This is a genomic window from Leptolyngbya sp. FACHB-261 (assembly GCF_014696065.1).
GTDB lineage: Bacteria > Cyanobacteriota > Cyanobacteriia > FACHB-261 > FACHB-261 > FACHB-261.
This window is the reverse complement of record NZ_JACJPL010000017.1, coordinates 1-40,613: the sequence shown is the minus strand read 5'-3', so window position 1 is coordinate 40,613 and position 40,613 is coordinate 1. Positions and strand designations below refer to the sequence as shown.

General features: G+C 48.8%; 32 protein-coding genes. 16 read left to right on the top strand and 16 right to left on the bottom strand.

The window, feature by feature from the left end; translation table 11 throughout:
* Window positions 1-138: 138 nt before the first annotated feature.
* From H6F94_RS09310 to H6F94_RS09290, 5 genes are all read left to right on the top strand, one after another.
* Window positions 139-357, top strand: coding sequence for a hypothetical protein (locus H6F94_RS09310; RefSeq protein WP_190801965.1), 219 nt, complete (start codon window positions 139-141; stop codon window positions 355-357).
* Between the two features lie 116 nt (window positions 358-473).
* A complete protein-coding gene (locus H6F94_RS09305) occupies window positions 474-692 on the top strand; it encodes a hypothetical protein (RefSeq protein ID WP_190801964.1) in 219 nt (72 codons plus the stop codon).
* Between the two features lie 81 nt (window positions 693-773).
* Window positions 774-998, top strand: coding sequence for a hypothetical protein (locus H6F94_RS09300; protein ID WP_190801963.1), 225 nt, complete (start codon window positions 774-776; stop codon window positions 996-998).
* A gap of 543 nt (window positions 999-1,541) precedes the next feature.
* Window positions 1,542-3,710: a caspase family protein gene (locus tag H6F94_RS09295; RefSeq protein ID WP_190801962.1), complete on the top strand. Its 2,169-nt coding sequence runs from the start codon at window positions 1,542-1,544 to the stop codon at window positions 3,708-3,710.
* Window positions 3,711-3,807: 97 nt separating this feature from the next.
* Complete coding sequence (locus tag H6F94_RS09290) at window positions 3,808-5,247, top strand: serine/threonine-protein kinase (protein ID WP_190801961.1); 1,440 nt, start codon at window positions 3,808-3,810, stop codon at window positions 5,245-5,247.
* A gap of 74 nt (window positions 5,248-5,321) precedes the next feature.
* Here the strand turns inward: H6F94_RS09290 and H6F94_RS09285 are convergent, their stop codons facing one another.
* Entirely contained in the window at window positions 5,322-6,224 is a 903-nt protein-coding gene (locus H6F94_RS09285) for a Tll0287-like and HAMP domain-containing protein (protein WP_199320312.1), read from the bottom strand.
* A gap of 476 nt (window positions 6,225-6,700) precedes the next feature.
* Here H6F94_RS09285 and H6F94_RS09280 point away from each other — a divergent pair, with 476 nt between their 5' ends.
* From H6F94_RS09280 to H6F94_RS09270, 3 genes are all read left to right on the top strand, one after another.
* Window positions 6,701-7,957 (top strand): sigma-70 family RNA polymerase sigma factor, encoded by a 1,257-nt coding sequence (locus tag H6F94_RS09280; RefSeq protein WP_190801960.1) that lies wholly within the window; start codon window positions 6,701-6,703, stop codon window positions 7,955-7,957.
* Window positions 7,954-9,168 carry a DUF1822 family protein gene (locus H6F94_RS09275; RefSeq protein ID WP_190801959.1) on the top strand — a complete coding sequence of 405 codons (1,215 nt, stop codon included), beginning with the start codon at window positions 7,954-7,956 and terminating at the stop codon, window positions 9,166-9,168. Before H6F94_RS09280 ends, H6F94_RS09275 begins: the two co-directional genes overlap by 4 nt.
* A gap of 154 nt (window positions 9,169-9,322) precedes the next feature.
* Window positions 9,323-10,087, top strand: coding sequence for a hypothetical protein (locus H6F94_RS09270; protein ID WP_190801958.1), 765 nt, complete (start codon window positions 9,323-9,325; stop codon window positions 10,085-10,087).
* Between the two features lie 91 nt (window positions 10,088-10,178).
* Here H6F94_RS09270 and H6F94_RS09265 read toward each other — a convergent pair whose 3' ends face one another.
* From H6F94_RS09265 to H6F94_RS09255, 3 genes are all read right to left on the bottom strand, one after another.
* Complete coding sequence (locus tag H6F94_RS09265; protein ID WP_199320311.1) at window positions 10,179-10,385, bottom strand: peptidoglycan-binding domain-containing protein; 207 nt, start codon at window positions 10,383-10,385, stop codon at window positions 10,179-10,181.
* A gap of 12 nt (window positions 10,386-10,397) precedes the next feature.
* Window positions 10,398-10,535: a hypothetical protein gene (locus tag H6F94_RS09260; protein WP_190801957.1), complete on the bottom strand. Its 138-nt coding sequence runs from the start codon at window positions 10,533-10,535 to the stop codon at window positions 10,398-10,400.
* A gap of 161 nt (window positions 10,536-10,696) precedes the next feature.
* Window positions 10,697-11,338, bottom strand: a complete 642-nt coding sequence (locus H6F94_RS09255; protein WP_190801956.1) for a TetR/AcrR family transcriptional regulator — start codon at window positions 11,336-11,338, stop codon at window positions 10,697-10,699.
* A 200-nt stretch (window positions 11,339-11,538) separates the two neighbouring features.
* Here H6F94_RS09255 and H6F94_RS09250 point away from each other — a divergent pair, with 200 nt between their 5' ends.
* Window positions 11,539-11,988 carry a response regulator gene (locus tag H6F94_RS09250; protein ID WP_199320310.1) on the top strand — a complete coding sequence of 150 codons (450 nt, stop codon included), beginning with the start codon at window positions 11,539-11,541 and terminating at the stop codon, window positions 11,986-11,988.
* 150 nt (window positions 11,989-12,138) lie between these two features.
* On the opposite strand, the gene H6F94_RS09245 is transcribed toward H6F94_RS09250, so the two are convergent.
* A complete protein-coding gene (locus tag H6F94_RS09245) occupies window positions 12,139-13,227 on the bottom strand; it encodes a calcium/sodium antiporter (protein WP_190801955.1) in 1,089 nt (362 codons plus the stop codon).
* Window positions 13,228-13,459: 232 nt separating this feature from the next.
* Between H6F94_RS09245 and H6F94_RS09240 the strand changes: the two genes are divergently transcribed.
* The 4 genes from H6F94_RS09240 (at window position 13,460) to H6F94_RS09225 (ending at window position 18,105) form a co-directional block, all read left to right on the top strand.
* Complete coding sequence (locus H6F94_RS09240; RefSeq protein WP_190801954.1) at window positions 13,460-14,227, top strand: Mut7-C RNAse domain-containing protein; 768 nt, start codon at window positions 13,460-13,462, stop codon at window positions 14,225-14,227.
* Window positions 14,228-14,618: 391 nt separating this feature from the next.
* The gene (locus H6F94_RS09235; RefSeq protein ID WP_190801953.1) at window positions 14,619-14,945 is read left to right on the top strand and encodes a hypothetical protein; all 327 of its coding nucleotides are present in this window, start codon (window positions 14,619-14,621) and stop codon (window positions 14,943-14,945) included.
* A 406-nt stretch (window positions 14,946-15,351) separates the two neighbouring features.
* Window positions 15,352-17,376: a hypothetical protein gene (locus H6F94_RS09230; RefSeq protein WP_190801952.1), complete on the top strand. Its 2,025-nt coding sequence runs from the start codon at window positions 15,352-15,354 to the stop codon at window positions 17,374-17,376.
* Window positions 17,377-17,484: 108 nt separating this feature from the next.
* Complete coding sequence (locus H6F94_RS09225; RefSeq protein WP_190801951.1) at window positions 17,485-18,105, top strand: hypothetical protein; 621 nt, start codon at window positions 17,485-17,487, stop codon at window positions 18,103-18,105.
* A gap of 288 nt (window positions 18,106-18,393) precedes the next feature.
* On the opposite strand, the gene H6F94_RS09220 is transcribed toward H6F94_RS09225, so the two are convergent.
* From H6F94_RS09220 to H6F94_RS09210, 3 genes are all read right to left on the bottom strand, one after another.
* On the bottom strand, window positions 18,394-19,071 hold the full coding sequence (locus H6F94_RS09220; RefSeq protein WP_313949253.1) for a Type 1 glutamine amidotransferase-like domain-containing protein: 678 nt from the start codon (window positions 19,069-19,071) through the stop codon (window positions 18,394-18,396).
* Window positions 19,072-19,195: 124 nt separating this feature from the next.
* Complete coding sequence (locus tag H6F94_RS09215; protein WP_190801949.1) at window positions 19,196-19,450, bottom strand: DUF4327 family protein; 255 nt, start codon at window positions 19,448-19,450, stop codon at window positions 19,196-19,198.
* Between the two features lie 25 nt (window positions 19,451-19,475).
* Entirely contained in the window at window positions 19,476-20,276 is an 801-nt protein-coding gene (locus tag H6F94_RS09210; RefSeq protein ID WP_190801948.1) for a cyanophycinase, read from the bottom strand.
* 819 nt (window positions 20,277-21,095) lie between these two features.
* Here H6F94_RS09210 and H6F94_RS09205 point away from each other — a divergent pair.
* Window positions 21,096-22,769, top strand: a complete 1,674-nt coding sequence (locus tag H6F94_RS09205; protein ID WP_190801947.1) for an alpha-amylase family glycosyl hydrolase — start codon at window positions 21,096-21,098, stop codon at window positions 22,767-22,769.
* Between the two features lie 68 nt (window positions 22,770-22,837).
* On the opposite strand, the gene H6F94_RS09200 is transcribed toward H6F94_RS09205, so the two are convergent.
* The 5 genes from H6F94_RS09200 to H6F94_RS09180 all read right to left on the bottom strand — a co-directional run bounded on the left by H6F94_RS09200 (window position 22,838) and on the right by H6F94_RS09180 (window position 33,259).
* On the bottom strand, window positions 22,838-24,442 hold the full coding sequence (locus H6F94_RS09200; protein ID WP_190801946.1) for a right-handed parallel beta-helix repeat-containing protein: 1,605 nt from the start codon (window positions 24,440-24,442) through the stop codon (window positions 22,838-22,840).
* 11 nt (window positions 24,443-24,453) lie between these two features.
* On the bottom strand, window positions 24,454-28,251 hold the full coding sequence (locus H6F94_RS09195; protein ID WP_190801945.1) for a TonB-dependent receptor: 3,798 nt from the start codon (window positions 28,249-28,251) through the stop codon (window positions 24,454-24,456).
* A gap of 140 nt (window positions 28,252-28,391) precedes the next feature.
* A complete protein-coding gene (locus tag H6F94_RS09190; RefSeq protein ID WP_190801944.1) occupies window positions 28,392-29,921 on the bottom strand; it encodes a DUF11 domain-containing protein in 1,530 nt (509 codons plus the stop codon).
* 178 nt (window positions 29,922-30,099) lie between these two features.
* Window positions 30,100-30,660, bottom strand: coding sequence for a DUF11 domain-containing protein (locus H6F94_RS09185; RefSeq protein ID WP_190801943.1), 561 nt, complete (start codon window positions 30,658-30,660; stop codon window positions 30,100-30,102).
* Window positions 30,661-30,772: 112 nt separating this feature from the next.
* Window positions 30,773-33,259, bottom strand: coding sequence for a beta strand repeat-containing protein (locus H6F94_RS09180; protein WP_190801942.1), 2,487 nt, complete (start codon window positions 33,257-33,259; stop codon window positions 30,773-30,775).
* Window positions 33,260-34,523: 1,264 nt separating this feature from the next.
* On the opposite strand from H6F94_RS09180, the gene H6F94_RS09175 reads away from it, so the two are divergent.
* Together H6F94_RS09175 and H6F94_RS09170 are read left to right on the top strand one after the other, a co-directional pair.
* Window positions 34,524-37,448 (top strand): CLIPPER-2 domain-containing protein, encoded by a 2,925-nt coding sequence (locus H6F94_RS09175; protein WP_190801941.1) that lies wholly within the window; start codon window positions 34,524-34,526, stop codon window positions 37,446-37,448.
* A 499-nt stretch (window positions 37,449-37,947) separates the two neighbouring features.
* Window positions 37,948-38,316, top strand: coding sequence for a hypothetical protein (locus H6F94_RS09170; protein WP_190801940.1), 369 nt, complete (start codon window positions 37,948-37,950; stop codon window positions 38,314-38,316).
* A 717-nt stretch (window positions 38,317-39,033) separates the two neighbouring features.
* On the opposite strand, the gene H6F94_RS09165 is transcribed toward H6F94_RS09170, so the two are convergent.
* From H6F94_RS09165 to H6F94_RS09155, 3 genes are all read right to left on the bottom strand, one after another.
* Window positions 39,034-39,453 carry a hypothetical protein gene (locus tag H6F94_RS09165; RefSeq protein WP_190801939.1) on the bottom strand — a complete coding sequence of 140 codons (420 nt, stop codon included), beginning with the start codon at window positions 39,451-39,453 and terminating at the stop codon, window positions 39,034-39,036.
* A 152-nt stretch (window positions 39,454-39,605) separates the two neighbouring features.
* The gene (locus H6F94_RS09160) at window positions 39,606-40,076 is read right to left on the bottom strand and encodes a cupin domain-containing protein (RefSeq protein WP_190801938.1); all 471 of its coding nucleotides are present in this window, start codon (window positions 40,074-40,076) and stop codon (window positions 39,606-39,608) included.
* A 250-nt stretch (window positions 40,077-40,326) separates the two neighbouring features.
* A partial coding sequence (locus tag H6F94_RS09155; protein WP_242041084.1) for a LysR substrate-binding domain-containing protein occupies window positions 40,327-40,613 on the bottom strand: 287 nt, incomplete at its 5' end.

Genomic DNA, 40,613 nt, shown 5'->3' with positions numbered 1-40,613 from the left:
TAAAGGTAGCTCTACCTCCATCGCTGCTTAAGCCAAGCTGCATAAACGGCAAGAGTCAATCCTCTGTAGAAAGTGAAGCGGTTAAAACACTCTGCTTCAGATAACCTCACTCACTTACCCACTACTAGGAGCAATCCAATGAACACTGAACTGAGCCAAGCCCAAAGCGTTGAACTGTCTGATGCTGAACTCGAAGGCGTTGCTGGCGGCGTCGCTCTCGGTAATGCAACCGGTGATGCTTTCGCCTTCGGTCAATTTGTAGCGGCCACTGACGTTAACAACGAAACCTTCGCTATCTCAGCTGGTGGCGTCAATGCTGCTGGTTCTAAAGGTAGCTCTACCTCCATCGCTGCTTAAACCAAGCTGCATAAACAGCAGGAGTCAATCCTCTGTAGAAAGTGAAGCGGTTAAAATACTCTGCTTCAGATAACCTCACCCATCTCACTCACTTACTCACTACTAGGAGCAATCCAATGAACACAGAACTGAGCCAAGCCCAAAGTGTTGAACTGTCTGATGCCGAACTCGAAGGCGTTGCTGGCGGCGTCGCTCTCGGTAATGCAACTGGCGATGCTTTCGCCTTCGGTCAATTCGTAGCTGCGACTGACGTTAACAACGAAACCTTTGCTATCTCAGCTGATGGCGTCAATGCTGCTGGTTCTAAAGGTAACTCTACCTCTATCGGCGCTTAAGTTAGAACAGAGCTTCTATCTCTGCTTTAGTTAACCTCACTCGTCTCACTTACTCACTTACTCACTACTAGGAGCAATCCAATGAACACAGAACTGAGCCAAGCCCAAAACATTGAACTGTCTGATGCTGAACTTGAAGGTGTTGCCGGTGGCGCTGCTGCAGCCTTCGCTGACTCTCAAGCCTTCGCTGATGGCGACTTCCTAGTTCTGACCGGCAGCGATAACTTCAGCCAAGCTATTGGAGCATCAGCAGTTGGTGTTGACGCTGGTACCGCCGCCTCGGTTTCCACGGCAATCGGAGTCTAAGCCAAGGTAGGTAAGCCTAGCTTCCTAAATACAGCTCTCAATGCAGCCCTCGCCGTAACGGTGAGGGAATGCTTTTTTTGAGGATTGAGCTTAGTATTCGTTTAAGTGTTACGAAAACAATACAAATTCGCTAAACCAGTAGTGAGGAGTTATACATCACCGAGAATCACCCGTTCAGGTGATCCAACTAGGGGAGTTGCAAACCTCAGTTCCCTGATGTAATTACCTGAGTGTTGCCACCGTTACAGCCCAAGCCAACATTTACAGTTCTTAGGGTAAAGACTCAGCATTCTCAGATTCGGATATTTGTACCCGGTTCTGCTACTGGATATATAATAATGGCGCCGAGCAAGTTAAATGTATCGGTTCAAACATAGACTGGTTCGAGGTACTGCAACAGATAGGGAGATTTGAACAAACAATAGAGGTAGCAGAAGAAAAGGCTTTTGAACGCTACTTACCACGGCTGGTATATTTCGAGACATCTCTTTTAAATCCCTTTTAATTGGTTCGTCTGAACTTTTCTCGTTTCAGATCACTCTAATGCCTATTAGTCTTAGAACCAGTTGCTCTACACAAGCCCTAGAAACCGGTGAGGCCAAACTCTGGGTTCTGCTGGTAGGGGTCAACCAATACCAGGACAACAGCCTGCCCGCCTTGTGCTACTCCGCTCCAGATTGTCAGGGGCTAGGCAAGGCGTTGGCTGAGGCAACCAGGGCATTTCCTAACAAAGAAACCATTGCTCACCACGATTTTTCCGAACAGCTTCCCAAGCTAGCAACAGTTCGAGCTAGCCTGAGGCGAGTGGTAGCAGAAGCCAAGGCGCAGGATACTGTCCTGTTCTACTTCTCCGGGCATGGGGTGCTGGATGCTGAGAGCCAACAGTCCGTTCTCTGCTTATCTGATACTGACAAGAGCAACCTCGTCGGCACGGGATTACCGGTTCAAGGCTTATTACAGACTCTAGACCAATGCGAAGCCCATGCGCAGTTGGTTTGGCTAGATGCCTGCCACAGCGGCGACATGACCATGAGGGGTGCTAGAGGTGAGGCAGCTCCCGTGCTGACTCGTCCTGACCCAACCCCTACGCTTGTGCATGTCCTGCGGCAACGGGCAGCTCGCAGCAAAGGGTTTTATGCTTTACTATCCTGCGATCAAGGGCAGCGCTCTTGGGAATTTCCTGAGCTAGGCCACGGCGTCTTTACCTACTACCTGATGCGTGGACTCAGGGGCGAAGCCGCAGATGCTCAAGGCGTAATCGATGCAGACGGCCTCTACAAATACGTCTACCAGCAAACCCTGCAATACATCGATAAGACGAACCAGCAGGTTCGGCTGATCAATCAGCAAAAACGGAGTCAGGGGAAAAATGACTTCTATCCCGAATACTCGCAACAAACGCCAAAACGGATCGTTGAAGGGATTGGCGAACTGGTTCTCGGCCTAAAGCCAGACAAAACGAGGCCCCAGCATCCCCGACAAGCTCTGGTGGTGCAGGGATCAACGGACAACCAGAAAGCCATCGCCCTGAGCAAAGTACTGGCTGGCATTGGCGGCTTCGATTTGGGCTACTGGTGCCCCCCGGCGAAGTCAGAGGCAGAACCTCAACGAGCGATTCACACTTGCCTGCATTGGCAAAGTTCCTCTGAAACCGAACTATTTACCAGCTTTACTACCACCAAGAAGACAGCAACCGCATTACTGTACCTACGCGGCGAGATCGAGGAAACCGAGAATGGCGAAGCCTGGCTTGTCCTGAGCGAAGGCGTGAAAATCAGTCGCTCTTGGTTGAGGCAACAACTACGCCGCTCAGACATGACCCAGCAGATCCTCATCCTGGACTGTCCTGGAGCCACTACCCTCGCTGACTGGGTAGAAGACCTGAAACAGGGGCCTGAGCAGGGACAATGTTTAATTGCTGCCGCTGCTCCAGCCACAGAACCAGACCAGTTCGCCCAAGCCCTTTTACAAACCCTAGTGATTGGGAAGCGACAAACTGGGCTTCTAGCTGCCGAATGGATTGCCCAACTCAAAACCCATCTGGCCGAAACGCAGATCACGCTCCACGCCTACTTGTCGGGAAACCAAGGTCTAATAGAAGTCTTGTCCGGCCCAAAGTCAGAACTCAACAGTTCGGAAGCAGTAAAGCCTTCTGGGTCTTCTGGTCTGGCCTCCACTCCAGCCAGGTCACAGTCCCAAGTTAGTTGGTCTCTTTCACCAGAGCAATACTCCAGCCTGGAGCAAGAACTGGCAGACTTGGTCGGGCCGATTGCTCCCACCCTATTGCGTCAAGGCTCAGCTCGGGCTCCCAACCCCAAAGAACTAGTTGAGAATTTGTTGCCTTACCTACCTGCGAAGCGACGAATCGAGTTTGAGTGGTGGGCAACTTCGTTGCTAGAGAACAGTGCCATTCGACCGCAGACCCGCTCAGATCACTCTAGTTCGACCGCTTCAAAAACAACCGGTCTGAAAACTCAGGACTCAAGGTTACATGCCTCACAAACCCTAAGCGGTCAAGCAATCTCTGAAGGCTTCGTTCATCAATGCGAACGAGAGCTGGCAGAGCTTGTGGGACCAATTGCGACTTTTCTGGTTCGGAAGGTTCTGCAAACTAATCCTCGCCTTTCCCAGATCGAGTTAGTGGAGTCTTTGGTCACGGCGATTTCTGAACCTCAAAAGGCATCCGAATTTCGTCAGCGCCTGATTGCTTGAACCTTACTTGGAGGTAAACAAATTTCAGGATTCAGGTGCTCCAGGATTCAGGTTTGGCTGCAAGATACTCAGCAGGGCGCTGTAGGCGAATTGCACTATGCAAGGAGAGTTACTAGACGGACGTTATCAGATCACCCAAGTCTTGAGTGAGGGTGGCTTTGGTCAAACTTATCTTGCTGAAGATATTCGCCGTCCCGGTCGTCCGATTTGTGTCGTCAAACATCTCAAACCTGCTAGTAACGACCCAGCGTTCTTGCAAACAGCTCGGCGTCTTTTTATCAGTGAAGCAACCGTTTTAGAACAACTGGGTAGTCATGATCAGATCCCTCGGTTGCTGGCCTACTTGGAGGAAAACCAGGAGTTTTACCTGGTGCAGGAATTCATTCAAGGCCATTCTCTGCAAGCAGAGTTAAAACGCGGTCAGCGCTGGACCGAAGGCCAGGTTACTCACCTGTTGTACGAGGTTTTGAGCGTTCTGGGGTTTGTGCATGGCCACGGCATGATCCACCGAGATATCAAGCCGACCAACGTTCTTAGACGGCAACAAGATAGCAAATTAGTCTTGATTGATTTCGGGGCAGTTAAGCAAATCCAGACCCAACTCACAGCGCCGGGGCAGAACAGTTTGACCGTTGCCATTGGCACACCTGGCTATATGCCGAATGAACAGGCCTATGGCATGCCCCGTTCCAATAGCGATATCTATGCTTTGGGCATGATCGCGATTCAGGCCCTCATAGGGTTGCACCCCACCCGCTTCGAGAAGGATGCTCAGACTGGCGAGATTCTCTGGCAGCACCAAGCTGAAGTCAGCGCTGAGCTTGCAGCGGTGATCACCAGGATGGTGCATTTCTACTTTAAAGACCGCTATCAAACGGCGGCAGAAGTTCTAGAAGTGCTCCGGCCGTTAGTTCGTGCTTCTCCTAACCTTTCTTCGGCTTTTGTCCAGCAGGAGGCGTCTCAGCCCTTGCCAATGGGGTCAGAAACGGATCTATTCTTACCTGCTGAAGCCGACCGGGGTTCGGTTCCGCCTGTCTTAAGTTCAGTAGAGCCGCAGTCTCATTCGGAGCTTTCCGCACAACAATATTCGCAGCTCGAGCAAATTTTTACTGACCTAGTCGGGCCAATCGCGCCCACTGTGCTGCGACAAGTTTCGGCAAAGGCTCCTGGTCTTCAGGAAGTGGTGGACAGCTTAGTGATGCATCTCCGTCCCGACCAGCAACGAGAATTCCAACAGCGAGCAACATCTCTATTTTTAGAGCCCAAAGCCCAGCCTCAAGCTCAGTCCAGATCGCAGCAGCTGAGTATCCGGGAAGCAACCCAGCAATTATCAAGCTTCAATAATCAGGCCAGCAAGGATTTCATTAACCAGTGTGAGCAAGCTTTGGCTGAGCTTGTGGGGCCAATCGCAACTTTTCTAGTCCGGAGAGCTCTGAAGTCTAAGCCTCAAATCTCCTCAACGGAGCTGGTAGAGACCTTAATGGCAGAAATTCCTGAGGCTAGTAGGGCTGAGTTTCGTCGGCAGCTTCTCTTCTGAATTTCTGGTTGAATCGCTTAGGCTTGGAGATTTGCTTCAACAAGCCGGTAACCTACTGATTTCCTCGGAATTCTCTACTGATTAATGAATTTCATCGCTATCTCATAGCTAGACTTCATGCGCCCGAATGCCTTAGATAAGGCCCCAATTTCGTCGTTGGTATCGTCTACGAAGTCGATATCCATTTTGCCAGTGCTGACCTCATGCGCAACCTTGCTCATGCGTCTGATCCTGCGGATAATCGTTCGCCTCAGCAAGAGGTTGATCAGAAGAATGACGATGGTAAAGATCGCAATCAAAATCCCCATAACCAGGGAAAGAGACCGCTGAGCATTGTTTAGGATTTCGCCAGACGGAACCGAGATAACTTGGGCAGCAACAATCTCATTGAGCTTCCAGCCAAAACCATTCTCGGTACCATAAGTCGTAATCTGGCTCTTAGGAGCAGCCTCTGGTGTCGAGTGACACTGCAAGCAGCTCTCTTTGGTAATCGCTAGCGGACGGGCAATGTAAAAAGATTCTGTGCCGGGGAGGCTACGGAAACCAGACAGTTCTTTGAGTCCTGGCTCGCTACGAAAACGCTCTACCAATTTAGCTTCAAAGTCATCTGCCTTATCTCGCAGGTTGGTCGGGTTGAGAGTCGCTTCTTTATAAAAGAAGTTGCTGTAATCGCTGTTTTTGCGCAGATCCTCAAAAACTTCGGTGGCAGCATAGGCCGGCACTGTTTCTGGCGTGAACGTCGGTTCAGTTTCTACTCTCGGTGCCAAGAGTGGATTGATGTGCTCACTGGTGTAAGTTCTGACCGAGTTCATGCTTTGGATCAGCAGGAGGGCTCTAGAGGTCATCTCCTGCTGGGCGGCCTGCTCTAGTACTCTTGACAGGGCAATCCCGCTGACTAAGATGCCACCAATAAAGACAGTCATTAAGAACAAATTAAACTTGGTGCCAAGCTTAGCGTCCTTCAATATTTTTAACATGGATCTAGTCCTTCAAAAAAGTTCGCACTCTTGAGTACGGCATTAGCACACCACTGATATAGAGGTTGCGGTTGAGCAGGTTATGCAGCCGGCTACTGTTAAGCAAGAGACGAAGAGCCAACGGAGCCATGAGGAGCTGGAGGGAGTACATAATCCACAGATTAATTCCCTGTGCGGATTGTACTTCTTAAGAGAGCTATCATACAACCTATTGGCTTCGCCTCTGCACTTAGCAAATCCCACTAGCCTAAGACTTTACATACCACACGCTGTATCATAAATTACAAAGGCTAGTCACCTGACGAGACAAATTGGAATTCTGACCATTTGTATATTGCCGTCTTAACGGCAGCAGTCAAGACTTTAGGCGATTTTCTAAAGAACTGGGCTCTGTTCGTAAACTCCAGGTAACCTGGATCTCCATGAGGATCCTTGGAGGTCCACCTAGATCCAGTCTTCAAACTTAGCAATTTGTCATGCGCTCTCGTCAAAGCATCCTTGAGATTTTTTCGACCTTTGTGCAGTTTGATGCTGACAGCTTCAGCACTTGGGTCAGTGATGCCAAACTGCGTCGTAGCATGAAGAACTGTTTGGAGCAGCTTGAGCTAACGAGAAAGTCTGAGGACTTTTGGGCCCTTTACTGGCATAAGACTTGGCAAGCTGAAATATCTGATGCCTTGAGTGAGCAACCTCGCGCTCAAGCGGCTGATCTGGCTAAAGCGCATCTATCTGCATATTTGCAAGAAACCTGTTATTGGGCTGCCCGCAAAATTGCTACCAACCTATCGAGTAACCAATATGCTTTATCGGACTGCTTTCAAATCGCCATTGGTAAGATAGACAAGGTTTTAGAGGGAGTTAACCTCAGCCAGGGGGCGACCCTGAAAAATTACGCTAGTGCTGTCTTCGGCAGTGCTATCCGAGAGCTCCTGCGCCAGCGCCAAGAAGTTGATATCTGCACTGATTGGGCTTTGCTACGCAAGCTGAGTAAGAAAAAGCTTGTAGAGTCTCTGCAAAATGCTGGCTTGGCACCATCCCTAGTTGCCTACCATCTTCTGGCCTGGAGCTGTTTCAATGCGGTTTACGCGCCAACTCGCACAAATGCCACTCGCAAACTGACACGGCCCGATGACTCGGTGTGGGAGGCCATCGCCGCGCTCTACCGGGAACAACGTCACGAGCAGCTACCGTCGTCCGAACCTCTGCCGACCGCCCAAACGCTTGAACAATGGCTCAAAGCCTGTGCCAGAGCTGCACGGCAGTATATGTCGCCTGAGGTGAGCGCTCTCAATGCCCCTAACTCCTTAAATTCAGGCGAACTTCTCGACAATTTACCTAACGACCCAGCAGTCATCTCAGGTCTGGATGCTCAAATTGCTGAGGAAGAGGAGCAACATCGTCAAGCTCAGCGAGCTGACATGACTGGCGTTTTGATTGAAGCGATGGGTCGCCTTGAACCCCAGGCGCAAAGACTACTTCAGCTCTACTACAGCCAGGAATTTACCCAGCAACAGATCGCCGCTCAGCTAGACGTCAAACAGTACACAATTTCTCGCCAGCTCACCAAGCACCGGCAGTTCCTACTCGATACGCTCGTTCAGTGGAGCCAGGGTGCCCTGCATACTCCTCTAACTTCCGACCTCATTAAAGATGTCGGTGTAGCCCTGGAGGAATGGTTGAAGGTTTACTACCGCCAACCTGCCCTTCAAACGCCAAGAGAGGATTTGACATGACTTCTGACCCAGCCTTACTAGAACTTGCCGATCCCAGCCAATTGGGATTGGAACTCCCCGATGATCTGCAAGAGCAGGCTTGGCAGCAGAGTCAGCGCCTCTCTGCCGCCTCGGATCGATGGAACGCTTATATCAACAGCCTTTGCTTAAACGCTTTCCTGCCCTGGCTACAGGAGCAGGTCCCTGAAGCGACGGTCTGGCCAGGTTCAAGAGCCCTAGCGAGCATCTGGCAATTCACAACTGGCACAGCAATTACACTCAGTGCAAGCAGGGTGCTGCCATTCGTTCAGGCTCCCTCTGCCCATCCCTCTGGTGAGCGACTGGTGCTGATTCCCAGCGAAAGCATTGATATGAGCGAGCTGCGTGTGCCCCAGGAGTGGGTGGATATTCCCGAGTGGGCAGCGGACTACTACCTCTTCTGTTCAGTCAGCCCTGATGATGGCTGGATGCAAGTGCGGGGATACACGACCCATCACCAATTGAAAACTTTAGGAAACTATGACGCGGCTGATCGCACCTACAGCCTGGATGCAGATGCCCTAATCGCGGACTTGAATGTGCTGTTGATAGCCCGCCAGCGCTGCCCAGAGGAAGTTACGAGAGCGGCGATTGCACCGCTACCTGTTCTGCCCTTGGCGCAGGCTGAAAATTTATTACAGCGATTGGGGAACCCATCGCTTGCCCTGCCCCGTTTAGCTGTGCCCTTTACCCTTTGGGGTGCTTTGATCGCTCACGGTGGTTGGAGACAGCGCCTACACGAACGTCGCCAAGGACTACAGGAGCAATGGTCAATTCTGCAGTGGCTACAGGCTGGCGTCTCAGAACTGGCTGAATTGTCTGGGTGGGGACGAGCGGAACTGCAAGCCAACCCCCTAGGATCGCGGGGAGCCGCACAGGCCACTCCCCTCACCGTTCTATCTCGCTCTTTGGTGATTGCAGGTGAACCCTACGAGCTCAGCGTTCTGCAAGGCGATTCAGTACAAGCTTGGCGCTTCGAACTGCGAGCCTCATCATTAGGTGGTCGCATTCCTAGCGGCTTCAAATTGAGGTTGCTCACCGAAGATTTGCAAGGCTTCGAGAATAACGAAACCACTGCAACTAAGGCTGTAGAACAACTCTACGTTGAGGTCGCCCTCGAACCCGGCGAGTCACTGGTTTGGGAAGTAGAGCCCACACCTGAAAATTACGAGCGGGAAATTTTGCGGTTCTAAATTATCAGTTGATTCTCAGTTCTCAGTTGGTGCTTCTCAGTCAAAGAATTACTTCGAAACCAGTCGCAGATTACCTTCAAACATGAACACTACCTGTGGTTCTGCAATACCCAGTCAAAGGGCGGCCAGACGCCTAAGTCTGCTGACAGCTTCTGTGCTTGGCCTCTTCATTACTTCACCCAGCCAAGCTGCTACCCTGGCTTCTTCCCAAGGGATATTTAAGCTTGATAACTTTAATCAGAACTCCAACGCAGTCAGAACCTTCACAGATGTAAACTCGCTAGCAATTGCACCATCAGGTACTGTCGATGCTTCAGCCCAAGCAGACGCGTTGTTTAGCAATCTCCCAGCTCTGGCGTCTAATACATCCCTAAGCCAAGTCACCGGCGACGGCAGTAACTACTTAGGGCTAGCGCAGAGCCGAGCGCAAGTTGTGGGAGATTTCTTAACAGAAGCAGGCCAATCTTTCTCTTTCAACTTCGCGGGTTCCCTGGCACTGGCAACCTCAACAGACAACCCACAATCTGAGCATGCTAGGGCTACGGGTAGTCTCTCTCTCTTGGTATTTGATAGTACGAATAGTGCTCAGCCAACTCTATTAGACTTTCTTGTGATCTCTGGTCAACTGGTAACCTTTGGGGCTGGGGATTTTCTGAATTTTGAGAAAAGCCAAAACATTACTTTTGACTTAGGCTCGCCGTCCTTCCAACAGTCTTTTGGCAGTAAGCAAGAATCTGCTGGGGCATCGGTAAAAGGCTCTCTGCAACGTAGTTTTGCTAGCGCGACTCGGCTAACGATTGTAGAAGTGAACTCCAATCAGGCAAGTGTCAAAACTGTGCCCGAGCCATCAAATCTGTTAGCTCTATTGTTCATTGGCTGGCTGGCCGTTAGGATTCGAGCTAAAGCTATCTTGGCATGAGAATTGAGCAAAGTTTTCTTCGATCTAGACAATGAGGAAACCTCAATGCATGGATTGAAGTTCCCTCACTATTACAGATCTAATTGGGGTCCTAGTTGGCTACTGTAGGCACAATCAGCGCTTGCCAGGTATCAGGACCGACAACACCGTCTTGGGCTAAACCCGCAGCTTGCTGAAAATTTTCAACAGCAGCTGCCGTTTCATCACCGAAATAGCCTGTGACCGGCAGATTAGGCCCGTAGCCTTCACTGATCAGCAGCCGTTTGGTCCGCAGAATAGCCCTGAAGACTTTGTCCAACAGTTGCCTGCATCAGAGCTCAAGCGCATTCACGTCTACCTGGATGCAGGCAAGAGCGATACTGACTTGCTCGCTTCTACTTAAGCCTTTCACCAAGCGCTGGGTCAACTGAACGTTGCCAATGTTTTCTATGCCTTCCCAGGAGGACATGGCCTTTCTGGCCCCGACTTCGGTTGGAACTACTTCCACAAACATTTGAAAGATTCTTTGACCTACGTCGGTGAGCAGTTCAACAGCGCCTTACAGCAGCAAGGCAAAACTCCATAATATTAATTCAAGACGTTAGTTCTAGACGTTAACTTAAAACCTTTTCAAGTTAATTCAGGTTCAAAATGGGGTTTTAAGTAGTTAAATATTGCACTTTTAATTTCATTGACCATCTCCTGCTGAATGACTGGCTCTTGCGTGAAGGAGAGTAATTGCACAGCACTGACCATTTCTACACTCACTTGCGCCATTAATGTTCGTTTAGTCAAAGGTAAATCGGCCTGACGCAGCGCAAAGAAAGCCGCTAGCTGTTGGGCCAACTCTCGGTTCAGCTCACTGTATATGCCCTGCAATTCTGGGGAGAGGCGAACTTGAATGGGTATAGCCTGATATTCAGGCTGTGAAGTGTAGAAACGATCCAAAACATCAATCGTGCGAGTAACAAACTCTGCTAGCGGCATCTGCGCCGCATCTGGCCCAACAGCTGTAGCAAATAGTTGACGCATGTGGGCGGCCCAGCGTTCGGTGAGGGCCGCGAAAACAGCAGCGCGGTCTGGAAAGAAGCGGTACACCGACCCCTTAGAGGTGCCAGCCCGGAGAGCAATTGCCTCAGTCGTCATACCCTCGTAGCCAACCTCACTGAGAACCGCCAAAGCAGCATCTAGAATCTGTTGGAGCCGTTGCTGGCTGCGAGCCTGCCGGGGTGGACAACGCAAGGCGGCTGACGAAGAGAGCAAGCGGTTCATGCTTATGATGCTATCGACAAACGTGACGAATAGTCATATTCTAAGGGCAGCTCAGGCGAGGGCAACCGGGGTAGCCTTGATACTTACCTTAAAACTCAGGGCATTAAAACTCAGGGCATTAAAATCTAGAGCCTTAAGCTCCAGGGCATTAAAACCTGTGACACTGAAACCTGGGACACTGAAACTTGGAGCCTTGAAACTTGAGTTTTCCAGCTCATGCCAAAGAGATGTCGCTCGTTGAGCAAGAAGTCATGAATTTGAGCGGTTTGCGGGTGCTAGTCGTCGACGATGACCAAGACTCCTGTATGTTGTATCGTTCCATTCTTGAGTTGTTCGGTGCCACTGTCCAAGTCCAGCATTCGGCGGAAGAGGCCCTTAAAGCTATACATACCTTCAGCCCCAACGCCCTGCTCTGTGACATCGTTATGCCCGAGATGGATGGTTATAGCTTCATACGTGAGGTACGCTCACGCGGGTTGCAAATCCCCGCAGTAGCGGTAACCGCACAGATTCGTGCTGTAGACCCTTTGGGTGTTCAAGATGCCGAGGATGCCCAAGCAGCAGGCTTCGACTTCTATATTGTTAAGCCTGTGGAGCTGGATGCTCTAGTGGCGATGGCGGGCCAGTTGATAAGCTGCTTGCAAGCTTAAGCTCCATCTTTTCGGCCTTTTATTGGAGAGAGTAGCCGACCTTGATAGGTACCCAAGAATCAGCGATAGGCTCATTCTCTCAGGCGAAAATTGATTCCTCCCTCACAATCATCTCCTGTTTTTTCTAGTTACTGATGTGGTTAGTTGTCATTAACTACGCCTTGCCCGCAGCGAACGTAAAGTGAGCAAAGCTAGAGTGATAGTGGTGATAGGAATGACAAAAAGCATCAGGGCACCACTGAAAATAGGCAGGGTTTCGTGTTGAGTCGAGTCTAGAATCAGATACACGGTGTAGGCAACGTAGTAGCCGAGAAAGAGGGCACCCTCGCGACGAGTGATGATGCAGCCAGTGAAGAAGATGGGCAAACAGGCAATCGCCACAGCAATCATCACGGGAATGTCAAATCGTAAGGCAGCCGCTGAGACTTGGATGCCATCAGGAGCAATCATACTAGAGAGGCCCAGCACCACCAGAATATTGAAAATGTTGCTGCCTACCACATTGCCTACTGCAATATCTCGTTCACCCCGCATACTGGCAATTACCGAGGTAGCAACTTCCGGTAATGAAGTGCCCGCAGCAATAATGGTGAGACCAATGACTAGTTCACTGATACCGGCTGCTTGAGCGATGGTAACGGCTCCGTCCACTAGCCAACGAGAGCCCAGGACTAGCAAAGCCAGACCAACAACGATTAAGGCACCGTTGAGCAGCCACTGTTGCGCAGACATACGACCTGAGTTGCCATACTCCTGAGCAAACTCATCCTCAGTCATATTGCTTTTTTCTTTGCGACTTTGATAAATCAGAAAAGCGGTGTAACTGACTCCCCCTATGAAGAGCAACACGCCATCGAGCCTGCTGATTTTGCCATCAAATCCCAAAAGCAATAGCAGGATAGATGTGCCAATCATGATCGGTACATCCAGGCGAATCAGTTGTCGAGAGACGGCTAAAGGGGTAATGAGAGCGGAAACGCCAAGAATAAACAAAACGTTGAAGATATTACTGCCTACTACATTGCCCAGGGAGATGTCGGCCTGACCTGCCAGACTGGATTGCACACTCACTGCCATCTCAGGGGCGCTGGTGCCGTAGGCAACGATGGTGAGGCCAATAATCAGCGGCGAGATCCCGATGATGGCTGCCAGACGCGAGGCACCTCGCACGAGAGCTTCTGCTCCTACGACAAGAAGCACAAGACCAAGCACTAGCAAGACAATCACGGTGATGTTCACGTTTGTTCAGAAGATATTGACTGATCAAGACATTATAGGAGTGTGAAATCGGAGAACACAAATCTTGAGCCGCGTCAACAATTCGACATGAATTTTATTGAGATTCGTAGTTCGGCTCGATTGGGATATTTTTGAAGTTAAACACCGTTTTTTCTTGCTCATATTTTCTTGAAAGTTTGCTTCTGAAATTCTCGTTAAGTTCACATTCGATTTTGCAGGTGGTCATTTGTTTATGAGGAAAGCCCACTTTCGCTTTTATGCTGAACTCAATGACTTTCTGGCTCCTGAGCGAAGACAGGCGAGGTTCAGTCATTGCTTCAGAGGCCATGAGTCAGTCAAAGATTTAATTGAGTCGCTAGGTGTCCCTCATCCAGAGGTCAACCTCATTCTGGTCAATGGTGAATCAACCGACTTCTACTATTCAGTACAAGACGGAGACTGGCTTAGTATCTACCCGGCCTTTACGACTATTGATATTGAACCAGTTAGCCGAGTGCAACCCCAACCTCTGCCTCAAGCTCGCTTTGTCCTAGATATCAATCTTGGTCGCCTAGCAACCTACCTGCGGATGCTGGGATTTGATGTGTTGTACTGGAACGATGGCCAAGACGAGGACTTAGCTCGCCTCTCCTGTAATGAGGAGCGGATTCTACTGAGCCGGGACCGGGGCTTGCTAAAACGCAGTATAGTCAATCACGGTTATTGCGTTCGCTCTACTGATCCTCAAGAGCAGTTAGTTGAAGTTCTACGACGCTTTAATCTGTTTGGAGCGATTATGCCGTTCCGGCGATGTCTGAGTTGCAACAGCGAATTAGAACTGGTTGCTAAGGACAGCATCCTGGAGCGGTTACCACCTCAAACTAGACAGGACTATGAGGACTTTCGCCTCTGCCCCCGTTGCGACCAAATCTACTGGCAGGGTTCTCATTACCAACGGATGCAGCAATTCATCGAGCAAGTTCTTCAGCAGCAACCGCTTCAGCATAGGCTGAAAACCTAGGTTTTAATACCTAGTTGAGCAGAGATTGAATCCCGTTATGCCGAGACAACCATAACAGAACTTCGTAATCTCAATATTGTGCAAAGCACACAGAGTACAGCTTACTTCCCTCGAGGTACGAGGCTAGCCTAAAACCAAAACCCCAGATAGAGATACTTCTCAATATCAAAGCCTACAACTGAAATAATTAGTTCTGAAGCTGTTTGAATTAATCCACCTCAGTTAAAGAGCAATTAGAGACACCTTAAATTTCAGACGGTTCTATTCAAAAGCCACCAGTTTTTGCAAGGGTGTAACCATGCTTGGCCTATTCCTGATCGTCCTGATCGGTATTGGTTTAATTTTTGCCACTGATCAGCTGCTCATAAAACTTGGATTCTAGCCTTAGCTTTTGACACGACCTGAGATCGTCACCTATCGAAGCCACAAACCTTTAGGGATTAATATGACCCTACAACTAAACGATAAGGGTGTTACCTCTGCGACCCTAGACCAAGAAGATCAGTCACAAAAAAGCCCTCATAAAAATAAGCTAGGCCGAAATGCTTTTATTGCAGGTGCGATGATGGGCTTAGTGAGGCTGGCGGTTATGGGAGTGTTGGCCTATTCCTCTTGGGGCGTGAATCAAGCACAGAAGCAGACAGCTCCTTCTGATACATCTTCTTCACCGGCCCAGGTAGCTCCTCAGGTTGGTGCTCTCGCTGAGGGCGAGAAGTGAGGTGTTTAGAGGGCTTAGTTCTCTCCAAATTTAACTTAGGTGCACCTTACCTCAATGTAAGCTCGCTTGAAGTAACTGTTTTCAACCAAATTTTCGAGTTCAGTGGTTTTCAGAACTTAGGAACGTTTAAGCGGATCCTAGTTCATTAGGTCTTTGCGCCCAGTGTTTTTCAGTAGGCTTTGCTCATAATCACTCTCAAATTATGCCAAATCAGCAGTTGCATCCCTGCTTGACTTCTATCTAAAGACTGTTTCCCGTAGTCACCATCACAAAATAGGTTCGCACCGCCTCCTTCAGCTGGTAGAAGCTGAGCAAGAGGTTTACGGGTACCTTGTTGAAACCAGCTGAATCAGGGGCTCTGCTAAAGCATGAGGCAGTCTAGCAGGAAGCAAGGCACCAATCTGCAATGAAAGGTTTATCCAAGTCACTACGTGTAATTTCCCTACTCGGTTTATTGATCTTTGTAATTGGATTTTTCGCTTACCGAGTTGAAATCGCGCTTCCAGCTACGCCAAACATCAACAACACCTACACACCCATAACCAAGCCTGCACCAGAGATGCTTGGTTCTTACGATGTCTTAGGTTATGTCGTTGATCCTGACGAAGCAAACCGCCTTTTAGAGACTGAGGCAGGACGCGAAAGGTTAGCCCCTGAGAATGGAGCCGTTGCCGTTACCAAGGACCTGATCCAGCTCGGGCGCAAGGCTTTTTACGAGGAAACCTTTGGCAACGAAATCTTTCAAACAGATGTAGTCGGTGCCTTGGATGGACCGATTAATCTGGTCACCATGACCAAGGCAATTCTGTCACTACGCGGCAAACCTACCACCAACTTGCAGATCCCCTTGGATCAAGATGTCACAATTGGGGGCCGTAATTTCAAGGCAGGCACACTGCTCAACACTGGCATTGATGTGCCCAAAGGCTCACTCTTACCGCTAGGCATGCGAGTCAAAATTGCCGATGGTAAGGTTCGGGCTGGCATTACCTGTGCCCTCTGCCATGCCACTGTCAACGCTAAAACAGGGCGAATTCTAGAGGGTGCTCCTAACACTGATGTCAATACGGGATTAGTGCTGGCGTTTGCCTCCAACTCAGCGGCAATGTTTCGGCAAACAGATGTCAATCCTACCCAAATTCCGCCAGGGGAACATTCTTATATCAAAGCAGATGGACAAGAAACCCGTCTACCGGATGCTAAAGCTTTGGAAGATGCTGTTGATGCCGCATTGCTGAGTTGGCCACCAGGCAACTTTGATTCCACTGGGACCCTTGTTAATAATCCCTCCCAAAATCCATCTTCCTACACCTATGAAGCCTGGCCCTACGGTTGGAGCGGCTTCTCTTCGGTAGGGTGGTTTCATGGCTTGACGACCTTGAATAACAACGTTCATGCCACCAATTCAGACGCAACAACGGGCGCCGATGGGAGTCTGCCGCTGTTAGGCATTGATAAAGAAACTTATTTAGGAGTGATTCTGCAAAACGCAGCCGACCCGTCCTTCCGATTGCCAGAGGGTGCAAAACCATCTGAATTTTTTGAGCAAATTGACCCTACACCAGGGGCACCCGGCATTAACCAAACAATTAAGATGCCCGGTTATCCCAAGGGTTCGGTATTCATGTTGGATGGCCTGATGGCTAACACCCCAGGCTTACCGGTTGCTGAGCAACTCAATGGCATGTCAGCCTGGCAAAACACACTGGCCCCGCCCCCTTACCCAAACAGCGAAAACCTAGAAGTGCTCCAGCGAGGAGCTAAAGCCTTTGATCGAGCTGGGTGTGCGACCTGTCACAGTGGACGCTACTTCACTAACCATGCGGTGGTTGCGCAAGCCGAAGTGGGAACTCAACCCTCACGCGCTCCAACTCTGGCAGCGTTCACCCGCATCTTCACCAAGCCCCAAACCTATGCCAGCAACATGCCAGTTCCTGTGCCCGACAATGCACTGGTGCTCGATGTGCCTACGGATATTACTCCCCTATCTGAGCAGCGGCTCGCCTATGGTGTTAATAAGCTAGGGGGTGGCTACAAGGTGCCCAGTTTAATTGGCTTGGCTGTCACAGCCCCTTATCTTCACGATGGAGGCGTAGCAGCAGGGCCAGAAGCGCTTGAGCAAGCGAGTGAGAGTGAACCTTTCACCGTAGCTAATGCCGACCAGCTGGGAATGGCGGGTACGCTAATGCGCAATATTGGACCCGATCCTGAGGCCAGTCTGCGCGTCTTGCTCGACCGGAACCTGCGGCAAGCGATGGTTGCTGTTAACCGAGCCAACCCTGATTTGCAACGGTCAAATGTGGATGGTCAGGGCCATGCCTACTGGATTGATACCGACGCAGACTTCACTCCTCAAGAGCAAAGTGATGTGATTCAGTTTCTACTTTCGCTGGATGATGACCCAGAGGTCCTTCTCACCTCATCTCGTTAACTCCTAATCCGTTACCTCGTTAACTTGATGTCGTTAAGTTGAGCCTCTAAGAGCCTTCTGTCTAAAAATGCCTGCTTAAAATACCCACTTAGAAATGCCTGCCCAGAAATGCCTGATCTCCACTGGTTTACGATAGCTCTTGTCGCCCTCGCCCTCACAATCAGTGGGGGCATAGGGGCTCTAATTTATGCCGCGATTTCTGCCTATCGCAATCGCAAGCCCCGAATTGGTCGAAGAGTAGACAATTTCCCAAGCTTTGAAGATACCTTTGGTGCATCTTGCCTCCGCTCTCAAATTACTGTCTCCGATGGCAGAAGAGACTATAAATACGAGGACTTGCATGTTGTTCAGGTGCAAATCGCTAACCAGAGCAGACAGGATTTTGGTGAATACGAATTGGGAATCACTTTATCCTCTGGTGACGTCGCCATTTACATTGAGGGGCAAACACCAGATCGGCAACATCTAGTCAAGCAACTCAAGCCATTGACATTCGCTGAACCACAATCCGAATTAGACCTGGCTCTGCGACCTTTTAATCGAGACGATCTTTATCAATTTCGTCTACTCGTTGTCACTTCTGAAGGCGGCAAAGAACCTGGACCCATTGAGCTAACCTCACCCCAGGCTTGCCAGTTAATCGATATGCCTACGGTTAAAGAAGCTGTCAAAGAAGCAGCAAAATCAACTTCGCTCTCTGTTGGCCCTTTCCAGATTTCTTTTGATTAACTCTCAGCTTAAGTAGTGGTTTCACAGTGCAGATGACCTCCTTTTTCTGCCAAAATTTAAAGTCTGATGAGAATTAGCAGCTTTCTCAACTTCTATTAGAGAGCTTAGTCGAGCAAGATCACACTCGCAAAATGTTATGACTGATATGGTGCTGGTCACAGATGCTTCCCAGGGCATTGGTAGGGCAACGGCACTTTTATTTGCCAGCCAAGGCTACAACTTGCTCTAGGCACTCACCAAGCTGAGCGTTTTGAAGCGATTACAGCTGAGATTCGAGCACTTAGAATTTTAAGAGCTTTTCTGAAGAAATCCTAAGTAGACAGACTCCAGCTGAGTCTCCTGGACAGTCTCACCCATCTTTTCAAGTCTGTAAGCCTTCGCTTGAGGGAGAGAACTTATAACTCTTACCAACTTTTCTCCCACAAAATGTAGAACGGCCTCATTATCCGCAGCATATCCCTCGCTGATGGAATCCTCCCTCAAGAATTTCTGATAGGAGGGCCTTCTTTCTGGCTCTGCATCATAGTGAGGGCAATTACTACCCTTCAGAAAGCCTAAACACCGCAGTACACTTAGACGCTCAGGAATGGAGTCTGTAACGCCCTGCTCGAACCAGCAAATGGAGCCTGCACTCCAACCAGCAAGAACCACGCCTGCCTCCCAAGCTTCTCGGAGAATGCTATCTAGGTGCCACTCTCTCCAGAGAGCCAGCAGACTTTTAGTGTTTCCCCCTCCCACATAAATTAGGTCTTTTTCAAGAATGAAAGATCTGAGATCAGCGGTTGGTAGCTTAAACAACGACAGGTGAGAGGCCGTGCAGGACAGCTGCGAAAATGACGTATAAAAGCGGTCGATGTATTCCTGGGACTCTCCACTTGCTGTAGGCACAAAACAAACTTTGGGATTTGCCTTGTTCGTTTGTGCGAGCAGGTAGGTCTCCAAGAGGCCACTGGGCTCCAGAGACACACCTCCTATTGCAATAATCTGCTTGAGTTTAGAGGTTGGGCTATTAGTCATTGAGCCTCAACCTTCGAAGACTATCACTGTGTTAACTAAACTCATATAGCTAAGCCCCATATGGCTAAGAACTTTAGTCATTCTCCCAGACTTCATTACTTAGAAGCTCACTAATATGGTCTTTTAGCACAAAGCTTCGTGCCTCTAGCTCACGCTCGATCCAGATCCAATCCTGTTTTGAAATGTACTGAGAGAGGACGTAGATCGGCTGATGTCGGTTAACAATCCCCTCTCGTACAAGCTGATACACTTCCTCTTGAATCACAGCTAGAGAGTAAAGGCTAGGCGAAACTACAGGTCTAGGCTCACCAGAATTTTCTCTTCTCATTAGAGCACCAGAGGTTTAGAAAGGACTAGACAAGCGCGACTCGCTTACTCAAGTCAAAGTGGTAACCGTGGGGAAGGATATGTAGCTTTACTCCACATAGGGCTAAAGCTTCATCTTTCAACGATTCGTCCACGTTGGTGTGCATAATGTCTGCAACGTCCACAACCGTTACAGCCCCTGCTCCAACTACCTCAACTTCATTCCCCTTGACAATGATTGCTGTGTTCTCATCAATGCCAAAACCGAGGACAACAGGCTGCTGAGACACAGCAGACAATAAACGCCCTAGTCGTCCCCGTTGAGCAAAATGTTGATCAATGACGACGCCAGGTAAGAAACCCATGCCTCGGTCCATTTTTGCGACTTCAACTCGGGGATTCGTGCCAGGTTCGCCCTCAACAATCATCATGTCTGGCATCATCGCTGCCCCTGCACTGGTTCCTCCCACTACCAAACCTTCGGCGTAGCGTTTGTGGAGTAAAGCATCGAGTTCAGTATCTTTCAAGGTCTCTGTAATCCGGGCTTGATTTCCCCCTGTAAAAAACACACCGGTAGCTTTTTCAATTGCTTCTAAGTAGCTAGGGGCACTAGCATCTTTGCGATCAGCCGTATCTACTACTCGGACTTCCTCCGCTCCAAATCGCTCGAATATTCGAGTGTATTTATCACCAACTTCTTGTGGGAGTTCTGTTGCCACTGTCATGATCACAATTCGAGCTTGTGTACCACCAGCACGCCTCAGAAACTCTCTTAAGATAGTGCACTCGCCTTCCTTATCTTCTGCCCCACCAATAATAACCAGTTGTCCCTGATTTTGGTTGTCCACCGTTAACTCTCCAAGTATTTATCGAATTTAAAAATGACATCTGCGTCACGGCTATTTTTGATGCAACACCAAGGGGCGTTACTCCTGAATCCCGCTCATTTTTGCCGAAGAATTTGAGGACTGCTTCTTCCTAAAACTGCTTCGCACAGTTCTGCTTCGCACAGTCCTACAGCTCCTGCTTTTCTTTCGTTCACTGCGAAGAGCTAACTTGGCTCCACCCTGTACTGGTTGTTCACCTTCTCTAGAATAAGAGCCCTGTTTTCAAAGCTGCTCACTGCAACCATTGGCGACAATTGTGATGTAATCCTTATAAAAGTACGTCTGGACAGGCAGTTTCATCCTTCCCGTGACTGATTAGCAACAAAGTTTAAGGAGCGTAGCATTATCCTGTGCTCTTAGTTGCCAGGCCCCTTGTCAGCAAATTCACTCCATAGATAGAAGCGGGTCAGTTTAACAGCTGTTCTCGCTTTGGGCGCACTTGGAAGTGTTGGATGACCTTCAACGTGTACTGCTGAATCTTACCTCGAAAAAAATAGCTTGGTTATTCTAAACCTTTGGGTTTCAACCATTGCCTTGCACTGTTCTATTGTGCCATCAAAAGGAAACGGGTTTCACTCATTCTTATTGGGTCTCAGCTAAGTTCAGCTTCAAGAAACGTGTAACCAGCGGCTCTTTTTAAATACTCAAAGGTTGAATCTTCAGGCTGTTCACCAAGTGAGAAAATTAACTCGTCCTCTCGGCAGACGAGCGAATAAAAGCATAAATGTATCTTGGTAGTACACATATATTATCCTGTGAATCCTGAGTCAAAGGAGTGCGATGTCCGGGTCAGTCGAGTTTAAATTATTTGCTCCCCGTAATCAACAAGCTACCGTTATTGGAACCTTCTCTGGCTGGCAACCAATTCCAATGAGCAAAGCCCAAGATGGCTACTTTCGAACTCAGGTTCAGCTTGACGATGGCATTTATCAATACCAATTCCGTGTACAAAGCAAAAGCTGGTTCTTGGAACCGGATCAATGGGTCGATGTTAACGATCCCTATGCTACCGAGATTGACCATGACACTCAGCGTTCTGTGGCTCGTGTTAAAGAAGGGCATCGAGTCATTGATACCTATGTCTGGCAACACGATGACAAACCCTTACCCAGTAATGCTGAACTAGTTATCTATGAAATGCATATTGCTGATTTCTCGGGTGGTGAAGCTGATGGGCAACCACGAGGTCAGTTCAAGCATGCTATTGAGAAATTAGATTACTTACAAGAATTAGGGGTCAACGGCATTGAACTCATGCCGGTTACCGAGTACACAGGCGACTACCGTTGGGGTTACTTGGTACGCTACTTTTTTGCGCCTGAATCCAGCTATGGTCCTCCGGAAGACTTAAAGCAGTTTATTGATGAATGCCATGCTCGGGGAATGCGCGTCTTTCTTGACGGCATTTACAATCACTCAGATGAAGAAAGCCCATTAATATTCATTGATCGTGACTACTGGTATTATCACGGGCATCATTATCCGGAAGATCCGGCTAACTATTGGGGCCCTGAATTCAACTATGAATACCATGATGAAACTCTGAGCATCAAACCAGCCTGGAAGTTTATTGGCGATGTTGTTCGCTTCTGGATTGAGGAGTATCACGTTGACGGCATTCGTTACGATGCCGTGCGGCAGTTAGGCAACTACGATTTCTTGCATTGGATTGGCCAGGAAGCCAAAAATGCAGCTTCCGGCAAGCCGTTCTACAATATCGCCGAGCATATTCCTGAAGATATCTGCATTACCTGCTGTGCGGAAGGGCCAATGGACGGCTGCTGGCATGAGAGTTTCCGTATCTTTACTATTGACCACATTGCTGGAGGCAAGTTCGACCTAGATAAGCTCAAGGAAGCGTTGGATGCGAGAAGGCAAGGTTACGGTAGTCTGACCAATGTAGTCAATTACCTGGCCAGTCACGATCGCGAGCACACTTTGAGAGAATTGGGTGAGCATGGCATCTTCGATGAAGCAGCTTTTCAGCGAGCTAAGCTAGGCGCGGTACTGTTGCTGACCTCGATGGGCGTGCCCATGATTTGGATGGGAGATGAGTTCGGCGAGTATAAGCGCAAGACTGAAACCACAACTGAGCCGAACAAAATACAATGGCCTCTACTGGATCAAGAACCCAACCGTGATTTGTTCAAGTACTATCAACGCTTGATCGAGTTACGCAAACACCATCCAGCCTTACAAACTGAAAACATTGAATTCTTCCACGAAGATCTCGAAACTAAGGTACTAGGCTATATTCGCTGGGATGAACAAGGTTCAAGTGTAGTAGTAGTAGCTAATTTTAGTGATCAAGCTCTTGAGGACTATCAGCTTTCTGATCTTCCTGCCGTCAACCATTGGCAGGAATACTTGGAAAAGCAAACCGTTGAGCTGAGAGACAACTGCTTGACCCTCAGCCTAAAGCCTTATTCAGCTAGAGTTTTGGTTAGCCAATAACTAGCGTGACTAGAGAGCAGCTCAGTTGCACCACTACCAATAGCATCATTATGGGCAATTTGGTGCCACTAGTTTACGCCTAGTGACCGTACAACAGCGTTGGGGGCAGGTTCCGAGGTCCCCAGCCTAGGAGCAGTCGCCGTTGCGCTAATTCTGTCCCCTGCCTTAAGCATTGTCAGCGTAATAGCGAATTCTCCTTTATCACTCACCTCCGCGGTGGCAAGCGGTTGAGTCAAAGGTCCTTGAGCGCCACCCTCACCAACCCGATAAATTTCAACCTGTGAGCCTGGACTTGCAGAACCTCTTAACGCGAGACTGTCATCCTGCTGGCTCAGAAAAAACTCTGGGCTAATAAACTGTGGCGGTTCAATACCAAGATTTGCTGTCTGACGACGTTGCTGATAGCTACTAGTCAATGGATTGGGGCCATCTCCTTGCTGATAATCCCGAGAGCTAGCACTATATTGAGAAACGAGATCAATGCTGAGCCCTGAGAGGCGAGAGAATTGGTTTCCCTGTATGCGGTTGCCATGAGTTTGAGGGTAGGCAGCAGCAACGATGCCAGGTCCTATTTGATCAGAGATACGGTTGTTGAGCACCTCATGCTCGTTGCCCATTAAATAAATCGCTGCCCGATTCAAACGTCGTCCATTAAAGGTAATTGTATTGTCTCGAATTTGAACTGATCCTTCTGGTTTAAACAGGAAAATAGCACTGCCACTGTTGTTCTGGATCAAATTAGACGTGATCTGAGTATTACGGATATTTCCCTCTAAACGAATGGCATCAGGCATTCCAGCAAGACCATTGTTAGCAATGACATTGTTTGAGATCTGGAGATTTTCTGCCTGAACTGAAGTGATAATGCCACTGCCAGTATGGTTAGCAATCTGGTTGCGTTGGATGGTTGTTCCTGAACTATTAAAAATCGAAACGCCGAAAGCAGAGGGCACAGAAGGGGAACGGCCATCAGGACTGACGCCTAACCAATTGTTCTCAACCACAACGTCTTTTGGCGCAATGTCGCGACCACGGAACGGAAAATCAGCGCCTGGAGGCTGCTGTTGACTAGTGTCAGGTGGTGGCAGCTGATGGGAGATGAAGATGTCGGCTGGTGGTGTGACTTCAGTTGAGCGGTGCCTTGCGGTGAAACCATAGAGACTCAAACCGCGAATAGTTATGCCATCTGCAACAACAGTGAGGCCTCGGAACACTTCTGCCTGTTCAGCAGGTGTAATTGCCACGACAGGGGCTGGAGTTGCAAGCTCTGGGATTGCAACTGTATTGGCATAACCTGGCTGCGTTGTGCCATCGACTATTAAACCTGGACTCGCTAGGGCAGGCAGTTCCTTAACCAGGTGGATAGTGGTTTGTGTTGTAGGTAAGTTAAATTCCAACCGTGATCGGGACTCAGCACTGAGCAGCTCGACTTGGGCTTTTTCAAAGTTACTGAGTTGGTCAATGGACAATGTACCGTTTACAACCTCAATTGCCTCACGCAGCGTCAGCCCCTCATTCGGCTGTACAGGGCCATCTTGATTGCTGTTGACAACTACTCGTAGATGCAAAGATTGGTGCGGGACAGTTGCTGTAGAGGCAGCTAGTCCTATTGACTGCTGAATTAGAAGAACGGTTGCAGCTACGAAACCTGTTGTTGTCCATTGTCTCTTCATTGCGTTGCACCTTATGGGGTGGAAGTAATTGCTGCGGTAGATGTCGCAGTCGCCATGGTTGGAATAAGGTTTGAGGCTGCAGTTTGGCTAGCAGGAGAGGGTTCTGCTGTAACTGGTTGGGCTTGAGACTCCCGCTGCTGGCGAGGGGCTACTCGTTGCAAACCAAAGCCATTAAACAATTCGTTGAGTTTGACCACGATACCCCCGTAGAAGCCCCCGCCCGAACGTGTGCCATCAAAGTCACGGTCATTCACGCCACCAAAGCTGTAGCCGCCATAAAGCCGCAGATTAGGTGTTAGGTAATAGCCAGCTTCAACGGTAAAACCAGTTTCGCTATAGCCTGCTGAAGGTTGATTAATCCAGCGAGCTTCGCCAACTAAATCCATTCTGTAGTTCAAACGGTAGGTCGCTCGCAACTGGGTTAAAGAGACTGTGCTGGTACCAACAAGATCCTGGGCCAGTTGAGAGGTGCTATGACGAAGGGCATATTTGCCATAAAATTCCCAACGCCAGTCAGGCGCGTAGAGAGCTTCAATCGCAAAAGTATGATCCTCATAGCCTGTACCAGTTCCTAGCAGAATAGTACCTGGGGTTGTGGCCGGATTTTTGCGATAGTCGTAGCGCAACAAAACATTTAAGCGATCGTCATTGGGATCTCGGTAGGCAAGGCCAAATCTCAGGTTGACTGTATCCCCTAATCCCCGCAGCAATTGATTGGAAGAGTTAGCCTGCTGATAACGAAATAAAGCTGTAATAGCAGGCGAGATTTTGCCAGTTGCTGAGGCCGATATGACTGTGTTGGAACCTTCAGATGAACTGCGGTGCTCATAGCGAACACTCGCTTGGAAATCAGGGTTGTCAGTATAAGCCAGGCCAACGCTATAACTATCTCCTCCTTGAACACCAAGCGCAGAAGCGCTCTGACCCACTGCATAAGGTTGAGGAAAACGAGCACCTGCACCTGTGCGACCATAGATGTCACCAAACACGTGCTCGTAAGAGAAGTCTGCCCTTAACCCTGGCGCAATCGTCCAACCCTGCTGGATACCGATAGCTCCTGCCATCGATTGACCATTAATAATCGAAAAGCGCCCACTAACAGTAGTATCTGAGCCAAGTTTGTAATCGCCGTTAATATCTAAGCTAGTAATCGAGTTACTCCGGAACTGACCACCCGAGAAGAATTGGTGATTGAGCTCAACAGTGATACCAGGCATAACCTGCCAAGCTAAGCCAAAGATTGTGCGGTCTGGGTAAACTGTGTCAACCTGTGAACTCAGATTCAATTCATTTTGAGCTCGGAACGTGAGGTTACTAGCGAGGGGAACCGTCAGACGGGAGCGTAACTGACTGGAAGTGATATCGTTATCTTCGGTTGCCAGCCGGTCTTCGCGATGACGATTGATCCAGTCCACCTCCAAGCTGGCAGCACCAAGGCGCTGTTGAACCCCTACAGAAATTGTAGTGAGGCTGTTATCTACCCGGCTACCCGGTATTGCTTCAGAACCTGGATTAAAGAGATCTCTAAGATTGTTTAGAGGACGAGGCGCAATGCCACGATTATCTTCGTGGTCATATTGCACACGCACGTTTGTTGTCGATGAAACTTGACCAGCCAGCTGAAGCCCATAACGGGTTTGACCGGGCACAAAGCTAATGGTGGCGTTGTTTGCAAAGCCTGTGTCAGCTGAACGGTAATAAGCTCGACCTCTAATTCCTTCGATGAGAGTGCTTTCTGCTTCGATCCGATAGGCAGAACCACTCACAGGTCCGAGAACCTCAGAATCGTTGCTGGAATGAGCATATTCAGCGATGAGGCGACCATCTCGACCAAAGGAAACTAAGGCGTCAGCTCCATAGAGTTCGAACTTACGGCTTCCCTGATTTTCCCGCAAATAAGTTGCCCCTAGCCAACTTTCATGATTCAGCTCCCGTGAAAAGTGGTATCTTAAGCGGCCTCCATAGATGTTAGTATCAGCCCCTGAGTTTTCGTATTGGTAAGTAATAACAATGCGGCGGACCAAAACTCGCCCCTCATCGTCTACATCAGTTCTGAGCAAAGGCCGACGAAACAATAGGGCGCCGCGGTCATAATCAATCTCATAGTCAGTACCCCGGTTGAGTTCCTTACGCTCAAGAACAGTACCAGGACGGTCTAACTCTTCTAGTTCAATGAAAACGTTCTCACTGCCACCAACTAACAATCGTCGAGAAAGAAAGTAGTAACCACTGGTGCCATCAGGAGCAATCGTGTCGCGCTGAAAGCCTTCAACATTGTTGCCATAAAAGCCTGAGAGTTGCAGATTGCCAAAGTTGTAATTGAGCTTGAAGCCGTGGAGCTGTCGGGTGGTGGCTGTGAACTGTTGAGATTGGGTTGCGAACTCCTCGGTGTTGTAATCTCCCCACATTGCATAGTCAGTGCCTGCACCCGGTGTAGGAGAGGTACGTTCTAAGCGCAGATAGAGATGGTCTGTGGAAGGGGTAACAGTTGTGACCGTTGAACTGTCGCCATAGACTGGATAATTCTGGTCACAAAACTGAACGTCCCGGAATAAGCGGTTTTCGCCATCACAAGTTTGGTTGAGTGGACGTTCGCTGTTGTACGCACCTGTAACCAGCCATTCGCCAATTCTGCCTGTGGCGAAAACCGCGGTACGGAGGTCAACTTTCGTGCCATTGTCGCCATCGGGAGGCATGAAGTCGCGGAAGCTGCCGTAATAATCAGTGCCACGGCCACCGATCCGCAAATCAACAACCCCCGTCACAATTGAGGGGCGCAGATTGGTCTGAAACTCAATTTGACTAAATGCTTCCAGGTCTCCTGTTGTAGCTCGGATACGAGCAGTTTTGGCTTGGAGACTGGAGCGCAATGCTGCTGTAAATTGCCCTTGTCGAGCCTGTACCTGAAATCCAGGCTGATCAAGGTCATAATCAGCGCCAGTGAATTCTCCAGCACTGGCAACCAGCGTCACAACAGCATCTCGATTAGAGCGATTTCCCCGCTCATCTAAGAGTTGTCCCTGAACCGTAGCTGTAGACCGACCATCAGCTGGAATGTATGCTTCGACTGTTTCTACCGTGATCTGCTTGACAGTTCCTCGAACCTGTACTTTAACGGTGGCTATAGGACCTGTAACTCCTGCTGTCTCTGCCCGCGCAGTAATGGTATTCTCGCCATCCTTCAGCGCGATTCCGTACCAGGTTTGAGTAGTGAGGTTGTTAGTTGAATCGGTCTCAGTTCGTCCAATTGCAGAAGGATCGACTGCAACACCATTCACTCTCAGGGTGACTTTAGCATCTGTTTGAAACTGTAAGATGACTGTAGTAGCTGGAACATCTACTAAGGAATTGTCAGTCGGAGTTAAGATCCGTACTTGATTCGGACCTAGAGCTGAATTTATATTTGGGGTTGTAGAATTTTCTGATTGAGAATTAGCAGAATTAGTAGATGTAGAATTTTCAGGTGGAATATTAGTTGGCGCTGCTATCGCTGGACCCGGCGCAGCACTTGACGGTGCTAACTGCGAGCTACCACTGACAGAATTAGTAGAACTCTCAGGCCGAATGTTGGTTGGAGCTGCGATTGCGGGGCTAGGCTCAGCAAAAATTTCTGGTTGACTATTAGTGGGATCCACCACAGCTGGCTCAGGTGTAGCACTTGACGATACTGGCTCAGAATTATCGCCAGCTTCTGTTATAGGAGCAACACTAGTATTTTCTTCTGCACAAGCTCTTGGAACCAGGCCCAATACTCCTAAGGTTGTCGTAAATAGGCTGAGATAGAGAATCGTTTTTAAGGAGGTCTTCATCTGAGCGTCCCAGCCTTCTACCTTAGAAATTACTTGAGAGATTTATGAGTGACGGCCTGTCTAATCGCAAGCTCCCTTTAGGGAGTGAATAAGCCTTGTCACGAGGCAGAACAAGCTTGTTAATTGAGAAATAGCTAGAACTAGCGGCTGCTTTGTTCCTGGAAGGTTGGCGTCACGGCAAAGTTCATTCGCACTAAACCACCAGGCGCTAAATGCACTAGCCGAGATTGGCTGTTCCGTTCACTAAAGTAGAGATTTGGAGCTAAGGTATAACCTGGCAGGCTACTAAGGTCCAAAACACCTGTGCGGTGGCCAGAGATTACGTTAGCCACAGAGAATAAGCCGTTAGCGTCGGTAGTGATTCGATTGCCGTCATCCATAAAGATCACAGCGTTAGGCACACCCGGTTCACCCGGTTGTTGTTCGCCATCAAAGTTTTTATCGACAAACACTCGGCCGATTAAAGTACCGCAATCAGTCAAGATACCACCGCGAAGCCGTAACTGATGAACTGCAGGGCCATCCTTAACATCCTGGTTATTATCATTGCGTCGAGCATTGACGATTGCCGAATTACGTCCGTTACCCCTTAAGGCATCAGGGGTAACCTGAGCTGCGTAGGCAATATTCAGGACTGCTTTAGGGGGAAGGGGAACAGCTGCGCGGAATGTGACGGTTGAGCCATTGTGCTCCGCTGTAATAGGGATTCTCTGGCCTTGCAATTCACCGCGAACTGAATCCGGCAGAAAATTAAACCCTAATGGCAAGCGATCAGTGACAACTATATTGTTCTCAGTTGAATTTGCTAGATTCTTAATTAAGAGGCGATAGATGACGGTATCTCCTGGCTCGGCGGCTGCCCGGTCACCTGTTTTGATAATTTGGATCTCCTGACTCTGGCAAACACTAGTGTTCAAGCCCAGAACAGCCAGATTCAGCCCTACCTTCTCTGCGTCCTCAATGTTGATGGTTTGAACCATTGACGTGCGCCTATCTGTCGCACTGATCGGCTTCCCGTCTAAGGAAGTTGCAGTGTATTGCAGGGTTCTACCATTGCGAGCACCGATGGTGATTTTTACCCGTCGCTGGCTGTAGATCGAGCCTTCAGGCGGATTGATTAGCAAAATGTAGGATCTGCCTGGATCTAGTTGGCCTCCGTCAGAGCTGAGCAGGAAACTATAGGTTCCCTCGTCGCCACCTGCGATGAAGAAGGGATTGCTATTTTCTCTGTTAGGAGTGATCCCTTCAGGAATACCATTATTGGGGATATTGGGTAGCTCAGTCTGAGTTAAACGAAGAAGTCTGCCAATTTCTGAGCCTGTTGGATCACTAGAGTTGGCTTCGTATAGGGCAACCCTAAATCCTCTATAGTCAGCTAAGGTTGAGCCAGCGCAGTCGGTGATGCGACCGAGAGGATCGACTAGGATGGAGCGATTAACTGTGGTTAAAACTTGGGTTGAAGTTCCGGTAATCTGAGTGCTATCGCCTGAACTGGTGTAACTATAAGAAGCTTGGTTAACAATCGCTGCTCGGTTTGAAGTGGCTCGGGCACTTTGAGCTAGTACAGGTACTGAAATCGGAAAAGTTCCTCTGGCTAGAAGAGTTGCCGCTAGTAGGTTGAAGCAGCTAAGTAGCAAGCGAGATGAATGTCTTTTTCTGGGCTGGCTCATCTAATCTTTCCCCTTCTAGCCGATAATTCTTAGCTTTGCTTAGTTGTGAAACTTTGAATTACGGCTTATTTTGCGTTAGGAACCGAGAGTCAGCAAAACGCTGTCTCTTTATTAGAAAATGAAGTTGTTTAATGATGGGGCGATTGCTAGAAGAACTAATAACCGCCCCAGAAAGTGACTAGCGAACTCTCACTTGATAAGAGGCATTGATAGCTGCTGCCGGATTAACTGCTTCTCTGAAGTTCCAGCGCACATGGGTATAAGCTTCTGCGGGAGCAGGACGCTCTTCGATTCTGCCGTTGGGTAGGGTCACTTTGATCATGGGCTTCTCAACAAAGGTCTTGCCATTGTCGATGCTGTAGGTTAGTCCCGCGCCGCTAGCGCTAGTTGCAGACTCTAGAACATAGGTAGTTTGCTGAGGAATCGGCTGAGTGAAGACCAGATTTCTAGCCGCTTCATTGCCAGCATTGGCACCACGAATTGTGTAGCGCAGTACATCGCTAGGATGAACTACCGCACTGCCTGATAGAGCTTCCCAGGAGATTTGCCTTTGGCCTTTGGCGTCTACTCTGACCACTTGTTTCTCAGCGCTCAGATTCAGCCGCACTTGAGGACGACGAACCGCCTGGGCAATGGTTTGACCTGCTTGTTGCAAGCTAGCCATTACTGGGGTGCTACCCACAAAAGGAATCGTGGCAATCAGAACCAGGGCACCGAGACTAATCGACAGACGTTTCATGTTGACACTCTTTGCATTCAGGACAGTTAACCGAGATTGAAGGTGAGAACTAGGGGACAGTTGGGGTGTTACTGAATCAGTTTTCCCGCTCTATCCCCTAACCTTTGAGTGACTAGTTAATCCGACGGCGGAAAATGAAGGTACCGGTGCTGCTCGGCAGAATCGTCGTACCCGTGGTGTTGGTGTACGTCGTCACGTCTGTACCTGCGGTCATGCCACTTTGGTCGCCACTAGGTAAGAAGGTGGTGCCAGCACTAGCTGAGCCAACTACGTTGCTGGTATCAATGACACCGTTGCCATCGTTATCCAGTGCCCAGTTGTTACCACCATTACCACCAATATCGCCCTTCTCAGTAACAGTTACGTTAGTTGCATCTAACCCAATACTGCCCGTTGCGCCTGTTGCTGGGCTGGAAATGTTGGTGTAGGTAATGCGGTACTCGATGAAGCGACCCGTTAGAACTGCACTAGCTGGAATGTTGGTGCTTCCAGGTGTGGCTGGATAATCCTGCACCACTGTAGTGCCGTTAGTATCGAGAACACGGGCGTCCTTAACCAACTTCAAGAAGCCGGTGTAAACCCGATCAATCGTGGTGTTTTGAGTGGGCTCCAGGGTGTTTGAGTCTGGTTGGTTATCCCCATTCAAATCCAGGAAGGCATAGATCGGGATGGCAAAGCCTTTGCCTGTATCCGTAGATAGAGTGGTATCCACTGGTAAATCGACAGAAACGGTGTAACTAGCCGATGTGCTGGGTCCCAAGCTAGGAACAATAACGGGTGTATTGCCTGTATTAAGTGCAAAATCAGTGCCGTTAAAGGTGTAGGTTGCTGTTTGACCGTTATAGGTGATCGTCACTAGCGTTCCTGTTGGTGGCAAGCTTTCAGCAGCGCTTGCGGTAAAGTTGGTCGCATCAGGGGCCAACACGATATTAGTAAGCGTGCCGGTGCCAGGATTATTAACTGTGTTGTTGAACTGGACTGGCGCCGGATCAAATTTGCCACCGGGAGCAGTGCCAGCGGGAATGGCTGTGGACTTGTTGGTGAAGTCCGTATTATTGCTGCTATTAGGACCTATTGCTGCCGGCTGAGCATTAGGACCGTTGAGCACATTACCAGGAGCATTCAGCGTAAAGACGTTGACTTCACCACCAGGGCCAGTACCAGTGTTGTTGCCGCTGTCAATTCCATCAGTAGTTGGATTGGCAACGCCAGTGGTCGGGTTGTTGGTTGCAGGCGGGGCGTTATTTTCGTAGTTGTTGGGGTTTTGGTCACCGGATTCGTCGTAAACCAGGGTGGTACCACCACCTTGGCTCTGACCAAACACCTGAGCAATGTTGGCAATCGTGGAGCTACCGCTGATGCCACTAGTCACGACTTGGAACGCAAAGCCAGTGATATTGACGCCTTCTGCAACCGTTCCGCTATTGACGAAACCAACACGGGTAACCCCAGAGGCTGGTTGAGTAGTTGTCCACAGAGCCTGGTTTGCTGGAGTGCTGGTGGCAGTGGTTGTGTAGATTGGCGTCCAGCCAGAGGGGGCGCTGGGAGTACCTGTCAGAGCTGTACTGGATGGAATCGCGTCGGAAACTAGGATGTAATTGCCAGTAGGAAGACCCGTAATGTTAATCGGCGTCCCCACCAGGTTTGCAGAACTAATTCCGGTGCTACCTGTGGGAGTCGTATTAGCAACGTTCAAGCCCAAGCTATAGGTGATCAGGTCATCATTGAGCGTAGCTGGGGTACCAGCGTTGCTGTAGCCACCATTGGTTTTGAGAATGGTCGCGAAGGCAACCGGCGTTGCTCCTACTTGAAGAGTCTCAGAGGCGCTAGCTTCACGCTGACCATTAATTGGAGCGCCATCCGCTTCAACGTCCGTCGGAGTTCCGTCAGGGCCATCTACGGTGTAGAGATCATTACCAGTAGGAGCAGTAGGATAGGGTTGGTTCTGACTATCAGCAGCGTTTGTATTGGCGCCGGTATTACCCAGCACGACGGTGATGCTGGAGTTTGTAGCTCCTGAATTAATCGTGACAGGAACCTCAACAATCAGCGAATAGCCAGCAGGAATTGCGCCAACAGGATTGGTGCCAATCTGTATGCCTAGCGCTGCTGTGCTGGCACCACCCGCCGGTACATTGACCGCAGTAATATTAGTGCGCGTCCCGTTGGCATCCATATAGCCAACAATCTGGACAGTTCCTGCAGTAGCAGTAGCAGTGCCACTGACAGTCGCTGTACCTGGAACGAAGAATAAAGTGGCGTCGTTACCAACGTTGGTGACTTTGTAGCCGTAATTAATTGTGTCCCCCACAACGGAAGGGGTAGCCGGAGTGGTGTCAGTTGTTCCTAGAGAAGTAACCGTGATACCTGCTACCTCTGCAACTTTGATAACAACAGTATTGGATGTTGCGTTAATTGGCTGGGTTGGATTATTGGGATCTGTATAAGTTGCAGTAGCTGTGTTGCTAATGGATGTTCCAGCCACAGTTCCGGCAGCAAAAGCCGGGGCTAAAAGTTGGAAGTTACCTCCCACAATAAATGCTGCTGCTAGTAAGGGGCGATAACAATATTGCAGCGTTGTTTTTGGTTTCTTGAGCATCTTCACTGAATTTATTCCTCTACCCCCAACACCGGGAGCAACTAGACAACAAGGCGATGGCCTGAACTATTAGGGCGTAAAAGTTGAAGAGTCCTTGGCGACCTATTAGAGTGTTGCCCATTGCAAGCTGAATAGTACAAAGGAAATTTACTGAATTTTTATCTTTCAGATCGGACACTAAGGGGAAAACACGGAGCCCACTAAAAATGAGGTCCAGATTACAGAGAGAACCATAGGTGGAAATATCAACTAGAGCGCTGAATTGCTCTTGTCGCTTATCTCAGTAATGCTGCTGATGTGAGTGGTTAGAGGCAATGCTGTTCAGCAGAAACAACATTGCCTCTGATCTATTTCTCAGTGAGAGCCACAGGGTTTAGCCGCTCGCGCTTCGAACAAGCCGTGATTTCACTCAGGCTATCTTCTGCTTGGATTTCTGATGATCTCTATTGTTTCATTTACTCTTCATGAGGGAAAAGAGCTAGTGATAGCTCCTCGTTGGATAGGGAAGGCTGCATCTAGAAACATAATTCAGATATTCTCGCTATCTTCCGGAAATGGAGATTTCTGCTTTAGTCCTTGAGTGGTGTGTGAGTCTCAGTGAAACTACTTGTCTGTAAATTCTGTTCTTAAAGGGCAAAAAAAACTGTGGAGCTGCATCAGTCAATCAGACCAAGCACTAAAAAGAGAAGTTTTCTAAACGCTATAGATATACTATTTCTCTCTATGAATCTGCCAACAGTTGCCTTCGGTGCAACAGGGCATAAGGACTTCCTTAACAACAAGATTCAGACGCCAGGATATCAGTATCAGGGGGCCCCTAGCTCAAATCATCGGGCTAAGGCAGACCGGATTGGTTCCTGTAAGGCTCGATCTAGTGGGTATCCAACATTAAGAGTTCATTAACTTCATCTCACATTCAGTATCTCTCTAAGCCAAACAGTCTCTGCTAGTCGGTTGGAACCAGGAATTTTGAGCAGCTATGAGCCTACTATCTAAACTTCTTTCAAAAGCAATTTTTCTGCTACAGAATTTGCAGGGCACTCTTCCTGCCAGATTAAGTTTCTGGCTTCAAAAGACCTGTGCCCCCAAGGGGAGTTCAAGAGTTAGGCTACCTGGGTCTCAGCGCCTGCTCAAGTTCCTGGCTACTGCTCTCACCTCCTGTGCTTTCATAATTGTCTCCAGTGGTATTACGCTGTGGCCATTTTCTATTGCAAACGCTGCCCCATCACTCACCATCACTCCTATCACCTGGAACGTGATTGGTTTGGATAGTAACAAGGTTACTGAAGGACCGGATCAGTATTTAGCGGGTGCCCGTGTTTGCAATGTTGGCGATACTGCTGCGACTAACGTGACGGCTACCTTCTTTAATGATGGCGGCAACAGTTTTATCAGTGTATTAGGAGCAAGTACTCTTTCCATTCCTCTCCTACCTGCTGGTTCTACATCCCACCCACCTGGCAACACAGGTCCTACACCTGGCAATTGCTACGACTTCTATTTCAATCTGAAAGTTGCCCGCAATACGAGTGCCTATTCAACTTTAAATACTCCAGGCAGCAGACAAAAGTTTCGCATTCAAGCCACTGCAACTAACTCAGGTACTGTAAGCACCCCTATCAATCGAGAGCTTTATGTAGAGAAATTAGTCTCCCAAGCGCGAAATACTGTAAAGAGCATTACAGGCCCCAGTACCGTCTATCAAGGACAAACTGTTCAATATACAGTCAACGCGGCGACTGCGCCTGGCGGATATGAACAGTTGTCAGTTTTACCCCTCCTGCCGGTTTTCTTTCAAGTCATTTCTGCTTCCTCAACTTACTCAACCCCTGCTGGAGCAACCAATAACTCTGTCTATGCTGACGCTTGCGGTTGGGAAAATGATCCAAGCAGTACCTTCTATCACAATAACGGAGCTTGTAATAACCCAGCAATTACCGATACCTACACGGGGGACAAAGCAGGGGACAATATCACCACGGTTTACACTATCAAAGTTCTTTCAACAGGTAGTGGTGCGCTCAGTAACATCATTTACGACTTTTCTGGTAGCAGCTACCACTACAACGCTGACGTTGGCACTGGGATTAACAACTTTGCAGTAACTGCTCTTCCTCCCCAAGCAGACCTGAGCACAACCAAAACGGATGGTCAAAGCATAGCTGTTACTGGTACTCAAATTAGCTACACTATTACTGCAAGGAACAACGGTCCTAGCGACATCACTGGTGCAATAGTCAGCGACACAGTGCCTAACACGATTACGAATGTAACCTGGGCTTGTGTTGCATCAGTGGGTTCAAGTTGTGGGGCTGTCAATGGAACAGGTAACACCATCAATACCACTGCAAACCTACTCAATGGAGGCACCGCCACTTACACTGTCACTGGCTCCATCTCTCCCAGTGCCACCGGCACTTTGAGCAATACAGCAACAGTAGCAGCACCAGCGGGTACAACTGATCCCAATGCTGGCAACAACAGTAGCACCGATGAGAATACGTTGACTGCCAATGCTGACCTTAGTATTACTAAAACTGATAACCAAACTACAGCTACTTCAGGCAGTCAGATTCAATACATTATCGTTGCCAAGAACAACGGCCCCAGCACCGCTACTGGTGCAATAGTCACTGACACAGTGCCTAACACGATTACGAATATAACCTGGGCTTGTGTTGCATCAGTGGGTTCGAGTTGTGGAGCTGCCAATGGAACAGGTAACACCATCAATACCACTGCAAACCTACTCAATGGAGGCACCGCCACTTACACCGTCACTGGCTCCATCTCTCCCAGCGCTACTAGCAGCTTGAGGAATACAGCAACGGTGGCAGCACCAACGGGTACAACTGATCCTAACACTGCCAACAACACCGGCATTGATGAAAATACATTGACTTCCAGTGCTGATGTTATCACGACTAAAGTTGGCCCGAACAGTGTCGTGGCTGGAGGTAGCATTGTTTATACAATTACGACTACAAATAACGGTCCCTCTACTGCAACTAACGTTGTTATCCAAGACACCTTACCAACTGGTGTCACCTTTAATAGTGCCTCTGACAACGGTACTGTATCAAATGGGGTTGTCACTTGGCCAACTATCGCTAGCCTATCCCCTCAAACTAGCGTCACTCGGACTGTAACTGTAACAGCACCAGTGAGTGGAGGACCACTGCTTAATAAAGCCTCTAGTACCGCCACTACAACTGACCCAACACCTGCAAACAACAATGGCACTCAATCTGCGTCTCAAGTCTCAACCAGTATCACGCCTAGTGCAGACCTGTCCTTAACTAAAACGGCTAATTCTACTAATCTAGGTGTTGGACAGAGTGTGACCTTCACAGTAACGGTTAGAAACACAGGGCCAAGTTCAGCGACGGGTGTAACTGTAACCGATTTACTGCCATCAGGATTAACACTTGGGTTAGCAATGCCGAGCCAAGGCACATATAACAGCGCAACAGGCCTCTGGACTGTTGGTAATCTCGCTAGCGGAGCAAATGCAACTTTGCAAGTTACGGCGATTATAACTAGGAGCACCCCCGTCACTAATACAGCTCAGGTTACAGCCTCGAATCAACCTGATCCTGACTCTACACCTGGCAACAGTGTGGTAGGCGAAGATGATCAAGCAAGCGTAACGTTGGGTAGCAGTAACCCTCAATTGTTGCTTGTTAAGCGGGTCACTGCAATCATCCCCAGTAACGGAGCTAATACTACTAGTTTTGTGGATGATCCAGGAACTACCAATGACAACGCTTCTAACTGGCCCTCAGGCTATTTGAAAGGAGCCATTGATGGTGGAGCGACTAGGCCTGGAGATGAAGTAGAGTACACCATTTATTTTCTTTCTAATGGTGGTCGCACTGCTCAAAGCGTTAACGTGTGTGATCTAGTTCCTACCAATACCACATTCTCCCCTAATGCCTTTGCAAGTGGATCGGGGATTGCAAAAGCCTTTGGCTCTGCTACTGCTACTAATCTGACAAATACTGGAACAGATGCAGACGGAGGTCAATTTATCTCCTCCGGCGGCACCTTACCCTCGTCAGTGAATTGTTCGGCAAGCAACACAAACGGTACTGTCATTATCAGCCTAGGAGATGTACCCAACTCCACTGGGCCTGGGACTCCCAGCACCTCCTATGGCTTCATCCGCTTCCGAGCCAGAGTGAACTAATAGAGTACCAACGTAGAACGGATGAGATTCCCTGAAACCTGATATTCATTTCTACGAGCGAGCGAGTTTATACAGCGGTCGTGGGCACGGCTACTCTCATTAGCTGGCTCAGCACGGCATGGGAGGGCTAGTGGCTAAATGGCTCACCTGAAATTTGGTTTCTCGCTAGATGAGCAAGGGACTTCTTGTGCAGGTGAGATTCCTTTTGAAGGAGCACTCTCGATTCTGTGAGTGCCACAACCTGATAAATTGCTATCACCCTGACGACGAGAGAATTTTTTGTACTTTAGACAGGCTCAGGAGTGTTTCCCCTGGGTTCTTCTGCGCTAAATCAAGAGATCCGGAGCTTTGTCAGGATCTTGGCTATAGACAAGTTCTTAGGAAAGAATACTGCGCCATACGTCAGAGTAATCTGAGCGCTCCAGCGGATGCTAAGACTTTACGAAAGTATAAGAATTGACTTGTCTGCATTCATCAGCTCATTAGAAAGAACGCGACTATGGCTATCTCAGCAAATTCTATAGAGTTCCATCGGTTAGAAAGCCTAGAAGAGAGATTTGCTCAATCCTTTCTAGTAGCTGCTGCTAGAGGCATTGCAGAGGTATTTGAAGGTTGTTTATCTTGGGATAAAACCAAAATATGCTGGAACTACGGAACTTATACAGAAACTGGCAATTGCCAGCAATATAGTGACTCGCAGCTCATATCACAGCTGCTAAGCGAACGAGAAAGTTGCTTATTTAGGTTTTCAGAGCAAGAGATTGTCTTTGTCCTAAACTTCCTCAAGCAAGAACTGTCCCTATCAACAGCTCCTATAGAACGAAGAAAACATCATAGCGATATGGAACTAACTATGGCTAGAAGGTAGCAGACCAAGTGACACTATCGCTCTGTTCTGGTTGTAACTAGCTTATTAACTCCTGTGCTTGTTTCCTTGCCACTTCTGAATTTAGCAGTTCTATAAGAGTACAGTACAGCCTGAGGTATTCAGAGGGGGATAGTAACAGCAATGGCTAAACTAATCCACCCTGTCTTTGCTCATCACTAAATTCAATGCTTCTGTAACTGCTTAATCCAGATCTTGATGACTGCAGATCGACTTGGACGTTATCTTCCTCCACTAACTTTTCACTAGCCTCGCTTGCTTAGCATTGAGTTTGACAGTCGCGCCGCCTTGTTTTGGGGACAATCGTGCATCTCCGGTACTGCTTCAGTAAATCTTAAACCAGGCTAGACTCACGCTAAATCGTTTGGCTAATTGACTTTAGGAGCCTTTTTGTCTGTTGTAAGCCTCAATTACTTTTTGACTCAGGTCAAGCGAGTATGTTTTCATAAGGGGCGATTCATAAAGGGGGCTTGGGCTACCCCCTACTATGTTTCATGCATCTGAGAACCGCTATAGACATCTGCTGGTAACAAGACTGCTCGCTGCCAGAACATCACGCTTCATATATCTAGTCACCTGTAAAGCCAATGAACTGAGCGGTGAATCAGATGTAACTCACCTTAATTCAATGTCCCTAACGATCGCCCTTAACACTCAAACAACAAGGCTACCTATCACTAGATCGAAGAGAGCCCTAACCTAAGGATTGCTCCCAGGCTCTAAGAAGTCATACAGGATCTCATCAGGCTCATCCTCAACATCTTCGTAAACGGAGGAACTCTGGACAGAACCAACCACAACAGATTGGTTAAATCCAGAGTTATGATGCTTGAGGGGTGGAGCAAACCCGCCAGTACGCAATCCTGGCGGAAGAAGATCGACCACCTGCTCTAATCGCTTCACCCGAGCAAGCAGGTCTGCTATAACTTCGGGGCCAGCGCTGGGGTTAGCAGTACTGCTGTCATCAAGTTTTCTGCCAATTGCTGCTGTCAACTCCTGTAGCCCCTTTAGAGTCTGCTCTTCGTGCCCCTGTGTATATAAATTCGAGAGTTCTTCAAGTATTGGAACCAGTGGTGTTGGGACTCGAATGATTTGGTCAGTGGGAAGCTTCTCAGTCATGATGGCGTTGGTTGTCGAGCGTTCTGATATTCAGTTTCGTACAACATTGGTAGTTAACGTTGTAAAGCCCTCATTTTTCTTTGATAGGAGCTGTTTCGCAATGGGCCGTAGATGATTTTCTGTTAGGTGAGCCAGTAGTGAGCTAGCTACGACTATTCGTTGCTTGCCTGCTCGGGCACAGGATACTGATCGAATCTCTGCATCAAGTCAAATAGCTCTTCTCGGCTAGGCTGTCGTCCCTCCCTCGTCAAATCAGCTAGTCCTTCAAAATACTGTTCCCGATGGTCTGCTGGACAAAACATAATCAGCAGTGTTGCTGGCTGTGAGCCACGATTAGAAAAGCCATGCGGTGTGTTTTCTGGCACAATCATGAATGCCCCTGGTGAAGCAGTGACCTGGTCTTGTCCTAGCATCAGGTCAACCTCACCCTCCACCACGTAAAACATTTCAGTCAATTGTTTATGAATATGAGGGCGTGCTCCGATTGCCCCAGGTTCCATGACAAATTCAAATAGTCCAAAATGGCCCTGTGTATCTTCACCAGTAGCTTTAAAGGTACATGTGCTGGTTTGAATTTTGACGGATCGACCCTCGCCAGGTTGCAGAATAATCGGTAAGGTCATGAATATGTCCTTTTGTATAAACCAAGAAATCTATCGAGTTGCTGCCACAGCCTAGTCCACAGCTCCTGCTAAGTCAGCCACGATTAAATCTAGCGGGCGATAAACGGCAAGAAAGATTTTTCTCCCTGTGTGATCAAGGCTGTTAGTAAACTAGCCAAGGCTGCCCCTCATAATATCCCTTATCGGAGCCCCTGAACTCTACACAGCTTCACCCCTCAGCTTTGTGAGCACCCGAAAAATCAACGCTGACTTATAAATCCCAGTTGGTTTGGTGGCCAAACTGTTTCTGTAAAAAGTCAACTAGCAACCGGATTTTCGTGGATAGATGGCGGTTCACGGGATAGAGCACATAGATCCAGAGTTCAGATGGGTGATAGCTAGGCAAAATAGTTTGCAGCGTTCCCTGTTGAAGTTCTTTTCCGATTAGGAACTTGGGAAGTAGCGTAATCCCCAAGCCTCGAACTGCTGCATCTCTCAGCACTTCACCGTTGTTGGAGCACAGCACACCGTCAACCGAAATCGCGTGTTCTCCATCAG

Excerpts from the sequence above, each read along its gene's own strand:
- H6F94_RS09310 (WP_190801965.1), top strand. The coding sequence starts at position 139 with ATGAACACTGAACTGAGCCAAGCCCAAAGCGTTGAACTGTCTGATGCT.
- H6F94_RS09305 (WP_190801964.1), top strand. The coding sequence starts at position 474 with ATGAACACAGAACTGAGCCAAGCCCAAAGTGTTGAACTGTCTGATGCC.
- H6F94_RS09300 (WP_190801963.1), top strand. The coding sequence starts at position 774 with ATGAACACAGAACTGAGCCAAGCCCAAAACATTGAACTGTCTGATGCT.
- H6F94_RS09295 (WP_190801962.1), top strand. The coding sequence starts at position 1,542 with ATGCCTATTAGTCTTAGAACCAGTTGCTCTACACAAGCCCTAGAAACC.
- H6F94_RS09290 (WP_190801961.1), top strand. The coding sequence starts at position 3,808 with ATGCAAGGAGAGTTACTAGACGGACGTTATCAGATCACCCAAGTCTTG.
- H6F94_RS09285 (WP_199320312.1), bottom strand. The coding sequence starts at position 6,224 with ATGTTAAAAATATTGAAGGACGCTAAGCTTGGCACCAAGTTTAATTTG.
- H6F94_RS09280 (WP_190801960.1), top strand. The coding sequence starts at position 6,701 with ATGCGCTCTCGTCAAAGCATCCTTGAGATTTTTTCGACCTTTGTGCAG.
- H6F94_RS09275 (WP_190801959.1), top strand. The coding sequence starts at position 7,954 with ATGACTTCTGACCCAGCCTTACTAGAACTTGCCGATCCCAGCCAATTG.
- H6F94_RS09260 (WP_190801957.1), bottom strand. The coding sequence starts at position 10,535 with ATGTCCTCCTGGGAAGGCATAGAAAACATTGGCAACGTTCAGTTGACC.
- H6F94_RS09255 (WP_190801956.1), bottom strand. The coding sequence starts at position 11,338 with ATGAACCGCTTGCTCTCTTCGTCAGCCGCCTTGCGTTGTCCACCCCGG.
- H6F94_RS09240 (WP_190801954.1), top strand. The coding sequence starts at position 13,460 with ATGAGGAAAGCCCACTTTCGCTTTTATGCTGAACTCAATGACTTTCTG.
- H6F94_RS09230 (WP_190801952.1), top strand. The coding sequence starts at position 15,352 with ATGAAAGGTTTATCCAAGTCACTACGTGTAATTTCCCTACTCGGTTTA.
- H6F94_RS09225 (WP_190801951.1), top strand. The coding sequence starts at position 17,485 with ATGCCTGATCTCCACTGGTTTACGATAGCTCTTGTCGCCCTCGCCCTC.
- H6F94_RS09215 (WP_190801949.1), bottom strand. The coding sequence starts at position 19,450 with ATGAGAAGAGAAAATTCTGGTGAGCCTAGACCTGTAGTTTCGCCTAGC.
- H6F94_RS09205 (WP_190801947.1), top strand. The coding sequence starts at position 21,096 with ATGTCCGGGTCAGTCGAGTTTAAATTATTTGCTCCCCGTAATCAACAA.
- H6F94_RS09200 (WP_190801946.1), bottom strand. The coding sequence starts at position 24,442 with ATGAAGAGACAATGGACAACAACAGGTTTCGTAGCTGCAACCGTTCTT.
- H6F94_RS09195 (WP_190801945.1), bottom strand. The coding sequence starts at position 28,251 with ATGAAGACCTCCTTAAAAACGATTCTCTATCTCAGCCTATTTACGACA.
- H6F94_RS09190 (WP_190801944.1), bottom strand. The coding sequence starts at position 29,921 with ATGAGCCAGCCCAGAAAAAGACATTCATCTCGCTTGCTACTTAGCTGC.
- H6F94_RS09185 (WP_190801943.1), bottom strand. The coding sequence starts at position 30,660 with ATGAAACGTCTGTCGATTAGTCTCGGTGCCCTGGTTCTGATTGCCACG.
- H6F94_RS09180 (WP_190801942.1), bottom strand. The coding sequence starts at position 33,259 with ATGCTCAAGAAACCAAAAACAACGCTGCAATATTGTTATCGCCCCTTA.
- H6F94_RS09170 (WP_190801940.1), top strand. The coding sequence starts at position 37,948 with ATGGCTATCTCAGCAAATTCTATAGAGTTCCATCGGTTAGAAAGCCTA.
- H6F94_RS09165 (WP_190801939.1), bottom strand. The coding sequence starts at position 39,453 with ATGACTGAGAAGCTTCCCACTGACCAAATCATTCGAGTCCCAACACCA.
- H6F94_RS09160 (WP_190801938.1), bottom strand. The coding sequence starts at position 40,076 with ATGACCTTACCGATTATTCTGCAACCTGGCGAGGGTCGATCCGTCAAA.